Genomic DNA, 57,671 nt, shown 5'->3' with positions numbered 1-57,671 from the left:
AATGAAACCATAAATCTATAGAACCAGGGACTAGATAAAGTTTAGACCCTTGAACATCTCGCAAGACAGGGTGAACATTTCCTGCAAAGGCAGCTTTTAATAGATGAGCAGTTTGTGAACCACTCTCAAAATCACTATTTTCTACAATCCGAAATTCAAGAGTCTCTGGTATCGGTAGACTCTCAACATACCCTAACTGAACAGCAGGATCTAATCTTTCAAAATCTGGTTGACGGGGGATGAGGTAGTATCCAGTTACAGGTTCTAAAATAACTTCTTTATTGGCAGGTTTGTCAGGAAAAGACAGAGGCGGAATGACAAAAAAATAATCTAATACTGTAAGCGGTAAAGCTGTTGCAACCGCCAATTCTGTCATGGAGTAATAGGGTTTTCCCTGTAACACTATGTCAATTCGATCCGGTTTTAATTGAGGAATTTGTTCCAATTGATTGCGATTAACTCGGTTGGGATTTAATCGCATCTTTTCTACATTGCTTGAATTTAGGAGTAATTGCTCTACAGTTTCTCGATCAAGTTGAGCGCGGAGGCTAATGTCTTCAAGGTTGATTACTTTTGAGAGCATTTGACGCCACTGCACTATCGCTTCTATCTCTCTAACACTCAAGTCTAGAATAAAGCGTAATTTCTGTTGAGGCGACAAGCTGAATGTTTTTGTTTCAGTCATCTTTTTTTCTCGACTTCAATTGTTATCAACAGGACTTAGGCAAAGGCACTATTTATAGCAGACATTAACTATTGGACAATAGTTTTGAGCACTATATATAGTGTATCTGCGTAAGTCCCGATCAAGATAGGTTCATATCAAAGGAGGTAGCATTGGTGTAATTAGATCAGGAGTCAAGAGTTAAGAGTTATATAGAATCCGGTTATATAATAGACCTCTCTGGAAAAGAGGGAGTAGGGAGTAGGGGGAAAGAATTAATAATTTATGTACGATAATTGATTTTATTTTTAATTATCACCAAATGTCTATTTAACCGGATTTGATTTAGGAGGGAAGAGAATTTAGAAAGATTTGGCAGTTATAGGATTTACGCAAAAATACTATATATAAAGTTTGAAAACTATAACGTTATAGTTATTGATACTAGAGTTGTTGGGAATTAAGCGAAAAAAATGGCTAAAACCCTTATTAGTCAAAGTTTACAGCGGTTTTTTTATACCTAAACTCCTGAAAAGCTTATATAGTAAGCCTTTGAGCATTATTCAATTGTTATTTCCCAACAACTCTACTATATATGTGGTCTATGCCTAAGTCCCAAGTGACTGAAGATAGAACATTTTTTTATGTTGTGCGGAACGCTAAACGCCATATCCATGAGACCAAGAGAAGAAATGATATTTCCCAATATTCAATTCCGTAACGGTTTTAACCAGAGGTAATTATCAATTATCCATGATCAATTATCAATTAATGAACGCCTGACTCCTGAAGCTAAATAGAGCGTTTCTACTCCTCCTGCCAAAACAGTAGCAACCGAAGAGCCACTTGTAGACTTGCCTCTAACTCCTATTTCCAAGCCTGGAGCGTAGCAGTTGACTTGCGGCATCTGACAGCACCAATTTAAGGGTTGACCATTAATATCTGCGGCTGAAACGGCAATTACATCAGATAAACGAGCTGGAAAGAGTAATGTCTCAGCGCCCCTATTTCCAGCAGCTGCTAAAACCACACAACCTGCTTTGATTGCTAGACGCACAGCCTTAGTTACAACAGTTGTGCCGCGAATTCGTCCTAAAGGCATGATAATCACATCTGCCTTTTCGTAAACAGCCCAACGAATTCCTTTGGCTAAAGCTTCTGCACCCCTATGTGGAACGCCTGTTCCCAGAACTTTTCCCACTAAAAGTACAGAAGCAGGCACTAGTCCCCAAAATCCATCTATACCCTGAGCAACTAGCAATCTAGCGTTTTTTGTGCCGTGTCCAGTGGGATCGAAAACCCCACCAGACCCTGTGAAATCTCGCGCTTGAATTTGAGCGCTTTGCAGTTGACTATCGGTTCCGGAAATCCCAGAGTCCAGTAGTGCGACTCGCATTCCTGCTCCATCCTCCTTGTTCAAAGCCGGATGCCAACGCAGTCGGTTTGGATGACTGCTATTAGAGGTAAAATGACGAAGGACTTCTCGCAGATCGAGTTGGGTTTGCGAGTTTTTCACGGGAGAAGGGGTAGAAACCATACTCAATTCTGGGAAAAGGGATCAAAAGTTCAGACTACGAGAAGATAGGACACTTAGGCGTACAACTTCCAGTAATAGTTAATAATGTAGTGACCGCCATGTCCATAGAAGTGAGCGGTACGAATGCCAGAAGTTGGGCTACCCCATTTGCCATTAGGATAATACCAACGCGCACCAAAACTAGGAACAGTACAACTTAGAACCTTGACAGGGAAAATATCATCTTTAAACAAATTGATGATCCAGCCGATCAGCTTGTCTACAAGCCAAGCTGTAATTTGTCCGATAGCTTTTGCAATTGCCGGCCCGACTAGAGAGGATAAAGCACCTGCTACAGCCTTAGCGATCGCCTTTTTGACATAATCCCGAATTTTGACATAAATAGTATTCAAAACTGAGGAAAGTCCTCCGTTATCTTTTTCTGCCAAAATCAGAGAAACCTTGTAAGCTTTCGGCCAATATTGACCTTCCCGCATATTGAACCAGTGATATTTCCAATGAGGAGAGTAGGTTTTTTGATCTCCATCATCAAATCCACCTCCAATAAATTTTTCAGGAACCTTCTTCGTATCACCAGTTTCATCGACAGAAACACCAGCCAAGGCAATTTCGTCACTTCCCCAGAACTCTGGGTTCGTTTCATCAAGACATTTAACTCGCGTGATATAAAATCCGAGTTTGTCTGTAACAGCTTGTTCTTCAAAGTCGTCTGAATCACTCACTCCGAATGGATCTTCTGAGTAGACAGGCCCCCAAACTTGTTGCAGTTTTTCTGCATCATAAACTTCGGAATCAACAGAAGTTTTAACAACCTCTTGAGCTGCTCCCTCAAAATCAGTTTGATTGGAAATTCTAGCCGGAAGTTGATCTTTAGGAATAAGCAAACCCGCATCGGTCATTTGAGCAACACTTTGTGGTAAGGTAAGAACAGGAGTTTTTAATCCCAGAAGTTTTTGGTCAATTTCGAGTTTCGGTAAGACATTTGCTTCTTCAACACGATCTATTCCCATGCTGAGATATTCTTGGCTACTCAGTTTTCCGTAACGTCCAAACTGAATCTCTCGTATTGCTTGAGGTGCCATTGTCAGTTCGGTGGCTTTGGATCGGACACTGGCACGCTTCTCCTCATTCATGCCTTTGATGGCTTCTTGAAAAGTTGCCTCCAATGTTTCCGGACGAGCCTGTTGTTCTACATTAGCAGCCGCAGCTGTAAAAGAGTACTTAGCTGCATCTAGAACATCATTGGCAATCTTACGCAGTTCGCTATTTTCGATGTCTGCAATTTGATCTGTATCAGAAACTGTAGGTTTCAAGAACCCAGGTTCTAGAGTTAATCTAGTAGAGTCAATGTTTGAAAAGTCTTGCATAATTATTTTCTCGTTGAAATTCTATTCTTGCGAATAATTTTTCTGACTTGAGTTGAGGCATTTAATTGTTTCATGCTTCAACCCTCTTGTTACTATTAACGGTTTCGCCACAGAAAATATTCCCAAATTTCTCAAAAATCTTTTTTTCAAAAGGTCTAGATGTAGATCAAAATTTTGCTATACAAAAGTTATAGCATTTTTATTTTCTGGGATATTAATGCCAATAGCATTTCTGCCTGATTCAATACTCAAGTATATGTATAGTGCGATCAATTTCTGGTTGTCCCAGATTTATAGTAAAGAATCTTGGACTGACAAGTCGAGGTCACTTGTTTATAACTCCCATCTCTGGGGCATTAATACCAATTGCGTTACTGTCTGATTCAACACTCAAATATATCTATAGTCTAATAAATTTCTAGTTATCCCAAGTTTTAGACTAAGGAACTTAGACTACGCTGAAACTTACTGCATAACTATGAAATTCCTGGAAATACTATCTCTTTTAGTTGAGGTATTAGTCTAAGTTGTGTTTCTGTTTGATTTTTTATAGTCGTCAATTACAACCGAAACTTCCTGATACTAAGCATTTCACAAATAATTATCAATTTTCCTAAAACTATTAGGTAAGTGCCACACAAGTTTAAATATTAGGACCTGTATTTTATGCTTTCTCAGACATTTGTAAAGACTCAAAGTCAAATAATCTTCAAACGAGAAGTTGACTATTGGAATCAATTAATTAATAGTTCTGAACACAGAAATATTCTCGAAAAGATTGCCCGCAAACGTACTTATAATACGAGCATTGCTTGGGAAGATGCTCTACAGATAGCTTACTTGAAAATTGTAGAAGCAATTCAAGCAGGAAAATTTTCTGGTGACACAATTAAGGATTTTTATCGTTGGTCAGCCAAAGTAGCAAAAAATTCGATAATTGATTACATTTACCAAGGGAAAAATCGATATTGCATTAGTTTAGACCGATATGTATCTGAGACAGATGTCCCTTTACTAGAAACACTATCTAGCCAATTAAATCTATGGGAAAATTTGGAAATAGAAGATTTAGCCATCAAAGCAGCTCAGATTGTCCAAAATCTTGACCAATGTTATCCAAAACGAAAGTACCAGGAGCTTTGGTTCGGAAGAGTTCAGGGCAAAACTCAAAGACAACTTGCTCAAGAAATTGGATTAACCCAAAGTACTATTTCTAAGCGCTGGAAAGAGCTAGAAAGTCGTTTACTTGAAGAGATGGGATTTTAACAATTAGTAGGGCGTTGTGATTATTCCTATTATTAACCAAATTTTTAGGTTAATTTGTGTTAATTATATAAAATCTGGTTATACAGTAATCGCAAAATTACTTCATTTCTATTGAATACGAATTTTTAAATTCATGCTATTCAAACCTTTTCTTTCTCAATGCTACTAATGGTACTTAGACATTTTCTGGTAGGAAAAATGCGTCAAAGTCAATCTAGACAAGGGAATTACGTCGATGCCTTAAAAATGGCTAGAACCCCTGCTTCCATACGGATTTATGCCTTTTTGACGTAAAATCCTCTGCCTATCTATGCTTGAGCCTATTTTATAGCTTGATTTTGTGTAAGTCCCACTAACTCCTAACTCCTGACTCCTGTGAAATCATACAATAGACATCTCCAAAAAACTTTCTATTTTCAGCCATTGCCAAATATTTCCCCATCTCCCCATCTCCCCATCTCCCCATCTCCCCATCTCCCCATCTCCCCATCTCCCCATTTAATTTAGTTGCACCTCTTTTCTAACATCTATTAATACTTTATTGCCTCGAATCAAATTATACTGACTGCTCTATAAAACTGACACAAAGCGTCACATAACGTGACAATTTGATGTTTACTTCCTGCTTCCACTGAGGCCGTTGGCGGTTACTCATCCACAGGCATTCACGGTCAAGCCGACCGCATTTCTTAAATTTATACTGGCGTTCAAATCTCTATCTATTGACAAGCCACAGTCGGGGCAGTCATAAGTTCTTAGATTTAATGGCATATCTTGGACGTGACCGCAGTTTGAACAAGTCTTTGATGATGGAAAGAATCTATCTACTACTACTAATTCACTTCCGTACCATTCGCATTTGTATTTAAGCTGTCGCCTAAACTCATAAAATCACTATCTGCTAACTGATTTTAGCTAGCTTATGGTTAGCCAACATTCCGCTAACGTTCAAATCTTCTATGACAACACTGCCGTGGTTCTTGGCTAAATATGTTGTCAGTTTATGAAGTGCGTCTTGACGGATGTTTGCTACTTTTCTATGCAACCTAGCTATCTTCCGTTGTGCTGCCCGACCGTTAGCAGATCCCAAATCTTTATGACGATTTAGGTATTGCAGCCTAGACAACTTAGCTTCAAATTTCTGATACGCTCTCACACTTTCAAATACTTTTCCATCACTTAGTGTAGCTAAGGTTTTCACTCCTAAATCTACACCAACTACATCAGTTTTTTTGGGTGTAGTGTCAGGATCAAATTCATAGCTACAGCTCAGATACCATGAACCCGCTTGTCTACTAATGGTGATTTTTTTAGTTGAGACCTCAATGGGTTCATAAGTTCTGATCATACCAATAAAAGGTAATTTGTGACTCCATCCGTTTAATTCTATTGTTTTTCCACAATTATCTATTGTGAAAGAATCAGACTTACCTTTTTTCTTAAATCTTGGATATTTACTCAACCCTTGAAAGAACCTCTTAAATGCTTCACCTAAGTTCATGAAAGCGTATTGATAAACTCTAGACGACAAGTTTTTCATCCAGGGATAAAGAGGTTTTGTATGATTAGTAAAAACCTCTCTGAGTTTACGGGCATTAGGTTTATAACCATCAATATATGCAGCATTCCACAAACTTAACCCCCAATTATAACACCACCTGCTATAACCTGCGTGTTGAGCCAAGAGCGTTTTCTGTTTGTTATTGAGTTTGAGTTTTGTATGAATTGACTTGTACATATTTCTAGCTCTTGGCCTGATAGTTACGACCGTATTTTCTCTGATATCAGAGAACTGTGGTACTATACTGCAAAAGCGCGTAAATTGTCAACTAGGTCAAAACTCTTAATACTTTGCCTGGAGCTACTGCTTCTACAGGTACACCTCTGGCCATTATTTTTTCATCGGGTATGGCAAAGTCTGTTCCTTTATGACCGTCGTAAGTTTGCCGACCGCAGCCAAAATCTACTGCATTTGGACTGGGGTCGCGATCGCTGTACAATAAAATAAAGCAGTCTTGGTCTAAGTTACATTTGATTGGTAGGCCAAACTTGGAGTTCGGTACTTGAGCAATAGACTTATCAATGACAGAATGTTCAAATAGTACAGTATTGGCATTAGCATTGGTAAGTAAATACTGGGTGGCTAATGTTATAACTAATATTGTGAGGAAGGTGTAAAAATATTTATTCATTTTCATAAGTTTTTTATCCTTAGTTTCATCCTTTTTTTATTTCATCACTCCTCAATAATAGTATTAGTTTCCCATAAAAATTTCTCCAAAAATACTCTGTATAGTATTATTTAATTGAATCTAGACTAACTTTTTATCCTTATATTGTATTGTTGATTATCTTTTTATTTTGGGTTTAATACCCCACCGTCTACACGGTGTTTAAAATTGCTTGGGGTTTGTAGACGCGGAGCGACTTGTCGAAGACTATCCCCATCCATTTTTTCTTCCTTCTTCCTTCTTCCTTCTTCCTTCTTCAATGATAAGTATTCAAATAGATATCATATCAGTAATCAGCCCTGATGAAATTGTTGTTAATATATAAGTATATATGTATCACTCACATTAGATCGAAGGATAATACTGTGTTAGAAACAGGAAAAATCTTACAAGGAACCTACCAACTCCAACAAGAATTAGGTCGCACTGCTCCTGGTCGTCAAACTTGGTTAGCAGTTAACTTAAATACCAAGGAACAAGTAATAGTTAAACTCTTAGCTTTTAGCCCAGAAATGCAGTGGGAAGAATTCAAACTATTTGAACGAGAAGCCCAAATATTACAAACACTTAATCATCCCTACATTCCCCAATATCGCGACTATTTTTCCATTGATAAAAATGCAGATTTAGGGTTGCCTTGGTTTGGGATAGTACAAGAATATATCCCTGGTTCATCTCTTCAGGAACTATTAGATAAAGGTCAACGCTTCACAGAAAAAGAAGTAAAAAAAATTGCTATTGCTATTCTGGAAATTCTCATTTATTTACATGAACTTAGCCCGCCTGTTTTACACCGAGATATTAAACCCAGTAATTTAATTATGGGAGCAGATAATAATGTTTATTTAGTAGATTTTGGCGCAGTCCAAGCTCAAGGAAGTATTACCGGAGTCACTTTTACTGTTGTGGGAACAAGTGGTTATTCACCCCTAGAACAATATTGGGGTAGAGCTGTTGCAGCATCAGATTTATATGCTTTGGGGGCAACTTTAATTCATTTATTAACTGGTATTTCTCCTGGAGATTTACCTCAAGAAGATTCTCAAATTAAATTCACTCATCTTGTAAATATTAATTCCTCTTTTGTAAGTTGGATTGAACAAATAACAGAAATAGCAGTAGAAAAACGTTTTCCCACTGCTAGAGAAGCATTAGAAAAGTTAAAAACGGGAAAAATGCGTTCTAAATCTTCCTTAGAAGTCCCGGCAGTGAGAAAAATTGCTAAACCAACTCATAGTCAGATCGAAATCACGAAAAAATCTCCCGAACAACTAGAAATTTACATTCCGTCTCTGTTTCAAAGAAAGATACCTAATAAATTTATATCTTTTTTACTTATTTGTTTATCTAGCATTATTGTAGCTTGTCTTTTATTAAAATTTATCTTAACTTTGGAAATGTTTTACTCATCCCTCGCTGTCATAACTTTAATTATGTTTTTTTTGTTGATCGTTAAACATTTATTTGCCACAACTTTTATTTGTTTTGACCGAAATCAATCGATCGATCGATTTATGATAGAGCAATATTTCTTAAAGCTTAAATATCAAAGAATGGATTCTATTTCTAATATTTATGGAGTATTTTTACATAACTCTCGTGATTCTCAAGAAACTTATCAAGTAAAAATACACTCCCAATCAAAAACATATACACTTATTAACCCAGCGAATAAACAAGAAAGTATTTGGTTAGCTCAGGAAATACAAGATTGGCTGTATAGAAGGTAAATAATATTTATAGAGAATAAGAGGGATAAAGAAGCTAAAAACGGACATAAATTATTAGTTTTATCGTAAGCATTTCCTACGGAATGCTGCGAAACAGGTGTCAGCTATCAGCCATCAGCTATTAATTTATTACCGAGTGAAGGAGGAATCAGAGTTGAAAGGTCTAACAGAATTAAAAGTAGGAAATACATCAGCTACTTGCTCACGACTTGAGATTATTCAAATCCTCGAACTACTAATTCCTGAAAGCCGAACGCGAATGGTTGAATGCTTACGTTTTCTCATAATTTAAGAGGTAGAAAAATGTTTTTCACTAGCTTATATGAAAGACAAAAAATTAGACTAAAATTATTTCACAAAAACTGAAAATTGAGCCAGATAGTAAAAGAGCAATTTTATCTGTAAGCATTTCCTGCGGAATGCTGTGCAAACAGCTATTAGCAGTCAGCTTTTGAATGAATGAAGTAAAAAAATGTTTAACTTAATACTACATTTTTCACCCATAAATTGAAGCACAAGAAAAACTTGTTTTGAGTTTTTAACCCATATAATTTAAGCTAATGAAGCTGATAGTTGACGGCTGAATGCTTACTTTTATCTTAAATACAAGTAATATAAAATCCGGATGATTAAGTATAGAACCCCCGATCGTATCTTCATAAATTTAGCAAGGAGACAGCTATACTGGAGACAGGAGACAACCCACCCCTCGCCCCTCCCCCGACCGTGGAGGGGAAGAAGAAAAAGGGAAGATATGGGGAGAAATAATACACAAAATTAAACACACCAACAGAAGATTTTCGGTCAAAATTGATGCGCGAAAAGACTTGAATACCATAATTATATAGCGATCAAATGGGTTCTATAATAAAAATGTTCGACTAAAGCGATCTTGAAGGAATATCCCAAATTTATGCTCCTATAGCAATTCCCAAGAGGAGTGAGGTACAAAATTCCTTTTTTTTCGGGATTAGGGAGTAGGGAGTAGGGAGTAGGGAGCAGGGAGTAGGGAGTAGGGATTAGGGAATAGGGAATAGAAAAGAAGAAAAACAACTGTACCTCAGTAACTTGAGAAACGCTATATCGAATGTTCTATCTTGAATTTACGCCTACAACCTACCACCTATTATATTCATATAGTTTCATCCTTAACTTCTTCTGTTCTAACTAACATCAAAAACATGATAACCCCATGCAGGTAAATCCAAATATAAACCTCGTGAAATCAAGTTATCCCCCAAGCGGTCGTAACTCATCTCACTCATTAAATCTTGTAGTCCATACGTTTCACCCATGAGACTCTCAAATGGCAACCGAACATAACATTGTCCTTGATAAGAAGCATAGTTAACAGTTATCAACAACAGTCGCTCATCTTTTCCTTCCCAACTGAAAGCAATAAAATTATTCCATGTGTAATTTCCTTCCCATGCAGCAACACATTCAAGTAATTGCCAATTTCCCTCATGGAAAATATCCAGAGCTAAAGAATCTAATAATTGATGGTAAAATCTATCTATGTGTGGAACAGTAGCTTCTTCAGGAGCATAACATAAGTGCATCGAAATTTTTTTAGACCAACCTTGTAACTGACCTTGATGGAAAAAACGTAAACCAGGGGTAAAATAAGTCAAAATTGCAGCAGCTTCATGAACTCTTAGTGGAAAATCTGTATTCGCCCTGGGTTCATCGTGATTTTCCATAAAGCGTGCTAACTTATTTTGAAGAGCAAGACCAGCATAAAGATGTTCTCTGACTGGAATTGCCTGCTGTTGATGGAGGCGATCGTATAAGCGTTTGTCATAAGTGTAATTAAATCCTAACTGTTGCAATTCCCACTCCAAATTCCAATAGACTTCTGCCATAAAGATAAAATCTGGATATTGCTGTTTAATTTGGGAAATTGCATCAGACCAAAACGGTTGTATTGGAATACCCCAAGTCTGCTCAAAAATATTTGGCAATATTAGCATTGCCATATCGCAGCGAACGCCATCGCACAAATGAGCAATATTGAATAACTCTGCTAACATCCCCTCCTGTAATTTGGGGTTGCCGTAGTTCAGTTGCAAAGTATCAGACCAACCTGGAAAAAAGGGGTCTCTTCCATGAGCAAATATTTGGCTACCTGTTGGCAATTCTATTCGTATATAGTTGTGGGGTTCTCGTTCCAGATCGGCCTGGGTTCCCTGAACATAAAAGTCAGGATTTGTTTGTACCCAAGGATGGTCGGGGGCGGTATGGTTGGGGACAAAATCAAGCATGAGTTTTAGTCCCTTTTGATGGAGGCGATCGCGCAGTCGTAACATAGCTCCATTGTCACCTAGGTTTTCATGGATGTGATAACCAGTTACTGCAAAACAAGACCCACAAATATAATCTTCTTGGAAATTATCACCAAAAAGTTCTATAGCTTCCTTTCGGACATCAGGATTTGCACGAGAGATATTTCGCGCCATTATTCCTGTTTGCCAAACTCCTAAGAAGTACACCCAGTCAAATCCCAAGTTTACTATTTGGTCCAATTCTGCATCGGGAATATCATCTAAGGTGGCGTGACGACCCAACTCTTGGGACAATCTGTTGAGCCAAACACGGGTGTTTATTTGATATAGAGAAGGATTAATCATATATTTCATATTTGAGAGTAGACAGTAAAAAAACTTTACTATTACTCAAACACATAATAAATATAGCGTTTCTCAGTAAGCGTGAGGTAGACTCTTGTCTTTACTTCACTATTGCCTATTGCCTTTAGGAGTTGTTGCCTAAAACCTAGAGTTTTGTACCTCACTCTTTTTGGGAATTGCTATATAGACTTCAAAAATTAATAATGAATAATTATCTCTCCTGAAAACTGATAGGACTGGCGAACAGGATTTTTTGTCTTTATTTCTTCAAAGAGGAAGAGACTTTATAGCAGTCGAAGGAAAGGGTAAGACCTATCAAAAGCTTAAAACTCAGACAATGTAATATTTTTCCTTTTGCTTTAAACTTTAATTATATCAAATCCGGGGGAATTGGACATAAAAAAATTATCGAATCGTCATAATTAATAAATCTTTGTGATTCTCTCTCCTGGTGACTCCTAAAAACTTAACTAATCTATAACTGTTTAACCGGATTTGATATTATTGGGTAAAAAAAAATGTAGAGACGTTTCATGGAGAGTCTCTACAAGGTTTGGATCAAAGGTTCATTTAATTTATAAATTTGTCTAATAATAATGAATCTGCTGATCGAAAGGTATTTTTTTCAAGTTTCCCTCAGCTTTCTGCTTTACCCTAGTAATAAAGATACTAGCTAAAGAGGATTTAGTATTATTAGAGTTTAAACAATGGCTAAAAATCAATTTTTCTTTTGTTGATTCTTTTGTTCTAAAACAATTTCTTTCATGGCTTGAAATGAACGAGAATTTGATGCACCTTCAATGGCTTTAACTGCTAAATCTTGAACCTGTGTCAAGGTGGAATCTAATTGTGCAGATAAATTTTTAATTCGTTGCTCTTGATTTTGAATTGTCTGTTGTAAAGATTGAATTCGTAGTTCATAAAATTGCTTTTCTCCTTCGACTTCTTTTGCCAACAAATCAGATTTAATTTTCGCCTGATAAGTACCAATATTTCGCCCATTTTCCTTGCCGTTATTAATATTAGACTCTAGTTCTTTTTTAAAGTTTTCTACCTCAGTTTTTACCTGTGCAAATTCTTTTTCCCGTTCAGAAATAGACTGCTCTCTTTCAGACCATATTTTCTCTTGTTGCTGTTGAAATTCTTCTAATTCCTTATACAAATTTTTCTTATTTTGTTCATACTGGTCAAGATCTAGATTGTGTTGCAAATTCAAGTCATATTCATAAGTTTCTTCATCTCGTTGGCGAGTTTTATCTTGTTGTTCATTTCGTTCTTTTATTGTGCGTTGATGTTCCTGTTGTTCCTTTGACCAAGCTTGTTTATTTGACTCTATTTCTTGTTGTAATTCTTCTTGGCGATCGCTAAATTCTGTCTCGAATTCTTTGGCGCTTTGTTCATATTGTTGAATCAAATTATCTAAGGTATTTTCTTCGATATTTTCTAAACTATGCAAATTGTTTAATTGTTGCATTTCTTCTGTCACTTGCTGTCGAACTTCTTCTAATTTAGTTGCTTCTGAAGTGAGTTTTTCTGATAATTCGCTGATAGCTCCACCAAAGCCACTTTGCACCATCAACAAATTTTCAATTGTGTACTGCATACTTGGTTTGTTATGAGTTTGATTTAAGTTCATAAATTTTGCGACTTCTTTTTCTGGTTTTTTTGATATTGAATCTACAGAGGTTTTAGTTGTAGTTTTACTTCCCTGACTTAGCTGATTTATTTCTGCTTCTAGGGCAGATTTTTCTTTTTTTAGTTCTGCAAAAGCTTCTAAAATTTCAGCCTTTGTATTTTTAGAATTAACTCTTTTAGCCATTTTTTTTCTCCTGTTAAATTTGCGATTTTTTCGATTGATTTGAGCTGCGATATAGGTGGAAAAATTTGGTATAAATACCACCTAAATATTTATACCAATTGAAATAGCAGTCAGCGGTCAGCTATAGCAGTTGAAGGAAAGGTGAGGACAGATCAAAAGCTTAAAGCTCAGACAAAGTAAGATTTTTCCTTCTTCCTTCTTCCTTCTTCCTTCTTTCTTCTGCTATATCAGCTTCTCAAGGTGTATAATGAAGGATTAAAACCCTCATAAAAGGCGCACCAAGGGCTTTTTTAAATATAGTGGGGGACTTAAACCCTTAGATTTTTAGCTGTTAAGGCAGTTCCTCTGCAAGAGGCTAGCTAAATACTTACCGAAAAATTGTGGGTATGTGCCTCCCCTTTTAAGGGGATAATAAGCGGTCGAGGGATGGCGAGGTCTCCTCGCCATATCCAATCGACTCCTGTGAAGAAAAATTTTCATCTCTTTGTCAATCCTACGCATAGCTCCGCTTTATATGTTGCGGAGCAAAATGCCCCTACCATAAGTGATGGTTATGTGTAAGTCCTGTAGTTATAATAAAGTTCTTAGGTCGTAGGTCGTAAGTCGTAGGTGTAAATTCAGGATTTAACACCATATTCGGATAATTAGTGATAAAAAACCTTCTCCCTTTGAACCTTTATTTCCCTTCTGCCTTATGCTTTCTGCCTTCTGCCTTCCTTTTTTCAAAGTATAAGTATTCAACCGAACATGATATAACACTGGAAACGGAGCAGAAATTTGAGATATTCCCTCAAGATCGCTTCAATAGAACATTTTTATTCTACTTAATCATCCGAATCTGGTATGATATCATGTCCAGTAGCATCGTTTGTGTATAATAGAGATCAAAATAATTGCCCGGAGCGATACAGCTGAAGCCACGCTCCACAAATGCCACTATGCCAAAACGCTTAAGTATCCAGGAGCATCTAAGTATAGATGAATTAGAAATAAATTACCGAATTACCCATGACCCAATAGAAAAGAGTCGATATCAAATCATTTGGCTTAAGCGCAAAAGGTCTTACTTGTTTTCACGCTCTGGCCTACCGATCATCTCACAAGGGCTTGAAGAGTAGCGTTCGCGAAGCGTGTCGGAGGCAATTGCTCAGGTTTTACACAAACCATACTACCAAAAATGATATCACCTAAAACCTAAAACCTAAAACAACCTAAAAGCTACACTTGCGCATAACTAACACTAGCTAAAGCTTCTACCAAACTACGAACCGCAGCTATCATTGCCACTTCATCATTGAGGCGGTTAATAGCAGAACCCACACCAACTCCTGCTGCACCCGCAGCAATAGCTAAGGTCGCAGTTACATTAGAAATGCCGGAAGCACACAATACAGGTACAGATACAGCACGAGAAATTTCATAAGCTGCTGCTAGAGTAGGGGCAGCTTTTTCAATTAACCCTAATGTTCCAGGATGAATGGGTTTAGCACTGACGCCGCCCTCAGTTTGAATAATATCAGCACCAGCTTTTACTAACTCAGTAGCTAGTTGTACTTGTCGGTCTAGTTCTAAAATATGGGGAACAGTTACAGAAAGAGTAATATTAGGTAACAGATCGCGAGTTTGTTGAGTTAACCCCAATACTTCCTCCGCTTCAAAGCATATTCCTTGGGCGTAGAATGGATCGTAGTTACCTATTTCAATCAAATTAGCTCCTGCTTCTACTGCTGGCAAAAATTTAGTAGGTTCGATGGCAGAAACACAGATGGGCAAGTTAGTTAAACTGCGCGCCATTCGTACTAAATTAGGATCGGCAGCAATATCAACGTAGGTTGCACCACCTAGGGTGGCAGCTTTGACGGTTGCTGCTACTCTGTTTGTATCAAAATTAGTCAAACCACTGATAATTTTTAGAGCTTGGCCATTTTCTAATGCAGTTTGTAATCTAGATTCAGTCATCATTGTAGATTAATCCTTTTGCCGATTGTGTTCTCAACATTAATTTTGCCATGGAGACAGCACTTATTGCTCAAGTCAAAAGTCAAAAATTTTAAAAAGTCAAAAGTCAAAAATTTTAAGTCAAAAGTTTTAAGTAGAAAGATTTGTCAGATGGAACATTTTTTTCAGCGCTTTTCAAATTGATCAACTACATCTTCACATATCAAACCTTGTAGGGAGATTCCCATGATATAATCATGTCCGGATAATTAGTGATCAAAAAACTTTCTTCTTCTTCTCCTGTTCTTCCTCTTCCTTCTTTTTTTTTCCCTCCTGACTCCTGACTTCCCCTCCCAGGAGGGGAGGGGGAGGGGCGAGGGGTGGGTTGACTCCTAAATAATTAAGATTAATATCATACACTAATTCACCAACACCGATATTATGAATAATCAACAATTTTCTGTAATTTATGATAATCATCACTATTGGCTAAAAAATGCTCATATACCTGTATGTCTTGTAGAAACTGATTTTGACATACCTAGTCAAACTAGGGAGGGTTTATCACTGATGGATATCGAAATTAGTGAAGGACTTATTACACAAGTCGTCTACTCCTCAACACATTTGCCCTCTCTGGAAACTAATATTCCTACAATAGACCTCAAAGGTGGCCAGGTTTGGCCATGTTTTGTGGATATGCACACCCATCTAGATAAAGGTCATATCTGGGTGCGATCGCCTAACTCAGATGGTAGTTTTAATGGCGCTTTGGATGCGGGAGCTAGGGATGCGAAAGAATATTGGAATGCTGAAGATATTTACCGCCGGATGGAATTTGGTCTGAAGTGTAGTTATGCTCATGGTACAAAGGCTATTCGGACTCATCTTGACTGTTTTGCAGAACAGGCAAATATTAGTTTGGAAGTATTTCAAGCGTTACAAAAAGATTGGGAAGGTCGATTAATATTACAACCTGTTTCTTTGGTTACTGGGGATTATTATCTTAGTGAAGCTGGAGAAAAATTAGCTGATAAAGTTGCTGATGTTGGTGGGATATTAGGAGCGGTTCCATTTATGAGTTCAGATATAGATAATCAATTAGATAGATTATTTAGTCTGGCGAAAGAAAGACAATTAGATTTAGACTTACATACTGATGAAAATGGAGACCCTAATTCTAGGGTTTTACATAAGGTTGCTGAGAAGGCAATTAGTCATCAATTTTCTGGGGAAATTATCTGCGGACATTGTTGTAGTTTGGCTGTACAAACTCAGGAAAAAGTAACAGAAACTCTAGAGTTAGTTAAGGAAGCTGGTATTAGTATTGTGAGTCTGCCAATGTGTAATCTTTATCTGCAAAATCGGCAAGATAATTATACTCCGAGATGGCGGGGTGTGACTTTATTACATGAATTGAAAAAACAGGGAATTTCTGTTGCTATTGCCAGTGATAATTGTCGCGACCCGTTTTTTGGATTTGGTGACCATGATGTTTTGGAAGTGTTTAATATGTCAGTCAGAATTGCTCATTTAGATATGCCTTATGGGGATTGGCCGAATGCTGTTACTAAGACTCCTGCGGATTTAATTGGTTTGCCTAATATTGGCAGAATTAGAGTTGGATTATCTGCCGATTTAATTCTGTTTAAAGGTAGGAATTTTAGCGAACTTTTGTCACGGTCTCAACATGATAGGGTGGTATTAAGAAATGGTCGAGTTATTGATAGAAGTTTACCTGATTATTGTGAATTAGATAGTTTATTTGGCGTTGCTGAATTGAAGTATGAATGAGCGATTATTTGGTTCTGGGAAAGCCCCCTAAATCCCCCAATTTTGGGGGAATTTTAGAGTTTTATCCCCCCCAATTTTGGGGGGTTAGGGGGGCTTGCATCATACCCAGAATCAGCAACGCCGTTTATTTGAAATGTAGGTTGGGTTAAGCGACAGCGCAACCCAACAGATACCTATATTTTTTGCTATATTTGTTGTTGTTGGGTTACCCTGCGGGAAGCAAGCTACGTTCCTCAACCCAACCTACATAATTGTTAGGAGTTTTAAAACCAGTGGTCATTTTTCCAATGTTCCTTTACTAAATCATTATTAATAGATAAAAAATATGAATCGGCGTAAACGTGAAATATTGCAACAATATCAACAAGGTGAACGAAATTTCCAAGGAGCTAATCTTAGAGGTCTGTCTTTTAAGGGAGAAAATTTGTCTGATGCAGATTTCAGTTTTGCTGATATTCGGGGTACTAATTTTAGTGGGGTAAATCTAAGGGGGGCTAAGTTTTGTGGAGCTAAGGCGGGGTTACAGAAGCGTTGGGTGGTAGTTTTGCTTGCTGGTGCTTTTGTTTTAGTTTGTATATCAGCTTATTTGAGTCTATTCATTTCAATAATTTTTTTGATGTTAGTAACACCTGTGTTAATAAAGGGTGATTCATCTGATTTAATGACTCAAATTGCTGGTTGGGTATGCTTAATTATAACTATTATATCCTGGATGAGGTTTGTTTCTAATAAAATAGAAGACTCAGCTTTCCCCGGAGCTATTGCCGGAGCCTTAACTGTAGCAATAGCCGTATGCTTCTCCGTAGCCGGAATGTTCACCGGAATCGTTATTGGAGCTTTCGCGGTAGCTGGAGCATTCGTCTTCACCTTCATCGAAGTCTTTGCCCTCATAGGAACCTTTGCTGTAGCTGGAGTCGTGGCTGTAGCTGTAGCCGGAACCTTCACCGTAAGCGGAACCCTAGCTTTAAACGTATTCATATATGAATTCCTACTTGAAAGCGAAAGCTTTGGCTTCGGTTTCATTGGAGCCGGAACCTTATTCCAGACACTCTTAAGTGCTTACATTGCTTGTCAAGCAATTAAAGGAGATAAAAAATACTCTCTAATTCGCAATACAGCTATTGCCTTTGCTGCCATAGGTGGAACCTCTTTCAGAGATGCCAATTTAACTGATACTGACTTCACTAATGCTACTCTCAAAAGTACAGATTTTAGAGGAGCTAACATAACCCGCACTATTTGGAAAAACACTATAAAACTAGACCGTATACGACCAGGAAAAACCTATCTAAAAGATGCCAAAGTCAGAGAGTTAGTCAAAACTGGTGAAGGTGAAAACATCAACTTAGATCGCTTTGCTCTCCAAGGAATAAATCTCCGCGGAGCAAACCTAACTAATGCCAGTTTCATAGAAGCGAATCTCAACTTAGCCAACCTTCAAGATGCAAACCTTTCTCGTGCCAAATTAGTAGGAACATTTTTAGACCAAGCTGACCTCACAGGAGCAACTTTAACCGGAGCTTTTCTTGAAGACTGGGGAATAACAACCACAACCAAACTAGACGATATCAAATGCGATTATATTTATATGCGCCTGCCTCCAGATAAACGACCAGACTTTCTCAAACTTCCACCAGAACAAAGTTTGGATGAGCGTGTGCGCCGAAAACCTGCCGATGAAGATAAAAATTTTGAAGAAGGGGAGTTTGCAGAATTTATCAAACCTTTGGTGAATACCTTAGACCTTTATCATAATCAAGGAGTAGACCCCCGAATAGCTGCATATTCATTTGAGAAACTACAAAAAGACCATCCAGAAGCAGAAATAAAAATGCGTTCTTTTGAAGTTCGAGGCGAAAATAACGACAAATTATTGATTAGAGCTGACACTAAACCTGAAGCTGATCATTCAATATTAGATAAAGAATATTTCGATACTTATAATGAGTTGAAAGCACTTTCACCAGAACAACTTCGAGCAGTATTAGCACAGAGAGAAAAAGATATTGAATGGTATAAAGGTGTATTAAGCGCAGCAGTTAATCGCCCTGGTGTTAATATAGAAAATTATAGTAATCAAGGAGATACAAAAATGTCAGAAAGTAGTGGAGACCAAATTCATGCTCAAGAAATTCATGGAGCAGTTGCCAACAAAGAAAAAATTGATGGTTTCGCTGGTAGCGGAAGAGAAATTTATGGTTTAGCTGGTAAAGGAGAAATTAAAGACTCAAAAATTGCTCGAACAATTCACGAATCTCAGGAACAACAAAATTTAGCACAAGCAGCAAAAGATATTCAAGAATTATTAGCTCAACTTGATGAAACTTACCCGTCAGATACAACGGCAGGCAAAATGAAAATTGCTACTGAAGTAATTACACAAATTGATAATAATACAACTAAGGCAGGAAGAATATTCAGTGCTATAAAAGCTGGTGGAATTGCTGGTGTTGAACAATTCCTGAATCACCCTGCTAGTAGCTTTATTATTGCAGCGTTGGAAGATTGGCAAAAGACTAAATAGAGTTTGAGGAGTCAGGAGTCAGGAAAAAACCGGATTTATTTTCCTTCAAGAAATTTCGTGGATAAACCCGGTTTCTAGGTAAGTCCTATGTATATAATATCTGGCGTTGTTAAAGCGCGTGTATGATATTCATCTTAATTTTTTAGGAGTCAACCCACCCCTCGCCCCTCCCAACCCACCCCTAACCCCTCCCCTCCTGGGAGGGGAAGTCAGGAGAGAAGAAGAAACCGGAGTAGAAGGAGAAAGTTTTTTGGTCGAGTAAAAGTCACGGAGTTCTATCGCGCTCTGATCGGGACATGATATAATACCTCAAATCACCAATGCCATTGTATATTAGTCGTTGCTGAATAGAAGTATGAATGTGCGATTGTTTGGTTCTGGTAAAGCCCCCGCGCATCCCCCTTTCAACAAAAAGCGAAGCAACATCTGGCTTCCCATCGTTCAAAAGCGAAGCATCCTCTGGCTTCCCCCTTTCTAAGGGGGACGGGAGGGGGATTAAAGGGGGACTTTTAGAGTTTTATTCCCCCCAAAATTGGGGGGCTAGGGGGGCAAAATCATACCTCAAATCACCAACGCCATTCTATATTAGTCGTCATCATCATCGTCATCGTCATCGTCATCGTCATCATCATCACCATCGTCATCATCATCATCATCGTCATCATCATCATCATCGTCATCATCATCATCATTTGACTGAATATTAATTACATTTTCATCTTGGCGAGTAATAGAAAAAGCATCAACATCATCATCCTCGTACTCTCCTATTACTTTTACTTGCTCTCCCACTGATAAGTTTGTGGTTTCCCGATCATCAGTATCAACTAAAATTTGTCCTGTGCCATCATCAAGCATAAATTCATCGCCCGAAATTCCTATGACTTGCCCGGAAATAGTCGCATTGTCACCACGTTGTAATTCTCCTATGGGAGTTTTAGCAAGAGTAGGGGTGACAATGACAATTGAGAAAAAACTTATATAAGCAGCGATCGCTCCTGTTAAACTTTTGGCCAGTTTACCAAGTTTAATAAAATTCATGGCAATTAACCTCCTATAACTGTTTCCCAGCTGAATACTTACGAAAATTCCTATAATATTAAACTAGGATAATTACTATAGTCAAGTCATTGCGACTGGAACGGAGTGAAATAAAGCAATATTAAGGGTTTAGGGGATTACTTCCTCTGGTCGCCATGACTACTTTTCAACCGAATTCTATATAATAATGTTAAAATAACTTTTTACTCAAAATACCAATGACAACAACTGAAACAAAACAAATAAATTGGGAAACATTAGCCTCAGACCTAAAAAATATCGAAATTATTACCGAACCAAATCAAGTTATTAAACTATCCTTAGACTATTATCATTTCAGCCCAGTTTTACAATCACAACTAAAAGATAAAAGAGCTAATTTAATTGTTCGTCCTAGCAATGAAGCAGAGGTTTTACAAATAGCTAAAACTTGCGTTAAATATCAAGCACCTTTAACAGTAAGAGGTGCTGGAACTGGTAACTATGGGCAATGTATTCCTTTAGAAGGAGGAGTGGTTCTTGACACTACAAAAATGAATAATATTAATTGGATTAAACCAGGTTTATCTTGCGTAGAACCAGGAGTAAAATTAGTAGCATTAGACAAAAAAGCCAGAGAAATTGGTTGGGAAATCAGGATGTTTCCCTCAACTTATCGTACTGCTACAATTGGCGGTTTTATTGGTGGTGGTAGTAGTGGAATTGGCTCAATTAATTATGGTGGATTGAGAGATAGAGGTAATGTTTCTGCTGTGCGAGTTGTAACAATGGAAGACGAACCAAGAGTTATAGAATTACGTGGAGATGATGTACAAAAAGTTAATCATGCTTATGGTACAAATGGAATTATTACTCAATTAGAAATACCTCTAGCTCCTGCTTATCCTTGGGCAGAATTAATAGTAACTTTTGATGATTTTATGACCTGTGCAAAATTCGCTCAAGCATTGGGAGATAGTGATGGAATTGTCAAGAAATTAATTACTGTTTTTGCTTGGCCGATACCTAGTTTTTTTGCAGGAGTAAAAAATTCAATTCCGGAAGGAAAACATTGTGCTTTTTTGATGGTATCTGAATATAGTTTGGAGTCTTTTCAGGATTTGGTTAAAGAATTTAAGGGTGAAATTTGTTATGAAAAAACTGCTGAAGAGGCAAGTAAGGGTACGCCAATATATGAGTTTACTTGGAATCATACGACATTACACGCTAGGAGTGTAGATACAAATTTGACTTATTTACAAAGTGGTTTTCCAACTGATAAAAACTTGGAACTTGTAGAAAAAATGTATCGGCATTTTGGTGATGAAGTAATCATGCACTTAGAATTTATGCGAATGGATGGTCAAACGACACCAGTAGGATTACAAATTGTGCGTTATACTTCTGAAGAAAGGTTGAATGAAATTATTGAATATCACGAGGAAAATGGGGTAAATATTTTTAATCCTCATACCTATATTTTGGAAGATGGAGGAATGAAAACTACAGACTTTGAACAGTTAGAGTTTAAGCAAAAAGTAGACCCTTATGGATTATTAAATCCGGGAAAAATGAAAGCTTGGATGGATAATGGATAATTGATAATGGATAATTGATAATTAAAGTTCAGTAGTGGACCGACACAGCTAAAATGGTGCGTTAGATGGGGAGATGGGGAGATGGGAAGATAGGGAGAAAAAGACACCTAGAAACAAAAATAAGAGTGCACAGTTTTCGGTGTGTCAGTCTACTACAAGATGGCTTATATTTACCGTACAATTACAAAATGTATATTGAAACTTTATAGAATGAAATAGTATTGTCAAAACTAAGTACTAATTGCTATAAACATGAACGATAAACCGACAGACTATGCTGCTATTATTCGAGCTGGAAATCAATTACCATCTCCTCCAGAATGGTTAAAAATTGGTGCAAAAGTCTATTCTCCTGAATATGGCATAGGTCAAATTACAGCAGTATTGGGAAAACGTTTAATTGTAGATTTTTTAGAAAATCCCACCCCAGTAAATTTTCCTGATTGGCAAATAGTAATTAATCAGAAAAAAATTAATTCTAGAGAGAATATACATGATCATAATCAAAATTTAAAACAGTCAGAAAAATCCAAAATTACTTCAGCAGAAATAGATGCTATTACTCGACCAGTATTTCAAACAATTGCCCAAGAATTTAAAGATAAATTAGTAGGGATAGATAATACTCCTCCAACTCCAGGAGTACTTTATCCTTTGCCAGAAGATTTACCAATTACTCTCAAAAGTTCTCTGATTTTACAAAATATTACAGAACTCTATGAACATCAAATTGAATCATTAACTGCTCTGAGGAAAGGATTAGATATTTGCATTTTTACTCCTACAGCTTCTGGCAAAACTCTCTGTTATAACCTCGCCATTTTAGAATCATGTCTCCAACAACCTCAGACCACAGCATTATATATTTTTCCTCTCAAAGCATTAGCATTAGACCAGATGCAAAAGCTGGAAAAAATGGCTTCATATTTTCCCGAAAATTCTGTGAAAATTGGATTAATTACAGGTGATATTTCCTCAGAAAAAAGGAAAAAATTATTTATCCCAAACCCACCCAATATATTAGGAGTAAGTCCAGATTTATTACACTATCAACTATATAGAATTAGAAGTAAAGATGGAGAGGGATGGCGCAAATTTTTTCAACAACTCCGCTATGTAGTTATAGATGAATCTCATACTTATAGAGGTGCTTTTGGCGCTCATTTTGCCAACCTAATGCGCAGATTAAAAATGGCGGTAGACCGAGTAGGAGGAAGTTCAGAAAAATTACAATTTATTTTTAGTTCAGCTACTATTGGCAACCCGGCAGAAATGGCAATGAGATTTAGCGATCGCTCTCATCAAACAGAAAGACTTCATCTAATATCAAAAAGTGGTGCTGATAGTGCTGGTAGAACCATTTTATTTCTGGAACCTAGCGAAATTGCTAACCCCGATGCTTGTCAAATAATTCTATCTTGGTTACGCCACGACTTAAGTGGGATAGTATTTTGTAATTCCCGGGGAGCTGTTAAAAAACTCCTGGGCATAATTAAGCGAATAGCTGATAAGAATGGAGAGAGTTATTTGGCAGATAAAGTGGCAATTTTTTATGGTTCTTTGCAGTTTAAGAGACGACAGGATATTATCCAAAAATTAGAAGCTGGGATAATAAAAGTTATTCTTTCTACTTCTGCATTAGAAGCAGGAATTGATTTACCAGGACTTGACTGTTGTTTGGTGCGTGGTTATCCAGGTAGTTTAATGTCATGGGGGCAAAGAATTGGTAGAGCAGGACGTAGAAATGCTGGGTTAGTGATGTTTTTACCAGTAGCTCAAAACCCCTTGGATAACTTTTATGGAAATCAACCAGATTTATTATTAAATGGTGAGGTGGAAAGTGCTGCTTTTAATCCAAATTATCCAACAATTTTAGGCAAACATTTAGAATGTAGTTGTGTAGAAAGTGGCGTACCTTTGAATGAAATAACAGAACGTTTTGGAGAAGTCTCTGGAGTAATTGCCGATAGCTTATTAAAACAGCAAAAAATCTATATTACTAACTCTTCTGAACTTTGGGGATATGGTTTTCCTCATCGGAATATTAATATTCGCGGTCATGCTCAAAATGATGTGGAGTTAATCAATATTAATACTGGAAAAAGTTTTGAAAAAATGCAAATGAGTCTGGCACATAAAGAAGTATTTCCAGGGGCAATTTATTTTGCCCAAAATTATGACAGTGAGTTAAATTTTTATCGTTCTGAGAATCTCGACTTAGATAAAAAACAAGCAATTTTAAAACCTTTAGGCAAAGATTGTAATTTAGAAAGCAAACCAAAAACTGAGTTAGTTATTCAAGAAATTCAGCAATTAGCAAAACCCCAAATAATTCAAACCAATATTCCACACGCTAGATTGAGATTAAGTTTAATCTGGGGAGAAATTACCTCTTTAGTAACAGGATATGATTTGTTTACTACTGAATATACGAAAAAAGGTGAAATTATTAGAATAACTTTAGATAAAGGTAGCTTCGATCCCCCCTATCAAACTCAATATCAAGCTCCAGTTGTGAAGGTAGAGATAAATCATGTTTTTAACAATGTTATAGAGGAAAATATTAGACAAATTCAGGAGAAAATCAAAGAGAAGTATCAAAAAACAATTCCAGATAAGTTCAAAAAATTATGGAGTTGTAGTCCAGATTTTATTGCATTGCATAGTATGGGGCATCAACTAATGTTTGCTGTGCCTTTAGTAGTGTTAAGTTCGAGTCAGGATGTGCAATGGTTTGTGAAGGTAAAGGCAGGAGAAACTGTAGGTTATTTTTTTGATACTTGTGATGGTGGAAATGGGGCGAGCGAAGCAATTTTTAATCAATTGTTGAAGTTTGCAAGAAAGGCAACAGAATTAGCCAAAAATTGTGATTGTGAATATGGTTGTCCCCGCTGTTTAACTCAGCATAGTTGTCCTCAGCAAAATCAAGGTTTATATAAAGATTTAGGGTTGTTAATTTTGGAAGCGATCGCTTTTTAGGGAGTAGGGAGTAGGGAATAGAAAACAAGAAAAACAACTGTACCTCAGTAACTTGAGAAACGCTATATCGCTACTCGGTTATTCAGTCAAACTATTACAAAGTTATATATGATATAATTATGAGTATTGACAACTGATAACTGAAATTATACAAATTTTGATGAGATTTTTATCCCCATTATTTGGTTAGAATAAAATTTATGAATACTGAGTAGGAGTCAGTCCTCAGTCCTCAGAGGATAGTGAGGTACAGCTATAAGACTATTTATTCCTATATTCCCTGTTGCCTGTTGCCTGTTGCCTGTTGCCTGTTGCCTGTTGCCTAGATCAATAAAACTTTGTACCTCATCAACTAGAAAACTGCTGTAAGATGAAACAGTCCAATACCCTCTTTTAACGCAGGAAGAAATTTTCAGTAGTAATGTCTGCTCCATTAGTTAAGGTGGCAAAATGAGCGGTAATATCATTAGTGTTATAGAACAACTTACCATTTTCATTGTTGTAGACAATAAAAGCATCAGAGCTTTCTACTTCTTCATCAGTGCTAACTAATGCAAACTCTGTTGTAACACTAAAACCATCACCTTTAACACTCATCAGTGCGGTGAAAGTTCTTTTATCTAGGAGAATCAAATCTTGTCCGGGAACGAAATCTGTAATTTCATCTATTCCTAAATCTTCAGGATTAAACTCTTTGTTGGTGTTGAAAATAAAGCGATCTATACTAGCTCCTCCACTGAGTACATCATTTCCACTACCACCGTTGAGTCGATCGCGACCAAGACCACCTTCTAGAGTATCATCACCTTCACCTCCTAACAAGATATCGTTACCGGGGCGACCTATCAATAGATCGTCGCCAGATCCAGCAAGCATACGATCGCTTCCACTGCCTCCATTCATATTATCATCATCTGCACCAGCTTCCAAAGTATCCTCACCAGGACCGCCACTCAGGATATCGTCACCTCCATGACTCCTGATTAAGTCGTTACCTCCTCGGCCAATATATGTATCATTACCTTCACTACCATTAATAAAATCATTATCATCATTACCTTCACGGAGAACTCCAGCAGGTCTAACTGTCACAGTAACAATATTATTATCAACACTGCCGTTACTATCTTGAATAGCATAGAAGATAATGTCTTCTCCTGTAAAACCATTATTGGGAGTGTAGGTAAGGGTATTATCTTGGTTAATAACTACTTCCGCATTATCAGAGGCAAAAATATCTACAATTTCAATTGCATCATTGTCTGGATCGCTATCGTTGTCTAAAACATTTATCGTGACTGATGTAGCAATCTCAGTATCTGCAAAATCTGGTTCAGCGATGGGGCGACTATTGCTAAAGTCAGGACGGGTAGTAGGGTCTATTTCTTCTGTATTTTCAATTTGTTCGGTAAGTTCTTCTCCTGTATTATCATCAACAATTTCTTCAACATTTTCCTCTTCTGTTCCTAATTCTAGTAAATCTTCTACTAGACCTTCTGGGTCATCGCTTTGGGCCACTTGCTGTACTTGGACGATTTCTATCGATTTTTCGCGATCGCCCATCGTGCCATCGTCAGCGATGTCATCAATGCGTTCGTTAGTTTCAGTAATGATTTCTGCTGCACCATCAACAGTATTGTCTGCTAACTCGGGAGCAAGTTCGTTGATAATTTCTTCTACTTGAGTTGAGTCGCTCAAATCAAGATTTTCAGAGTTAGCGATTTCATTTGATAGTGCTTCAACAATTTCGGTTTCGGAAACTCCCGTTACCGCCTCTATTTGGACGAGGGTATTTTGCACCTGAACTTGTGCTGCATAGACTTCTAGCCAGTTGGGGTCTTGGTTAGAGGCTGCTTGTAAAGCATCGAAGTTGAGCAGGTCCACATCTTCTGGTAGTCCTAATGCGGTTTTAACTCGGTCTTGAGCTACTTCGGGATCGGTAGCTTCGGCAAGCAGACGGGAGATGGTTGCTAAAGGATTGATAACTAGATGTTGGAACCCACCAGCTAATTCGGGAGATTCTGTACTATCAACAAATACTTTACCAGGTTCGACAAAAGGATCGAGGAGATCTGTGCCATCATCAAAGACAGGAGAGAATAGTTCTCCGCGATCGAATTCTCCGTTACTATTACTATCTACAAACGACCATCGATCTACAGGGGTACTTTCAAGCACTACTTGTCTTAGTTCGTCTAATTCTAAGACACCATTTTCATTATTATCTTCTCCTGGATCTAAGATACCGTTATTGTTATCGTCTTCTCCTACTTCTAAAACCCCATTCTCATTAAGGTCGAAAGGAGAAATTGCAACTTCAGTACCATCGGGATTGAGAGGAGAAGCGATCGAGAAGGGTTCGTTCTCATCTTGTACACCGTTGCCATTATTATCAATGAAATCAATTTCTAAGTTGTTGTCACCGCTAGGATTGACAACTGAGAAGGGTTCGTCTGGATCGAATTCACCGTTAGCATTACTATCTACAAAGACAAAATCTGGGGATTCTCCTTCGATGACAACGCGCACGTCTAACAGACCGTTTTCATTTGTGTCAAAGGGAGTAATATCTAGCTCGTCTGCGCCTGTTTCGTCTACTAAAGAAGAAGGTTCGTCGGTATCTTGTATTCCATTATCGTTAACATCAATAAAGACATAGCGACTGCTAATTTGTTGTCTTTGTTCGGCTTCAGAAAGGAAAGCTTTACCTAAGATGCCATCAATATTGAGGTTTTTCTCCACAATGCTTGCGGTCAGTTGAGAAATGGCATTTTCATTAAGATTGGTATTGCTATCTTCCGCGATAGCAAAGGTTAAAGCTTCGTTAATAATAGCAGTTACGGTATCAGCATCGGCAAGATCGGGGACTTCCCCATTGCTAGCGCGAGCGGCAATTTCTTGAAGAATAGCACTGGCAATTTGTGCTTCATTTACTGTAGAAGAAACCTCGTTATTATCTAATTCTCCGTTGTCGTTAACATCGAAGAAACGAGAGCCATCATCAGCTTGAACTATTTCTAAATCCCCATCGTCAAACTGTTGGTTATTGTTGTTGTCAAGATAAATCAGACCATCTTTAACCAGAATCTCGCTACCATTGATGGTTTGCCCTGTTAAAGAAGTCGCACCGATAGTTTGGGTAGCTAAAATAATCAGATTTTGCAGTTGAGATTGTAAACCCAAGACCGATACTTCGGAAGTTTGGGGGTCATCATTATATAAATCGCTATTTTCTGATAAACCGAAAACATTAATTACTTCTGCTTGTGCTGCTTCGAGATCGGGTTCAGCAATTTCCGCAGCCAAGCTAGTTAAAGGTGTGGCAACAGTCGCATTGGGAGTAGTAATAATCGGTGCGGTTTGAGGTAAGGAAGTGGAGATATCAATGCCGTTAACAATAACCACTCTACCTTCTTCGGGATCTATAACACCATTACTATTAAGGTCGAAGGGAGAGAATGGTATATCGAGATCGTAACTACCATCGGCATTACTAATGGTAACGGGTTCGTTGGGGTCTTGAATACCATTGAAGTTCGCATCAAAGAAGACCGTACCGCCAGAAATTACCCCATCTATAACGCTACTAAAACTATTGCCTTTACCCCCGACACTAAACTCAGCTAGGGGGAAAGTGGCAATTCGTTGCTCGAATACCGTCCTACGAAATAATTGAACTTCTGCACCCAAAAAGGCGTTAACGATACCGTTTAATTGGAACAGTTCAAAGGGTGTGGAAATGCGGTCTGCAATCTCCGAAGCACGCAGTCTGCCATCATCCGTGCCGTTGATTTCTCCGCCATCAATCAGATCCAGACCAATTATACCTTCTAAGCCTCCCTTTACAAAGCCCGAAAGAGCAAAAAGGTCTACACCTAAACCTGCTGCAATAGTAGCGGTAGCAACCAACTCATCGATATCTTCCCCTGTACCGTCTGGATTTTCCCGATCGCTTACAAAGAAACCATCAAGGACTCTAAAGGATTCTGCGAGGTCGAAATCATTAGCCGCCCATTGATTGAAACCAAAGGTATCGAAGCCAAAAGCGAGATCCAAAGCGACATTAAAATCCCCTTCCAGCAAACCGCTAATCGGGCCAAAGATGGGAAACGTTTGTTGTACGTCGAATCCAACTTCTAATGCAGGAAGATCGTAAGTAAAGAGTGCGACATCTTTACCCAAGAGTAAGTCGATGGCGCTGAAGGGATCGTTAATTAGAGGAATATCGAAATTATCGTTATTAAGTATTCTATTGGTATTTGCTTTCTGGGTATTTCTGCTACCATCATCGGGAGCATCATCGAGTTGTTGCTCTAAATCTGGTGCAGGAGCGGTTTGGTCTGCTTCAACGCTCGTCGGATCGGCATCGGGATCGCTAGGATCAAAATTGCCCAACTCGAAAGAACCAACATCAATGAGGATGCCTTCATCACCAGCGATCGATTCATTGAGAGCATCTGACAGAGCGAACAGTTCGGTAATTTGATCGAAAGCCTCCTGAAATCTAGCGTTGGGAGGATTGCCCGACAATTCCGCAATACCAATCGCGAGTTCGATGACGCTAATTTCACCATCACCATTGCCATCCAAACCATCCGCAATGCTCAGATCGTTGAGGATTTCCGTATCGGTGTTGAGAAAATCAACTATAGGACGAAAAGGATCGATGATGCTGTTAATATTACCAATTACGGGGCGAGCAAAGTCGGAGAGAAAACTGCCTAAATCTAGTTGCACGTTGTTAAAGGCGATTGTCGGTGAAAAATCCCCAACTGCTTCTCCCTCTTCAAACGTAAACGAGCCGAATTCTCCTGCCAAATCGAAATTAATACTGGGAAAAGCAGTATCCGCTTCCACACTCGTAACGGCTTTTAAACCAAGATTGGCACTTGCCGAAGCACTGGGATTGAAGAGATCCGATATGTCATCGAAAGAAGCATTCCTTAGTTCTGTGCTGGTCAGGCGATCGCCATCTATATCTTCTTCTTCATCTGAATTTTCGCCAGTATCTAAGTTTTCGTCAGTATTTGAATCTTCGCCAGTATCGGAATCTTCATTATTATCGATGTCGTTGAGTCCTAGAGTAAAATCAGCACTGACAGCAGTGGGGTTTTCTTCATCATTAACCAGATCGAGTTGCAAAAAGCCCAGATTACCCGTTGCTTGGAAATCATCACTCAAACCAAGATCGATTCCTGCGGTAAAGTTGGTTTTTTCTGTATCGATAAAGAAACCGAATTCTTGGTTAATGCCAAATCCCAGATCGAATTGGTAATCAAAATTGAGATCGACACTACCATCAACATCAATTCCTAATCCTGGCAAACCTAAATCCGCATCCAGATCGATATTGGCAAGGTTAAATTCTTTGGCAACTGTAATATCGAAAGTGGCTTCTTCTTCCGAGAGAGTTGCGCTCGCTTCCACATCAACTTCTAGAATCTCCTCAATAGTTTCTTCAATTAACCCGCTAAGTTTCTCTACGTCTAATACTCCTCCCGTCTGCACCCGATTAATTAAGCTAGTTTGGAAACTACCGATCAAATCTGGTGCGAGAGTTTCTAGAGAACCAATAAAGGGTAATTCAATGGCTCGAAACTGAGCGTCAATCGAATCTTGAATCGAATTGAGGGCGTTATTTAAACCCCCTGCTGTCTCGATATTATCGAAACTGAGTTCGTTAATGGCAATGGGAAGAGGTTGTACTGACAAGCCATCATATAGAGGATCGTCACTCTCAATAGTGTGAGTGATGTCTTGAAATTCCGTTTCTTCTACTTCATCATCAATTGCAGCAGTAACTGTAACTTCTTGAGGAGTAGCAAAGTTATCGGGAGTAAAAGTTATGGGTGCAATGGGTTCAAGATCGTCGCTAATGTCAAAACTAATATTGACATCTGCTGTGGGTTCGGTTGCTAGAGCAATGGTGTAGGTTTCCCCTGCTGCACCTTCGGCGATGCTGAAATTATTTCCGTTGCCAATAACAATCCCAGGAACATCATTTTCGGTAATATTGACAGTAACTTCATTAATGCTAATTCCCTGATAAGCATTATCATCACTGGTTGCAGTATGGGAAATAACCGAAGTGCGGTCTTCTGTAGTTATATCGTTATCAACAGAAACCACCGTAATATTTTCCCTGATATTGAAGTTTTCGGGAGTAAAAGTAATGGAGTCAATACTCTCTACCTGAGTAGTATCGGTAGCAAAATTAATAGTGACATCGCTAGTAGGTTCACTGGTTAACTCAATCGTATAGTTATCTGTAGTCTGTCCTTCTATGAGGTTAGTCGAACCTTGGGATTCAATAATTTGCACCCCTACTACATTATCCGCATCATCCCTACCACTGTCTTCAATAGTTAGTTCTGCTGAAGTTTCTCCTAGTTCGTATCCTTCTCCTTCATTGAGGGTAAAAGTAACGTTTTCATTAACTTCTTCTTCATTGTCATCAATTGGTCTGACCTCAATGCTGACAGTATTCGTACCTTCTGGTAAAGAGAAACTGTTGCCGATAATATCTTGCTCCGTATTATTAGCAACTAAAACTAAGTTGTAGTCTTCACCTCGCGTAGCATCTCCACCGATAGTAAAATTAAAGATAGCATCCTCATCATCGTTTTCATTGCCATTACTGAGCAAGGGATTGGAGAAATTAAGCTGGAAAACACCGGGGTTAGAATCAGTTTCAGTAGCATTATCTCCTGCAACAACATCAATTGTAGGAGGACTGTCATTATCAATAATCTCGGCAGTTATGGTATTTCCGCCACCACCATACTCTTCACTAGGATTGAGAGTAATTTCTATTGTCTCATTTCCTTCTGCAGCAGAATCGTCAAAATCGGGAATCCCTCCTGAAATCCCTGTGGCATCTACTTGAACCACAACTCCTTCTTCACCAGAAATATCTAAGAAAAAATCACCATCTTCATTTCTGACGATAGGTTCATCGTCAGTATCGAGCAACCTGTAATCTGTATCTAATTCTGCTGTTCCGCCAGTAATGCTAAAGCTTAACTGACGACCTTCAGGAGCATTGGGCTCTAAATTAAATATCAATTGACCGTTACTCTCCCCTTCTACTGCATTTGTCGCATCAAGGCTAATATCTGGCTCGTCGTCCACAATCGTCAATTCAGCAAAAATAGAATTACCGAGATTGTAAAGTGGAGAATCTTCTAGGGTGACAATAATATTTTCATCAGGGTCGAAAAGGCGATCGTCAATAACTGCGACATTAATAGAACCCGTTGTATCTCCCGTAGGAATTGTAACGCTCAGGGGAATACTCAGATCAGCACTATCAATCTCCTCATCATCAAAGAGATCGGGATCGTTAATAGCAGTTCCCGTAATGGTATAGTTAACAACTAAATCTACTGGTAAAGCTCTGTCTAGAGATAGATTAAAAGAACCATTTGCATCGGGATTAGATTCAGACAGATTATTTCCAGGTGCGATATTAATTGTAGGGAGGGTAAACTCGCTGATATCTCCAAAAACGCTACCATTATCTAGGTTATTTCCCGTGGCAACATTAGTACCTACTTGAGAAACTTGACCACCAGGGATGAGGGTTATCCCAAATATAGAGAACTCTTCTCTAACAAAAATGTCACGACCCTTTGTTCGACCGTTATTAGCACCAGCACCTCTAGTAGCTGTATTACCAGAAAAATTACTGTTAAGCAGGATTAAATCAGCACCACGGTCAACAAAGATAGCACCGCCGAGTCCAGCACCACCGCCACCACGACCACCAAGTCCGCGGTTTCCATCTGGTGGGACATCAGCACCATCACCGCCATCACCGCCAAATGCTCCGCCATTACCGCCGTCTCCACCCTCTGCCGTTCTGCTTCTTCCTCTTCTATTGGGATTCGAGCCGCCACCACCGCCACCGCCGCCACCACCACCGAAACCACCATTACCACCATCACCACCAAAACCACCCCTGCCTTCTATTAATCCACCAGATTCACCGCCGCCGCCCCCACCGCCGCCCCCACCGCCATTGCCGAAGCTACCACTATCACCATCACCACCACTGCCACCACTACGACCATTTCTTGTTCCACCATTACCTGCCGTTCCACCATCAGCAGCAGTTCTGTCATTAAAAGCAGTACCATTTTCATTGGCAATTCCCCCACTAAGTCCATCTATACCTGCTCTCTCAGCATTACCACCTCTAGCACCATTAGCACCATTGCCACCAACGGCACTATTGTCAATAAACTCAACGTTATTAGCAATTACCGTACCGTTTTTAATAAACAAAGCACCACCAGCACCTAAGCCTCCGCCACCGCCTCTTTGCCCATTACTACCCCTGGCGTTACCATTTCTCAAGGAAAGATCCGAAAAGATTATTTGTGTAGCGTCGGTTTCTCCATTAATTGCTAAAATCTGATGTTCATCCGAGCCATTAATTACAACACCGTTACCCTGAATCTCAACATCCTCGCTAATAGTTGGCAAGCTATCAGTTAAATTGATAGTTAAACCTTCATCTACTTGGATAATGTCTCTTGTCCCGCCATTGTTATTGTTTTCCGAATCTAGAATGGCTTGTCGCAAAGAACCCGTACCACTATTATTAGCGTTAGTAACTGTAAAAGTCTGCAATACAGAATTAAACGCAGACATTGCCTCGACTTGAAACGCTAGAGGTGATTCGATAAATCCCGTCGTGGCTTCTAATACCCAATCTCCCCCCAGATCGCTATTACCCGTCAAATCTTCAGAGGCAGCAATATCCGCTTCGGTAATCTCTCCCAAGCGATTAATAAAAGCTTGTCCTTGTTGGCCTTCTGCGACATTACAAGCATATAAAAGAATATCACCATTTTCAACTAGGGCTTTTCCCCACTGTTGCAATTGGTTTTCATAGCTCTCAATATTACCGTTATCTAGGCTACTATTTCCCAATTGTAAAACGGCTGAATTTCCGTGAGAAAGAATTTGTACGCTATCTAAATTGTCGTAGTTAGCTAATACTTCAGTAATTTGCTCGACACCATTGCGGTTGGTATCCAAGACAACTACTTCTGTCCCTGCTTCGACGCTGTCAACTAGAGATTGGTAGTCAGCAATATTGCTGTCAACAAAAATGACGGTAGAGGGAGCGTTAATTATCATCCTATCTGTAGTCCTATTTTCAAGAATTGGTATAAGAAGGTTAGTTAGAGTTTTAGGATTGCTGTACCTCGGGAATCTACTACAATGTGACGCTTACACCCCTTAACTTTCTTGCCACCGTCGCGCGCCGTAGACAGAGCCTTGCTTGCTCCGTCCTTACGCTGAGGTTTCCTCAGCGCGGGCGGTGCGCTTTTTTCTGTTTTTTTCACTGACTGGGAATCAGCAATGGCAACAGTTGAGTCTTCATCCCTGTCTAATTCTGTTCTTAATTTTTGGCGTACAATACCAGTGTATCTGTTGCCAAAAACCGCCTTTTTGTCATTTTTTGAAGTATCTGTATACTGTGCCATAAGGTGGTAGATCATGAGGCATCATTTTCCACTGACATTCAGTCCGTTGCACATAGAATATGGCGTTGAAGATTTCTCTGAAATCCACCTCTATAGGATGACCAAAGCCATTGGGTAATGGTACTAGAGGCTTGAGTATTTCCCATTCTGAGTCGCTCAGGTCACTTGGGTATGGTTGACGTTGAGGATTTGCGATCACCTCCGGTTAAGCGTAAGCTATCGCAGTTAGACGGCTCATTAGTCACAATATAGCTTAATTATAACTAACAGATAACACCATATTCACTTAATCCCCTACTTTCCTTAGATTATCTTTATAAATCAGCTCTTATACTTGGCTCATACAACGCAAAAATCACCCCTGTAGAAGAATGAACTAGAATTGTACTTTGTAATGGCGAGGATATCTGAAAAGTTTTTTTATACTGAATTTTGCCCCCCTAGCCCCCCAACCTTGGGGGAACAAGAGTCAATTTGCTTGCTCTAGTCCCCCAATATTGGGGGATGCGCGGGGGCGAGCGATGTAGCAAATGGGACTTCTCAGACAACCTCTAAGAATGGGTAATTATTAATTATTAATTATTAATTATTAATTGCTAACACTTTCTTCTTAATTTCACCATAAAAAAGCCATCCATTAGTTCTCTATGAGGCCAAACTTTTACCCATCCTTCCGCAGTGGGAGACACTATAAAATCAATAGTTGGCGCTTCAATTTCCCACTCAGAATTATTTGTCAAAAACTTCTCAATCACCTCCTCATTTTCTAAAGGATGAATTGTACAAGTTGCATATACCAAAACTCCCCCTTGTTTGACCCATTTGGCAGTATTTTCTAATAATTCACTTTGAAGTTTTGAGAGCTTTTGAATATTTTCTGGAGTTTGTCTCCACCGTGCATCTACTCGACGGTGTAAAGTTCCTAAACCAGAACAAGGTACATCTAATAAAACTCGGTCAGCTAGGTCGATAAATTCAGGAAAACTTCGACTATCTCCTATAGAGATAGAAATAGATTTTAACTGCAATCTTTCAGAATTTTGTTCTAACATTTTTAGTCGAGAAGCTGTTTTATCAATAGCAAAAATTTTGCCATTATCTCCTATTAATTCTGCTATGTGAGTTGCCTTACCTCCAGGGGCAGCACAAGCATCAATAATTATTTCTCCTGGTTGTGGATTTAATAAATAACTAACTAATTGAGCGCTACTATCTTGAACTGACCACCAACCCTCTTTATAACCCGGTAATTTTTGAATTGAACCTACTGCACCTGTTAATCTTAAAAGTTGGGGAAATTGGGGCATCCATTTAACAGAAATACCTGTATTTTTAATTGCTGTTTCTACTTCTGTAATTGAGGTGTTGAGTGGATTAATTCTTAAATCAAGACTAGGCGATTGATTGAACCATGAGCATAATTCTTCAGTTTCTTTTAAACCTAATGTCTCTATCCAATATTCAATTATCCAGTCAGGAAAACTATATAAGGTCCCTAATTTTTGTACTGGATTTTTTGGCAGGTCAATCGTCAATTCTCGCCGAATATATTCTCTGAGTAAACCATTAACAAAACCAGCTAATTTAGCTAGTTTATTTTCTTTTGCTAGCTCAACTGTGGTATTAACTGCTGCTGATTCTGGGATTTGTGCTAAATAAGATAATTGATATAGACCAATATGGAGAATTATCCGTAAGTCTGGATGTTGTTGCTGAGATTTCTTTTTTGCTAATCGATCGATAATTGCATCAAGCGATCGCTGCTTTCTCACACATCCATAAACTAATTCTGTAACTAATCTACGGTTGGTATCAATTAAATCATTTTTTCTGAGATGTTTATCTAGGGCAAAATCAGCAAAAGCTTGTTTTCGATAAACTTCTTGGAGGATAATAAAAACTAATTGACGAGGGTTATTATTCACTACAATTAATTAAAAAAATCTTAAGAACTTTTATTATTAGTCTCGAAATTATAACATGATCAGATAAATGTATAATTTTAACTTTCAAGAAGCGGTCAGTACTCAACTTTCAGCAATCAGTAGGATAGAACTCTGTTCCGCTCCGCGTTTTCCTGCGGAATGCTGCGCAAACATGTCGGCGCAGCGCCGAAACATTTTTTTTACGTTGAGAAGGAGATTTCAACTGCTCCTAAACTATCCGGTTTCTATCAGGGAATTTTAACCCAGAGCTTTAACGAAATCAGAAGTCAGAAGTCAGAAGTTAACCCACCCCTAATACCATGCATGAAAAAAGAATGTGTTCGAATAATAAGCATGAGAAAAAGACAAATGCAGGAGGTCTCCCTTTGACAAAAAATATAATTTCCTAGCTCAAAACTGGTATTGAAGCTATTCCCGTGTGACTCCTGACTCCCCCTCCAGGGAGCAGGGTTTATTTATTGTCACCCTTAGAAAAATTGATCACGGGGATGGGGAGATGGGGAGATGGGAACCCACCCCTGACCCCTCCCAGGAGGCGAAGGGTGGGGAGATGGGGAGATGGGGAGATGGGAACCCACCCCTGACCCCTCCCAGGAGGCGAAGGGTGGGGAGATGGGGAGATGGGGGGATGGGGGGATTTGTATATTTGCACAATTAAATGTATTTCTTATGAATATTCTCCCCAGGCAATGAATTAGCCCTGCCCTCCAGGGAGGGGGAGGGGCGAGGGGTGGGTTGACTCCTTACGAAATAGCCTAACTATTTGTAGCAAATATTTATCAAATTGGTATAACCCCTCCCTGGAGGGGAAGTAGGGGATGCGTGAGCAACTCTCCAAAAATATTTCGCCAATCAAAGCGGGGTTTTATACCAATTAAAAAAAAGAATGTTACGAATAGTAAGAGGAATAAAAAGACAAATGTAGGATATGTCCTTTGATAAAAAGGATGATTTCCGGCCTAAAAATGGTATTGACGCCATTCCCAGATGACTCCTGACTCCTGAATTCCCCTCCCCTGCACTCCAGGGAGAGGTTAGGGGTGGGTTGACTCCTTACGAAATAGCCTAACTATTTGTAGCAAATATTTATCAAATTGGTATTAGACCCATATTATTTTGATAAAAGCTGATAGCTAGTTAAACTGTTCAGAATTTACAATGGGTAGATAAATATTGACTAAATAAGGCTGATAGTTGAAAAGTCTTTCCCTATTCCCTACTTTCTTGAATAGTTTACTAAAATAAGTAATCAAACAAAATTAATTGATTTGATAGTCTGGTTAAATATGTAGGACAAATGATTTTTATAGCGTTGATTAAAAAAGTGAGGTACAACCTAATTCCTATTGCCTATTGCCTGTTTCCTCTTCCCTCTTCCTCATTAAAAAAGTATTTCTCTATTCCCTATTTTCTTGAAAAGTTTACTAAAATAATGTAGTCAAACAAAATTAACTAGCTATCAGCGCTTCAGAATTTTCCGTACCGGAATGCTCTGCAAACAGCGCTTCAGCTTTTTGACCTTGGGTTTATACAATATGCAACTAATGCACCGGATGGTTGAGTTGGGGTTGAAATCTCCGACGAGGGCTTCAACAATTAATAATTAATAATTAATAATTAATAATGACCTCTCCTTGAAAAGAAGAGGATTGACAAAGAGATGAAAATTTTTCTTCTCTTGGTCGATTGGATATGGCTCCGAGACCTCGCCATCCCTCGACCGCTTATTATCCCCTTAAAAGGGGAGGCACATACCCACAATTTTTCGGTAAAAAAAGTCCTAATGCTGACCGCTGACCGCTGACTGCTGAGTGCTATTTAATTTTATATTTGATAGTCCGGTTAAATATGTAGAACAAATGATTTTTATAGCGTCGATCAAAAAAGTGAGGTACAACTTATTGCCTATTCCCTGTTCCTTCTTCCCCATTAAAAAATGAAATTACAATTAGAAAACCAATTGTTTGTGGTAGGTATAGCAATATTTGCAGAGAATATACAACTATTAGAAACATTTTTTTCTCATCTGCCAAAGCAACTAAATATTGCATTCATAATAGTAGTCCAAAATCAATCTACTAATTTTCCCAGTCAGCTTGTCCAACTTCTAGAAGGAAAAACGAGCCTCACAGTCCATACAATAGAAGATGGAATGAAAATGAACCCCTGGACTATATATATTGTGCCAGAGGGAAAATATCTACAGTTAGAAACTCAGACCCTAAATTTACTCGACCTTCTCTTAAAGTCTGACACTCCCATCAACTATTTTTTCAAGTCTCTGGCACAAGAATGGGGAAAGCACGCTCTTGCCATTCTTATTCCCGGTAGCAGTAGTGATGGCCAAGAAGGATTAGCAGCCATCCGTGATGCTAATGGTGTTGCCCTGGTTAAATCTCCAGAAACAGACCAATTTACCAGTATGTCCACCAATGCCATTTCCCCTGAGTTAATTGAGGAAATCTTGTCTCCAGTAGAACTTGCTCAACTTATCTATCACATTGTGGAGTGGGAAGAAAATCCATTATTTTCTAGAGACGATCGAGAATCACCATTAATTCCTTCCGAAGAGCTACAGGAAATATTAAGTATCCTCTACAAATATAAAGAGGTAGATTTTTCCTATTACAAAACTTCCACCATCACTCGTCGAATTATTCATCGTTGCACTTTAGTACGATCTGGAAAGCTAGAAAATTATATTCATTATCTCAAAAATTCTGAAGAAGAACAAAAAATACTTTATCAAGATTTACTGATCGGTGCTACCTCCTTTTTTCGAGACCCTCCAGCTTGGGAATATTTAAGAACAGAAATTTTGCCCGAACTTGTTAAGAAAGTTCAACAGGAAGAAAAACAATTGCGAATTTGGGTTTGTGCTTGTGCAACTGGAGAAGAAGCGTACTCAATGGCTATCCTACTCAATGAAGCTATACGAGAAACAGGTAAGTCCCTGAATGTGAAAATCTTTGCCACAGACATTGATACTAATGCTCTAGAAACTGCTGCTAGGGGAATTTATCCAGAGTCTATTGCTAAATATATATCTCAGGAATACTTAGAACGATATTTTCACCATGAAGTAGGTAGTTACCAGGTAAAGCGATCGCTACGGGAAATGTTGATATTTGCCCCTCACGACCTGACAAAAAATCCTGGTTTTTCCAGGATGAATTTAGTTTCGTGCCGTAACGTACTAATTTATATGCAGCCAGAATTGCAGCAACGAGTGCTACGGTTACTCCACTTTTCCTTATCTTCCCAAGGAATTTTATTTTTAGGTAATACTGAAAGCGTTAGAGAACTGGAGGAAGAATTTATCGTCCTCAAATCTTGTTTTAAAGTCTATCGCAAGCGACGAGATGTGCAGCTATCCTTAACTCATCTGGCTCCAAAAGCAGTAACCATGCCTACTATCTATTATTCCATACAGACAAAACTTAATCGCTCCAGACTTGACAAAATGCTGACAGAAGTATTTCAAGTAGGTTTTGGGGAGCGAAAAATTACTGCTTTGTTGGTCAATGTAGATAACCGCTTGCTGAATGTTTTCTATAATGAGGCCGATCTACTGCAAATTCCCATTGGGGAAGCAAATTTAGAAATCACCGACATTATTTTACCAGAACTCAAGCTACCTTTGGATACAGCACTGCATCGTGCCAAACGGGACAAGCTGACAGTTTTGTATACTGGAATTAAGTTCTACCGAAACGATCGAGAAGAAAATATTACTCTGCGAGTTGGTTATAATTGCAATGCTCCATCATTAGAAGAATATTTAATAGTATTTCTGGAAATAGAAACTCCACCAACGGTATCTTTACTAAACGATCGCCAAAAAAAAGTCTATGAAGTAGCACCTGAAGTGGCACAACAAATTACAGAGCTAGAATATGAACTCCAACAAACCAGAGAAAATTTACAAGCAGCAGTAGAAGAGTTGGAAACTATTAATGAAGAGCAACAAGCTACCAATGAAGAACTACTAGCTTCCAACGAAGAACTTCAAAGCACCAATGAAGAGTTACAGTCAACAAACGAAGAATTATTTACTATTAACTCCCAATATCAGGCAAAAATTGAAGAACTGACTCATCTGAGCGAAGATATTGATAATCTCCTCCGTAGCATAGATATCGGCGTAGTTTTTCTCGACAAAAATCTTAAAATTCGTAAATTTACCCCTCCTGCTACCCAAGCTATTAATATTAGAGGTACTGATATTAACCGTCCTATATATCATTTTACTCACAACCTAGACTGTCCAGACTTCATCGCAATTATCCAACAAGCTCTCAGCAATCAAAAATTAATTGAGAGGGAAGTAACTTTATCTGCTACCGGAGAAAATTTACTCCTGCGCATTCATCCCTATATCCGGGAAGATGACATCAACGACGGTATAGTCATCACATTAGTAAATATTAACGAACTCCAAAAGACCAAAACTCTACTTACACGCACTAATAATGTTCTGGAAAGCTTGTATGAATCTAGTCCCGCAGGTTTGTTTTTACTAGACCAAGAATTAAGATTTTTACGCATTAACCCTATTTTTGCTGAGATTAATAACTTAAACGTATCAGAAAATATTGGCAAGATATTCTCAGAAGTGCTGCCGTATTTAGCAGATCAATTAAATCCCTTATTCCATGAAATATTGGAAACAGGAGAAATCATCAGAAATATTGAAATCAATGCTCCTCATCCTACTAATATTGAAACAGTAGGTTGGTGGCTATCAAGTTATTATCCTGTAGAATTAGAAAACGGCAAACAAGGAATTGGTGGAGTAATTACAGAAATTACTCAACTCAAGCAAACTCAGCAACAGTTATTAGAAAGCCAAAAATTAGCCGAAGCAGCTAACAAAACTAAGAGTGACTTTTTCAAGCAGATGACTCATGAGCTGCGAACACCTCTAAATGTGATTCTCGGTTTTACCCAACTTTTAGCCCATGGAGATAATCTCGATCGCCAGCAAAGAGAGCAGTTAGACCTGATATATAAAAGTGGGAATAATTTACTAGAATTGGTCGAAGAAGTTTTGGATTTTTCCAAGCTCGAAGCTAACCGCATGGAGCTTAAGCTAAGTTTGTTTGATTTTAAAGCCTTCATCACAGAGCTGAGAGAAATGTTTCGACCAAGTGCAGAAAAAAAAGGTTTTAATTTATTGCTTGAGCTTGATGAGAGAGTACCTCAATATATTTATGGCGATCGACAGAAACTACGACAAGTACTGATTAATTTCCTCTCCAATGCCATCAAATTTACTGATGTGGGTCATGTAAAGTTAAGCGTCCGAGTTGCACAAATATCAGAAATTAATGATACAGAAGTGAACCCTGTGGATTTAACTAATAACCTAGAGTTTGAGATTGAAGATACAGGTAAAGGCATTACTCAGCAAGAGTTAGAGAAAATATTTGAAGCATTTGTTCAAGGTAAAGCAGGTAGATATTCTCAAACAGGTACAGGTTTGGGTTTGTCAATAAGTCAGGGATTTGTACAACTAATGGGTGGCGATATTCATGTCCAAAGTTGCCTGGGTTCAGGAACAACTTTTAGTTTCTCAATTATAGTTAATTATGCTGCCGATACTACCCATACCAAGCTGCCCATTGTTCAACAAATATTAGGTCTCGCTCCCGAACAACCAGAATATCGTATTTTAGTAGTTGATGACATAGAAGAAAATCGAAAATTGCTGCTGATGATGTTGAGACCATTAGGTTTCCGAATATTAGAGGCAGCTAACGGTGAAGAAGCGCTCCACCAGTGGGAACAGCACCAACCACAGTTAATTTGTATGGATTTACGAATGCCTGGAATGAATGGGTTTGAGGCTATTGAACAGATTAAATCTACTCCTGAAGGTCAAAATACTATGATTATTGCTCTTTCTGCTTCTGGAGCTTTTAGTGACGAGCAACATTCATTTTTGGAAGATAACTGTTGTCATATACTCTCCAAACCAGTTGAAGAAGATGTTTTGCTCAACTCAATTGCTGAATGTATTGGTGTTAAATACATATATAGTTCTTGTCATATTACCCCTGCTCCTGACACTGATGCTTCAGCAGTATCTAATTTATCTAAAGACATCTTAAGTGATATGAGTCTGAGTTCAGAGTTTCGCTCTCAACTTCAAATGGCAGCTCTTAGCTGTAGCTCTGAGGAAGTCATTTCTCTATTAGAGCAAATTCCAGATGAACACCAGCAACTCACAGACGCTTTGATGGAATTAGCTGATGAGTTTCGGTTCGATCTTATTGCTGAATTGATGGAAGAAGAGTAGGAAGTAAGAAGGAAGAAGGAAGAAGGAAAAAGGAAGAAGGAAGAAGGAAGAAGGAAAAATCATTACGTTGTCTGAGTTTTAATGCCATTTATCAATAGTAATACTATGTTTGATTACCATCTCCCCAAATTCCCCTCCTGGGAGGGGTCAGGGGTGGGTTCCCATCCCCCCATCTCCCCATCTGGCCATCTGGCCATCCCCCCATCTAGCCATCTCCCCAAATTCCCCTCCTGGGAGGGGTCAGGGGTGGGTTCCCATCTCCCCATCTCCCCACACTCCCCATTACCACTACACTTACTTCCCTTCTGTAAATCCTGATACAATAATGGCCAGTGCTATAGAATCACCCAGTTGGAGGAAAACAAAATCACCTTCATAGGTGAAGTGCGACATTAAGTCTGTGTCTTATTCTGAAGATACTTAAGAAAAGCAAACTTTGAGGAGAACTATAATGATGAGCTTTCAAGTAAACGACTATGTAATGTTGATTGAGTATCAATGGATTGGAAAAATCTGTAGAATTATCAAACATAGCAATCAAAAAGGTACTCGTTTTGAATATGTCTTGTCTAGTATTTATGACAACAAACCTTTTGTTTACAGCAGAGAAGAAGAATTAATGCCTGTATCTGACGATAGTCTATAAATCAGTAGTCAGGAGTCAGGAGTTGGAAGTCAGGAGAAAGGAAGGATGAAAGTGGGAAAAATCTTGGGATAAGTAGGCATTTTATGTCTGCATTGAATGGAAGTAGAAAGTGCGATAACTGTATAACCAGATTTCAGATAATAGACATCTGACTAAAAATAAGAAACTTTTTGCAGGATTAGGCAACAGATCCCAAAAGCAACAGGGAATATGCTGTCCGGTCGGAAACACGAACAATTCTCTCCATATCTAAGTTTCCACCAAATGTCTAATATAGTTCCGGATAATTAGTTATTGTATGATTTAGGAGTCAGTCCTCAGTCCTCAGGAGAAAGTAAGGATGAGAGTGGGAAAAATCTTGGGATAAGTAGGCATTTTATGTCTACATTGAATGGACGTAGAAAGTGCGATAACTGTATAACCGGATTTCATATAATATTTGAATGGCCTATCCTCTCGTTCTAGCAAGCTACTACCCAACACATAGCGCTATAACTCATTTTGATGGCATTGTTAAGTACGCGCCAGACAATAAAACCTGCAAATAAAACATAACCTGCTACTCCTACCCAGTCTTGCCAACTTCCGGATAATTGACTTTCCATAATTTAACTTCCTATTGATAACGACGGAGTCCTCAGGAGTCAGTCCTCAGGAGTCAACCCACCCTTAGCCCCTCCCAGGAGGGAAATAAAGAAGAAGAAAGAGGAGGAGAAGGATAAAGTTTTTTGGTCGCGTCAGCGGAACGGAGTTCTATTGTGCTCTTATCCGGAAATGATATAACTCATTTTGATGGCATTGTTAGGACGCGCCAGACAATAAAACCTGCAAATAAAACATAACCTGCTACTCCTACCCAGTCTTGCCAACTTCCGGATAATTGACTTTCCATAATTTAACTTCCTATTAATTTTGATTTAGATTATCATAATTATGGGTATAAAAAATCTAGAAATTAATCACTCAAAATTTGCAAAATATTGCCAACCGCTACACCCCCATCACTATCAACAGTTGCCAAAACACCTGTGTGAGCGTGACCAAATTTTTCTTTCAATACCGATAATAAAGGTATATCGCGATCGCCTGTTTCTGGGTCAACCTCAATATTCATACAACGCCCAATTTTAGCAGTAACAGTAATTTTAGCATTACCCAAGCGCAACTGTTTTCCTACCAAGTCAAATTCTGACCAAGCATCTATTCCATCCACAACCACATTAGGGCGAAACCTCCGTATATCTAATATCTTGCCTGTCTTTTCTCCTAAATCATCCAGAGTTGCCTGACTAATAATAGAAATATGTACAATTTCGCGGTCGGGATAACGAGTTGTCTTGCCATTTCCCACTAACTGCACGGGAGCTTTTTGAGGATGACGCGCTCCTTTATTCGGTGTGAGAGTGTTCAAATAATCTGTGAAAAAAGCACTAACGCGGTCGCGTTCCTCAGATAAAACTGTATTTGCCTTCAGTAGTTCAACCCCCTGCCGTCGCACGGTCAAAAATCCAGTTTCTGGGTCAAACTCACAATTCAAAGCAGCTAACCCAGGCCAGTCATTTTGTACTGCAAAATGCTTTTTACTCATCCAAGGTATAATTTCTGGCCCTGCGGTCTGGCGATCAGAGTCGAGAAACATCAAAGCAAAAGCGCGATCGCCTTTAATGCCATATCCTGAAGTGAGGAAAAAATTCTGGCAATTTTTAGGAGTTAACCCTTTAATTGGGTGAATAAATAATTGTTTAACTGTTGCTAATTTCATGTTATATCAATTTTATAAATCTTTGCTACAAATAGTTAGGTTATTTCTTAGGAGTTAACCCACCCCTAACCCCTCCCAACCCACCCCTAACCCCTCCCAACCCACCCCTAACCCCTCCCAGGAGGGGAGGGGAAGTCAGGAGTCAGGAGTCAGAATAAATAGACATCTCCTCCATGCATAGGGAGTAGGCAGTAGGTAGTAGGGGGAAAGAATTGATAATTTATGTTTGATAATTGATTTTATTTTTGATTATCGGAGATGTCTAATAGCTTTAATACCATTTATTAGGTCTTCATTAATGGATAATTGATAATTACCTCGGGTTTTAACCGCTACGGAATTGAATATAAGGAAATATTGTTTCTTCTCTTGGTCGATCAGATATGGCGAGGTTTCCTCGCCATCCCACCCTACGGGAAGCTCCGCTAACGGCCACTTTTTTCCCCTTAAAAGGGGAGGCTTCAAAGCGCGAATTATTTAATTATTAATTATTAATTATTAATTATTCGGTAAGTTATCTTTGTAGTCAAAGGCACATCTCCTAGGCGTGTATTTTAATTGCCCTTATTATTTTGAACATTCTTTTTTCAAAATGATATTATCATACCAAGATAGGAAAATTAGAAAAAATTATATAGGAATAAGTTTATATCATTATGCGTTTCCCTGTTACCTCAAACCTAGAATTTTTTTCCTCACGCTTTTTGGAAATTACTATTACTATATTACTAAAATATTCTATTACCGAACAATTAAGGTAAAAATCCTCTCATAACCAAGGAGAAACAATGAATTAATTTTCCTTTTATTCAATCCTCTTCCTTTTAGGGAGAGGTAATTATCAATTATCCATTATCAATTATCAATTATTGAATAATACCTAAAAAAATTGAATCATAATTCTCATCGTTATTTACAAAAAGAGTGGAAATGCACTCAAGTAGGACTATTACTGTTTCCTATGTTACCAACTATAGGTATATTAACTATAATTTTTGCTGTTATTAGCATTTGGCAACAAAAATGGCACAGCATTATTCGTCGTCCCCACAATATAGCCTTAGCTGGTCTTGCTGTCTGGTTAGCGATCGCTACATTTTTTGCATTAGACCGCCAGGAAGCATTTTTAGGACTAGCTAATTTATTACCGTTTTTTGGGGTATTTGCTGCCTTGAGTACTCTCATTCAAACTCCATCCCAACTACGGCGACTTTCTTGGGTAATGGTATTCTCTTCAGTTCCTGTAGTCATTTTAGGTTTCGGACAATTATTTTTGGGTTGGTCTGGCCCCCTAAGCATACAAATTATTTTAGGTTGGGTTCTTGCACCACAAGGCAACCCTCCAGGGAGAATGGCTTCAGTATTTATGTATGCTAATATTCTCGCAATTTATTTGACGGTTGTATTTATTCTAGGGTTGGGGTTGTGGATTGAAAAATGGAAATTTTTATCTGGAAACAGGGTGAGGAAAGAGAGCGCACATCCAAAAAAGAAAATGGGTCGCTTCAATATTTTTCATGGTAAGTTGTCTCAAGAATTTGTTGTTTTGACAGTGGCAATAATTAGTAATGGCATTGCTTTGGTTTTGACAAATTCACGCAATGCTTGGGGGTTAGTGGTATTTGCTGGTCTTGCTTATGCTATTTATCTAGGTTGGCATTGGTTAGTGTGGTTAGTAATGACAGCAGTGGCAACTGTATTTGGAGCTGCTTTTGCTCCTGCATCTTTGCAGGAATGGTTACGGATAATTGTTCCGGAATACTTTTGGGCACGACTCACGGATCAATATTTTGACAGACCTGTAGCCATTCTACGCAGTACCCAATGGCAATTTGCTTGGAATATGACTTTAGAAAAGCCTTGGAGTGGTTGGGGTTTGCGGAATTTTACTCCTTTGTATGAAGCCAAGATGCAAATGTGGCTTGGTCATCCCCACAATTTATTATTGATGTTAACGGCAGAAACTGGAATTCCTGCTGCTTTGTTTTTGTTTGGTTGGGTGGGTTGGATATTGGCAAAGGCAGTATTGTTATTAATGAATTGGTCATCAATTTATTCCAGAGGAGACCGTTTAATATTTTTTAGTTATTTAGTGGCTTTTGCTGCTTGTACTATATTTAATATGTTTGATGTGAGTTTGTTTGATTTACGAGTAAATACCATAGGGTGGTTACTTTTAGCTGCAATTTGTGGGTTAATTGCGAAGAAGTAAGAAGGAAGAAGGAAGAAGTAAGTCACGTCACTACGAAATATTTATTTGACTTTTATTTATGGTAAAATGTTCAATAAATCTATCAGGACTTACGCGAATTTACCTTGAAATCACCATCTGTAGGTGCGAATGGCATTCGCCCTCGCTATATAAGGAAGAAGTAAGAAGTAAGTCACGCCACTACGAAATATTTATTTGACTTTTATTTATGGTAAAATGTTCAATAAATCTATCAGGACTTACGCGAATTTACCTTGAAATCACCATCTGTAGGGGTGAATGGCATTGGCTAACGCCAAGCTCCGAATGGCGCCCTCGCTATATGTAGAGTATCTGCGTAATTCCTGTATATTCAACAAATAAAACTAGCAATGAAAACAGAAACATCTCAACAAAAATCTCTTCCTAACTGGGAAGAATTACTACAGGTTGCCCAACAAAATACTACGGCAAAATGGATATCAAGACCAGGACAAACACCTGCCACCGCAACAATATCTAGTTATCTCCATCGACTCAGTCCTGAAGAAAAACCTTCTGTATTGCTCTATCGAGATACTCATGCTTGGTGTCCTTTCTGTGAAAGAGTTTGGTTTGCTTTAGAAGAAAAACAAATTCCTTTTGAAACTGAATTAATTGATTTATCAAACAAACCACAGTGGTATAAGGATATGGTACCAACAGCATTGGTTCCCGCAGCCAAAATTGAGGGGGAGTTAGTTTATGAGTCTAAAGATATTCTGCTCGCTTTAGAAAAAAAATTCGATCGCTTTCCTCTATTGCCGATCGCCTCTCAAGAAAAGTCTGTGGCATTAGATATGATTGAGAATTTTGATGCCAATGGTTTAGTCAGATCGGGATATGAGTTTCTCCGAGGCAAACCATTTAATTCCGAGCAGTCTACAGAAACTATTCCGGAACAGATGGCAGCACAACTGCTGAATTTGCAAACAACTTTTGAGACAAAATTAGACCAGTTGGAGGTAACATTGGGTCAATATCCTGGTGTTTATTTTATGGGTGAGTTTAGTTTGGTGGATATTATGTATACTCCAGCTATCAGAAGGTTCGCAGCAAATTTACCTGTATTCCGGGGATATTCTCTATACAATAACGACCGTTTTCCTCGACTCAACCAATGGTTGACAGCTATCAATAAACGTTCTGCTTATCAACGGGTCAAACCCAGTCCTCGAACTAATAATTTGATTATGCACAAGTTATTTGGCGTACAACCTATCCATAATAATAAATCTCTAAGTGTTACTCAACCACAACCTCATGCAGAAGCAGGAAGTGACAAACAAGACTATTTTATGGAGGCAGCCGCGAGATTAAGTAGTAACTACCAAACTGTGATTGCTGATATTATCAAAAATTCGGGAATTAAAAAATGGGTGAGTCAGGAGACTTTACCCAGTATTGAATCAGCTATTGATGGGCATTTGAGACGTTTAGTTCATTGTTTGATTGAAGGAAGTATTCCATTATTTTCTGACAAACCAGTTGACTCCAAAACTGACCAACAGAATGAAGGAAAGGAGGAACTTGCTGCTGATGCTGCTGTGGGAGCGATCGCTCTTGCTTTTCTCAGAAATAGAGTTTGTGTTCCTCGGGATATGAGTGCGGGAGCAGCAGTTGCTTTAGAAACAACAATTGATGCGATGTTGTCTAGTATCTATTAGACATCTCCTCCACCCATAGGGAGTAGGCAGTAGGCAGCAGGGAGGAAATAATTGATAATTTCTGTGTAATAAGGCAGTAAGTAGTAGGCAGTAGGAGGGAAGAATTGATAATTTCTGTGTAATAAGGCAGTAGCAGAAAATAAATTATCCCAGTTTTTGTATTCTATCGTTAACTAGCTACTCTCTACTCTTTTACTTTTTCAATTTCTTCCCTACTCCCTACTCCCTTACCGAATAATTAATAATTAATAATTAATAATTAAATAATTCAGGTTTAAAGCCTCTCATTTTCAGGAAAAAAAAGACAATATTCCTTACATCATGTCCGGTTGAACAGTTACAAATAAACTACTCAGAATTCAGCAATTCTGCAATTTCCTACGGAATGCTACGCAAACAGAATTCAGAAGGGAAGAAAGAAGAAAAGAAGGAGAAAGTTTTTTGATCACTAATTATCCGGACATGATATTATATTCAATTCTGTAACGGTTTTAACCAGAGGTAATTATCAATTATCCATTATCCATTATCCATTAATGAATTTCATAGCTAATAGGATGATTTTGGGTGCATCTCATAGCAAGCAAAAATACTTTTATCCTATATATTCCCTGTTCCCTGTTCCCTAAAAGCGATAAATTTTTGGCTTTATTCAAAATTGAGATGCACCCATAATTTTTGATTTTGAAGTCCCTAATTGATTTGATTTTTTACGACCGGAACCAAGTATTTTCAACAGTTAATAATTAATAATTAATAATTAATAATTACCTCTCCTGGAAAAGAAGAGGATTGACTAAAAGGAAAATTTTTTCTTCTCTTGATTGATTGGATATGGTTAGGAAAACCATCCATCCCACCCTTCGGGAAGCTGCGCTTTTTCCTACGGAATGCTACGCAAACATGTCGCGCAGCGTTAACGGAGTTGTGCGCCAGCAAAACGACCGCTTTTTTCTCCTTTAAAGGAGAGGCTTTAAACCTTAATTATTCGGTAAGGACTAGAGCAAAACTACAAGCAAAAACTTTATTATAGTACTACACATTAAAATTAGGATAGCTAAGAAACTTCAAAATATTACAGTTAAACGTTTTGACTCTAGCTGAATGCTGAATGCTTAATTGTAAGGACTAGAGCAAAACTACAAGCAAAAATTTGATTATAGCACTACGCATTAAGATTAGGACAGCTAAGAAACTTCAAAACATTACAGTTAAAAGTTTTGACTCTAGCTGATAGCTGATAGCTATATATATAAGTAATTATCCGGAATATATTACCTATTTTATGAAAGCAAGATTAAAATTGAAGTGAATTTAATTAAGGGTAATTTATGGGGCCAGATTTAGTAAGTTGGGTAATACCAAAAGTAGGGGGTTATCTTGTGAAAAAAGCGGGCGATCGCTTAACTAAAACTTTGAATAAAACAGATATAGAAAAGGCTATTGAAGCTGGAGAAAAAGCTGTTAAGGTATGGGAAAAAGAACTCTTGCCTCAACAGCTTTTGTTTTATTCGGCTAAACGGGATGGTTGGAATGGAGTTAACAAATTTCTGAGTCAATATTTTGAACATTCTGCTGTTTTGACGGAATTATAAAAACCATTAATTAATCTAGGTAAGCCAGATGTTGATATTTTAATTACGGTATTTCAACAGGAAGCTGAAGCTAAAAATATTCCACTAATTCAATCAAGTCTCAAGTCATGGTTAGAGATTTTTATTAATGCTTATTTTCAGCATACTAATACTTATATTAAATTTCAGGTTGCTAAACAAAATTATTTTGAACAGTTAGCAAATTGGTTTGATGATGTGAAATTTGCTGGTATTTCTGTGCCTGGGCAAGAGGTAGAAAAGTCTGAGAAGTTAGCCTATATTTTTGTTATGCCTGATGTGGTAGATGAGAATTCTGACGTGGGTAGGATGGCAGCCTATGCTTTGGGCAATTTGGGTAACAGTTCCGAAACAGTAATTAACTCCCTACTAGCTCTACTTCAGGATGAGAATTCTGACGTGGGTAGGATGGCAGCCTATGCTTTGGGCAATTTGGGTAACAGTTCCGAAACAGTAATTAACTCCCTACTAGCTCTACTTCAGGATGAGAATTCTGATGTGCGTTGGATGGCAGCCTATGCTTTGGGCAATTTGGGTAACAGTTCCGAAACAGTAATTAACTCCCTACTAGCTCTACTTCAGGATGAGAATTCTGATGTGCGTTGGATGGCAGCCTATGCTTTGGGCAAATTGGGTAAAAAATCCAACCATATCCTCCCCACTATCATTCAATGGATTCAACAACATCAGGAGTCAGAATATGTCGGCAGAGTTATTGATGTGTTGTGGTATTTAGTCGTAGGCGAGGAAAATTGAGATGGTGGAAAACATCTAGATTTTCAACTTCAAAGAGTGAGTCATTTCAGTTATCAGTTATCAGTTATCAGTTATCAGTACCTCTAGCTGAAGCTCCTTAAAAGGGGAGGCTATTGACTAATTTTTTTCGCTCTAGGAAAAGAAACTATTGGACAATAGTAAGGGCGATCGCCCAAAAATGCCAAACAAACATTTGAGTTCAATGTTCTTTTCCACTATTGTTCAATAGATTCAACAACATCAAGATTCAGAATATGTCGGCAGAGGTATTGATGCGTTGTGGTATTTAAATGAAAATTGTATAAAGTAGTTGCTATTTGTAGAAAAGTGTTGTAATATTAAACAGGTACAGGACTTAAAATAAATTATAGCTGGTGAATGCGACTTGTTGACAGACATATTATTAACCGAACACATCAGCATTAATGACTATACCAGTTCCACTCCTGAATAAACCACGTTTGACTCGTTTACCTACATAGTTTTCATGTTTAATTGGTTTTTCTAGGTCAATAGCAGATGTTTTACTGGTGTAACTTTCTTCGGTTTCAATGACTTTTATCCCAACCAGTTGACACTTATAAGTTATCTGTTGAATTAACTTATAGTGAGGTATTTGAGTAAAATTTTGGTTGTTTTTTTTGCCCATATTTGCACCTTGTTTCCAGTTATCATTTTTGCCTATGACTACAGTACCAATATTATTTGTGGTTAAATACAAGGGCCACTAACTTACTGGTGTTATGCAGATAATTCTCGACAAAACGATTTCGGTGATAGGTTAACGCTTCAATCTTACGACTGGTTTTTCTGTTGCCTTTGAGGTGACTTTGGTACTTAGCTTTACGCTTGTTATATAGTTGATTGACGCTTTTTAGTGGCTTCCCGTTAATCAGCAGTGGTTTGACACCAGGCTTATTTGTAGATAGAGCGACTATACGGTCAATCCCTAAGTCTATTCCTGCTACATATTTTGACTCTACCCGTTGTTGTTCAGTTTTTTCATACACTACTTCAATTACATAGCAGCCAGTTGCAGGTACTATCCTGACTTCAACTACAGACTCAACCACTACAGGTATTTTGATATCACTCATAGATAAGTGACAAATACCGTCCTTTAGTGGTGCTTTATATACAGACTATGCATGAATATATAACTACATTCCTACCTTGAGTTTTATTCTTATACTTTGGTATTTTGGGTTTACCTAAAAACTTTTGTGGATGTTTTGACCATTCTCCTATTGCCTGAAAATAACCACGCCAAGTTGCAACCAAGCATTTTATTATTTGTTTTGATACTTTCGTTGGTAATGCTCTGTAGGCATCGCTATCTTTGGTGGTGTGGTACAGTTTAGTTAATTCTAGACTTTTTCCACACTTGAAAAAATGCTGACGACAATAATAATTAGCCAAGTTGTACAAGTTTTTTGATTTAAAGGCTAATTGATCACACACCCGCCAATACTGATGTGTTCGGTTAATAATATGTCTGTCAACAAGTCGCATTCACCCGCTATAACTAATTAGAGTTATTTCCTGTTTAATATTACAACACTTTTCTACTTTTAGCAACTACTTTATACAATTTTCATTCAACATTTGCTACCCCAGAAGGTAAACATGATGATATCCGTCAAACCATTGATACATATCTCAAACAATGGAAGAAAGATCGACAATCTATCTATTATGAAACCTATAATCATTGGTACGGTGGTAAAGAATTTGTAAAAGAAACCATACCTAAGTGGTTGATTATTTTATTAATTGGAGGAATTGGTGGAACGATAGTTATCTTCTTTTGGAATCAAATACTAAAGCAGGAAATTGAACGACGCAAGGTATTAGAATTACAACTTCAAACCTCGAAAGAAAAAGCGGAAGTAGCAAACCAAGCAAAAAGTACTTTTATTGCTAATATGAGTCATGAATTACGGACTCCTTTAAATGCTATTTTAGGCTTTTCGCAAATTATGATTCGTTCTCCGAGTTTATCAAAAGAAGATAAGGAAAATACAACTATTATTCATAACAGTGGTAGCTATTTATTAACCTTGATTAATAATATTTTAGACTTATCTAAAATTGAAGCGGGTAAAATGACCCTCAATGCTAAAACATTTGACTTTTATTCTTTCTTAAACGAACTGGAAGATTTATTACATATAACCGCAGAAAATAAAGGATTAACATTAATTTTTGATCGTCAGGATGATGTACCTCAATATATCTATACTGATGAAACTAAACTCCGGCAAGTCTTAATTAATTTAATCAATAATGGTATTAAATTTACATCTGAAGGAGGGGTAAGTGTCACAGTTGGTAGTCAAAAAGAATCCCCCCTTAATTCCCCCTTAGAAAGGGGGGAAAGTTCTGGAAAATATCCCTCTTTGGAATGGGGTGAAAGTAATGGAAAAGCAACAATTATTTTTGAAGTGAGAGATACAGGAGCAGGAATTGCTGAAGATGAAATGCCCAAATTATTTGAAGCATTTGCTCAAACAGAAACAGGTGAAAATAGTCAAGAAGGTACAGGTTTAGGATTACCCATTAGTCGTAAATTTGTCAATTTAATGGGAGGAGATATTACTGTTAAAAGTCAAGTAGGAAAAGGTACAACTTTTAGATTTAAAATTGCAGTTTATATTGTCAATAAAACAGATATAGAAACTCAAGAAATTCCGCGTCATGTTATTGCTCTCAAACCCAATCAAATCCGTTATAGAATTTTAATTGTAGATGACCGCCATACTAATCGTTTATTATTAATCAAGCTATTACAACCATTAGGATTTGAATTAAAAGAAGCTACAAATGGAAAAGAAGCCATTGAAATTTGGGAAAAATGGCAACCTCATTTAATTTGGATGGATATGAGAATGCCAGTGATTGATGGTTATGAAGCAACTCAAATAATTAAAGGTACAACTAAAGGAAATGCCACGGCAATAATTGCCTTAACAGCAAGTGTATTAGAAGAACAGAAAGCAATTATTTTATCAGCAGGATGTGATGATTTTGTCAGAAAACCATTTCGAGAATCAATGATTTTTGAGACAATGAAAAAGCATTTAGGAGTTGAATATATTTATGAAGAGGAAAGTCCATCTCCAACTGCTACTGAATTATCTAGTTTAACAGTAGAAGATTTACAGGCAATGCCGAGTGAATGGTTAGATAAACTGTATGATGCAGTGAAAGCTTTAGATGACGATCTGAGCTTAGAATTAATAGAAAAAATTCCGGTTGAAGAATCTTTATTAGCGGAAAAATTAACTAATTTAGTCAATGATTTTCAATTTAAGACTATTAGGCAATTAATTGAATTATTTAGGTGTTGAACATCAAGATATGTTAACGCGCGTCAGAAGTCAGAAGCGAGTGCTAATTGGCGAGGTCTCCTACGGGGCGCCTACTGTGCGGAAGTAATTCCGCACACAGCCCCTCCAGAATGTAAGACACACTTCATTTCAGTCAGAAGTTAACCCACCCGCAAGCCCAACCCACCCCTAACCCCTCCCAGCTATCCCTTATAAGGAACTCCTGAAACCCTTGTAGGAGGGTGGGGAAGAGGGGGAAGAGGGGGAAGAGGGGGAAGAGGGGGAAGAGGGGGAAGAGGGGGAAGAGGGGGAAGAGGGGGAAGAGGGGGGAGTAAGAATTTTGTCTACAGTCCTCACACTTGCGTGTATTTTTCAATACAATTTTCTCCCGAAAAAGCCGCTCCCAGACTAACCCATAACTTGTCTGTTTTGTCAAGTTTTATGTTAAGAAAGATGTTTATAAAGCATAGCCCTCCCAGGAGGGGAAGTAGGGGATTTGAGCAACTCTCCAAAAACCCGATCGCCTTAAAAGGTGGGGTTGCGCGACCCTTATGATTTTGATAAAAAATGATGTACAAAAATGGTCTTAGTTGATAATTTTAGATTCGCTCTAACTTATTAATTTATTTAATCAGGTAACATAACATGAATAAAACTTGTATTAAACGACTCTTAGTCTTGATAATGGTTAGTTTCTGTTTATTGATTTCTGCATCTAAGATTTATGCTCAAAATAATCAGAACTTACAGCATATTAATAATCCTGTGATTTTAACCGATGAAAATACCAAATATCCTTTAGGATTACATTTAGAAATATTTGAAGATCAAACTAGAGAATTAACTATTGAAGATATTGTTGATCGAGAATTTACTCCTAGTAATCAAAACATCCCCAACTTAGGTGTAAAAACATCAGCAATCTGGGTTCGTTTTCGAGTCAAAAATCAAGCAAGTGTGACACAAAAATGGATATTAAGTTTAAATGATACTCGTGCAGGTACAGTAGATTTTTATTTTAATCGAGGAGAAAAAAAAGGATTTAAAATAATTCAAACAGGCAGATTTTTACCTTTTAGCACTAGAGAATTTAACCATCGTTTTTTTATCTTTAGTTTGCCTTTTACTGACAATAATGAAAAAACTATTTATCTACGTTTAACTTCAAAAGCTAGTTTAGTTATTCCCTTAAATATTTATTCTTTGGAAACTTTTTTCCAGGAGGATCAAAATCATGTTTTATCTTTAGGAATAGCTTATGGAACTTTTGTGATAATGATTGGTTATAACTTATTTTTATTTATTTCTTTAAAAGACAAAAGTTATCTACATTTTATCTTGTTTATTATCGGTTATTTATGGTTTCGATTATGTCGAGATGGAATAGGACATCAATTATTGTGGAGTAATTTTCCTAACTATCATGAGATTCAATCATTAGCCGTATTATTAATGTTGTTTTCCTGGATAAAATTCACCCAGTCTTTCTTAAAAACTAAAAAATATGTTCCTCAAATAGATAGATTTTTATTTATTATATCTTTAGTTATAGTTATGGTAATTATTATATCAATACCAACAAAATGGCATAATATTATCGTGATTTTTAATGTTATAGTTATTAGTGTCATAATATTAACAATTGCTTTGATAAGATGGAGACAAAGATATAAGCCAAGTAAATATTTTTTATTAGCTATGCTTTCCCCTCTTTTAGGAATAATTATTCGTTCTTTTAGTGCTCTTGGTTTTATACCTTATGGTTTTTATGTAGAGAACCGTTCAAATTTTACTTTTAGTTTATCGGTATTATTATTTTCCTTTGCTTTAGCAGATAGAATTAATCTGATTCAAGATGAAAGAGAGAAAGCACAAAATGAAGCATTGAAAAATGCTGAACTTAACCAAAAATTAATTCAAGAACAAAATATTGTTTTAGAAAAAAAAGTTGAAGAAAGAACGGAAGAATTATCCATTGCTAAAGAAAAAGCGGAAGTTGCAAACCAAGCAAAAAGCAGTTTTATTGCTAATATGAGTCACGAACTACGGACTCCTTTAAATGCTATTTTGGGCTTTTCTCAAATTATGATGCGTTCTCAAAGTTTATCTCAAGAACAGAAGGAAAATACAACTATCATTAATAAAAGTGGCAATTATTTATTAACCTTAATTAATAATATTTTAGACCTATCTAAAATTGAAGCGGGGAAAATGACTCTCCATGGGAAAACCTTTGATTTTTATTCATTGTTGAACGAACTAGAAGACTTATTACATATTACTGCCGAAAATAAAGGATTAACATTAGTCTTTGACCATCAAGACGATGTACCTCGATATATCTATACTGATGAAACTAAACTCCGTCAAGTCTTAATTAATTTAATCAATAATGGTATTAAATTTACATCTGAAGGAGGGGTAAGTGTCACAGTTGGTAGTCAAAAAGAATCCCCCCTTAATTCCTCCTTAGAAAGGCAAAAAGAATCCCCCCTTAATCCCTCCTTAGAAAGGGGGGAAAGTTCTGGAAAAAATCTCTCCTTAGAAAGGGGGGAAAGTTCTGGAAAAAATCCCTCCTTAGAAAGGGGGGAAAGTTCTGGAAAAAATCCCTCATTTGAAAAGGGAGAAAGTCAAGGAAAAGCCACAATTATTTTTGAAGTCAGAGATACAGGAGCAGGAATAGCTGAAGCTGAAACTCCTAAATTATTTGAAGCATTTTCCCAAACTGAAACAGGTAAAAATAGTCAAGAAGGAACAGGATTAGGATTACCCATTAGTCGTAAATTTGTGCAGTTAATGGGAGGAGATATTACCGTCAAAAGTAAAG

Annotated in this window: 35 protein-coding genes and 3 pseudogenes (1 of these 38 cut by a window edge); 17 read left to right on the top strand and 21 right to left on the bottom strand. The window is 37.8% G+C overall.

The window, feature by feature from the left end; translation table 11 throughout:
- From F6K15_RS08330 to F6K15_RS08320, 3 genes are all read right to left on the bottom strand, one after another.
- Positions 1–685 carry the beginning of a S8 family serine peptidase gene (locus F6K15_RS08330; RefSeq protein ID WP_293059628.1) on the bottom strand. Its footprint begins 1,466 nt before the window's first position, so 685 of the gene's 2,151 nt are visible here — the first part of the coding sequence; the start codon lies at positions 683–685; its stop codon lies off the left edge, out of view.
- Positions 686–1,421: 736 nt separating this feature from the next.
- A complete protein-coding gene (locus F6K15_RS08325) occupies positions 1,422–2,201 on the bottom strand; it encodes a S8 family serine peptidase (protein WP_293059625.1) in 780 nt (259 codons plus the stop codon).
- Positions 2,202–2,254: 53 nt separating this feature from the next.
- A complete protein-coding gene (locus F6K15_RS08320; RefSeq protein WP_293059623.1) occupies positions 2,255–3,568 on the bottom strand; it encodes a hypothetical protein in 1,314 nt (437 codons plus the stop codon).
- 666 nt (positions 3,569–4,234) lie between these two features.
- Between F6K15_RS08320 and F6K15_RS08315 the strand changes: the two genes are divergently transcribed.
- Positions 4,235–4,834: a sigma-70 family RNA polymerase sigma factor gene (locus F6K15_RS08315; RefSeq protein ID WP_287242035.1), complete on the top strand. Its 600-nt coding sequence runs from the start codon at positions 4,235–4,237 to the stop codon at positions 4,832–4,834.
- 651 nt (positions 4,835–5,485) lie between these two features.
- Here the strand turns inward: F6K15_RS08315 and F6K15_RS08305 are convergent.
- From F6K15_RS08305 to F6K15_RS08295, 3 genes and pseudogenes are all read right to left on the bottom strand, one after another.
- Positions 5,486–6,572, bottom strand: a pseudogene (locus tag F6K15_RS08305) (RNA-guided endonuclease InsQ/TnpB family protein).
- A 100-nt stretch (positions 6,573–6,672) separates the two neighbouring features.
- Positions 6,673–7,032: pseudogene (locus tag F6K15_RS08300) on the bottom strand (M23 family peptidase); the annotation flags it as partial.
- 158 nt (positions 7,033–7,190) lie between these two features.
- On the bottom strand, positions 7,191–7,325 hold the full coding sequence (locus F6K15_RS08295; protein WP_293059618.1) for a hypothetical protein: 135 nt from the start codon (positions 7,323–7,325) through the stop codon (positions 7,191–7,193).
- Positions 7,326–7,430: 105 nt separating this feature from the next.
- Here F6K15_RS08295 and F6K15_RS08290 point away from each other — a divergent pair, with 105 nt between their 5' ends.
- Positions 7,431–8,795, top strand: a complete 1,365-nt coding sequence (locus F6K15_RS08290; RefSeq protein ID WP_293059616.1) for a serine/threonine-protein kinase — start codon at positions 7,431–7,433, stop codon at positions 8,793–8,795.
- A 97-nt stretch (positions 8,796–8,892) separates the two neighbouring features.
- On the top strand, positions 8,893–9,087 hold the full coding sequence (locus F6K15_RS08285) for a hypothetical protein (protein WP_293059613.1): 195 nt from the start codon (positions 8,893–8,895) through the stop codon (positions 9,085–9,087).
- A gap of 871 nt (positions 9,088–9,958) precedes the next feature.
- On the opposite strand, the gene F6K15_RS08280 is transcribed toward F6K15_RS08285, so the two are convergent.
- The 4 genes from F6K15_RS08280 to F6K15_RS08265 form a co-directional block, all read right to left on the bottom strand.
- Positions 9,959–11,425, bottom strand: a complete 1,467-nt coding sequence (locus tag F6K15_RS08280) for an alpha-amylase family glycosyl hydrolase (RefSeq protein WP_293059610.1) — start codon at positions 11,423–11,425, stop codon at positions 9,959–9,961.
- Between the two features lie 718 nt (positions 11,426–12,143).
- Entirely contained in the window at positions 12,144–13,244 is a 1,101-nt protein-coding gene (locus F6K15_RS08275; protein ID WP_293059607.1) for a hypothetical protein, read from the bottom strand.
- Between the two features lie 1,218 nt (positions 13,245–14,462).
- On the bottom strand, positions 14,463–15,206 hold the full coding sequence (locus F6K15_RS08270) for a DUF561 domain-containing protein (RefSeq protein WP_293059604.1): 744 nt from the start codon (positions 15,204–15,206) through the stop codon (positions 14,463–14,465).
- A 252-nt stretch (positions 15,207–15,458) separates the two neighbouring features.
- Positions 15,459–15,635: a hypothetical protein gene (locus tag F6K15_RS08265; protein ID WP_293059601.1), complete on the bottom strand. Its 177-nt coding sequence runs from the start codon at positions 15,633–15,635 to the stop codon at positions 15,459–15,461.
- On the opposite strand from F6K15_RS08265, the gene F6K15_RS08260 reads away from it, so the two are divergent.
- The 3 genes from F6K15_RS08260 to F6K15_RS08250 all read left to right on the top strand — a co-directional run bounded on the left by F6K15_RS08260 (position 15,624) and on the right by F6K15_RS08250 (position 19,762).
- Entirely contained in the window at positions 15,624–16,976 is a 1,353-nt protein-coding gene (locus tag F6K15_RS08260; protein ID WP_293059598.1) for a cytosine deaminase, read from the top strand. The two genes, F6K15_RS08265 and F6K15_RS08260, sit on opposite strands and share 12 nt — an antisense overlap.
- A gap of 325 nt (positions 16,977–17,301) precedes the next feature.
- Positions 17,302–19,500 (top strand): pentapeptide repeat-containing protein, encoded by a 2,199-nt coding sequence (locus F6K15_RS08255; RefSeq protein WP_293059595.1) that lies wholly within the window; start codon positions 17,302–17,304, stop codon positions 19,498–19,500.
- 106 nt (positions 19,501–19,606) lie between these two features.
- Positions 19,607–19,762: a hypothetical protein gene (locus F6K15_RS08250; RefSeq protein WP_293059592.1), complete on the top strand. Its 156-nt coding sequence runs from the start codon at positions 19,607–19,609 to the stop codon at positions 19,760–19,762.
- A 323-nt stretch (positions 19,763–20,085) separates the two neighbouring features.
- On the opposite strand, the gene F6K15_RS08245 is transcribed toward F6K15_RS08250, so the two are convergent.
- Positions 20,086–20,541 (bottom strand): hypothetical protein, encoded by a 456-nt coding sequence (locus F6K15_RS08245; RefSeq protein ID WP_293059591.1) that lies wholly within the window; start codon positions 20,539–20,541, stop codon positions 20,086–20,088.
- Between the two features lie 218 nt (positions 20,542–20,759).
- On the opposite strand from F6K15_RS08245, the gene F6K15_RS08240 reads away from it, so the two are divergent.
- Positions 20,760–22,118, top strand: coding sequence for an FAD-binding oxidoreductase (locus F6K15_RS08240; RefSeq protein WP_293059589.1), 1,359 nt, complete (start codon positions 20,760–20,762; stop codon positions 22,116–22,118).
- A gap of 252 nt (positions 22,119–22,370) precedes the next feature.
- A complete protein-coding gene (locus F6K15_RS08235; RefSeq protein WP_293059587.1) occupies positions 22,371–25,097 on the top strand; it encodes a DEAD/DEAH box helicase in 2,727 nt (908 codons plus the stop codon).
- A 393-nt stretch (positions 25,098–25,490) separates the two neighbouring features.
- Here the strand turns inward: F6K15_RS08235 and F6K15_RS08230 are convergent, their stop codons facing one another.
- The 4 genes from F6K15_RS08230 to F6K15_RS08215 form a co-directional block, all read right to left on the bottom strand.
- A complete protein-coding gene (locus F6K15_RS08230) occupies positions 25,491–34,244 on the bottom strand; it encodes a DUF4347 domain-containing protein (protein ID WP_293059584.1) in 8,754 nt (2,917 codons plus the stop codon).
- 44 nt (positions 34,245–34,288) lie between these two features.
- Positions 34,289–34,594, bottom strand: a complete 306-nt coding sequence (locus F6K15_RS08225) for a hypothetical protein (protein WP_293059581.1) — start codon at positions 34,592–34,594, stop codon at positions 34,289–34,291.
- Positions 34,563–34,793, bottom strand: a complete 231-nt coding sequence (locus tag F6K15_RS08220; protein WP_293059578.1) for a transposase — start codon at positions 34,791–34,793, stop codon at positions 34,563–34,565. The genes F6K15_RS08225 and F6K15_RS08220 overlap by 32 nt, the downstream gene beginning before the upstream one ends.
- A gap of 397 nt (positions 34,794–35,190) precedes the next feature.
- Positions 35,191–36,519 (bottom strand): 16S rRNA (cytosine(967)-C(5))-methyltransferase, encoded by a 1,329-nt coding sequence (locus tag F6K15_RS08215; protein ID WP_293059575.1) that lies wholly within the window; start codon positions 36,517–36,519, stop codon positions 35,191–35,193.
- Between the two features lie 517 nt (positions 36,520–37,036).
- On the opposite strand from F6K15_RS08215, the gene F6K15_RS08210 reads away from it, so the two are divergent.
- Positions 37,037–37,198, top strand: coding sequence for a hypothetical protein (locus F6K15_RS08210; protein ID WP_293059572.1), 162 nt, complete (start codon positions 37,037–37,039; stop codon positions 37,196–37,198).
- Between the two features lie 1,278 nt (positions 37,199–38,476).
- On the top strand, positions 38,477–42,841 hold the full coding sequence (locus F6K15_RS08205; RefSeq protein ID WP_293059569.1) for a CheR family methyltransferase: 4,365 nt from the start codon (positions 38,477–38,479) through the stop codon (positions 42,839–42,841).
- Between the two features lie 113 nt (positions 42,842–42,954).
- Here F6K15_RS08205 and F6K15_RS08200 read toward each other — a convergent pair whose 3' ends face one another.
- On the bottom strand, positions 42,955–43,164 hold the full coding sequence (locus tag F6K15_RS08200) for a hypothetical protein (RefSeq protein ID WP_293059567.1): 210 nt from the start codon (positions 43,162–43,164) through the stop codon (positions 42,955–42,957).
- Between the two features lie 128 nt (positions 43,165–43,292).
- Here F6K15_RS08200 and F6K15_RS08195 point away from each other — a divergent pair, with 128 nt between their 5' ends.
- Complete coding sequence (locus tag F6K15_RS08195; protein WP_293059564.1) at positions 43,293–43,487, top strand: hypothetical protein; 195 nt, start codon at positions 43,293–43,295, stop codon at positions 43,485–43,487.
- 461 nt (positions 43,488–43,948) lie between these two features.
- On the opposite strand, the gene F6K15_RS08190 is transcribed toward F6K15_RS08195, so the two are convergent.
- Both F6K15_RS08190 and F6K15_RS08185 read right to left on the bottom strand, forming a co-directional pair.
- A complete protein-coding gene (locus tag F6K15_RS08190) occupies positions 43,949–44,092 on the bottom strand; it encodes a hypothetical protein (RefSeq protein WP_293059561.1) in 144 nt (47 codons plus the stop codon).
- Between the two features lie 350 nt (positions 44,093–44,442).
- Positions 44,443–45,249: an MOSC domain-containing protein gene (locus F6K15_RS08185; protein ID WP_293059559.1), complete on the bottom strand. Its 807-nt coding sequence runs from the start codon at positions 45,247–45,249 to the stop codon at positions 44,443–44,445.
- Between the two features lie 889 nt (positions 45,250–46,138).
- Here F6K15_RS08185 and F6K15_RS08180 point away from each other — a divergent pair.
- From F6K15_RS08180 to F6K15_RS08165, 4 genes and pseudogenes are all read left to right on the top strand, one after another.
- Positions 46,139–47,461, top strand: a complete 1,323-nt coding sequence (locus F6K15_RS08180; RefSeq protein WP_293059556.1) for an O-antigen ligase — start codon at positions 46,139–46,141, stop codon at positions 47,459–47,461.
- Between the two features lie 371 nt (positions 47,462–47,832).
- Positions 47,833–49,146, top strand: coding sequence for a glutathione S-transferase family protein (locus tag F6K15_RS08175; protein ID WP_293059553.1), 1,314 nt, complete (start codon positions 47,833–47,835; stop codon positions 49,144–49,146).
- Positions 49,147–50,477: 1,331 nt separating this feature from the next.
- Positions 50,478–50,918: pseudogene (locus F6K15_RS39030) on the top strand (signal transduction protein); the annotation flags it as partial.
- A 39-nt stretch (positions 50,919–50,957) separates the two neighbouring features.
- Positions 50,958–51,515, top strand: coding sequence for a HEAT repeat domain-containing protein (locus F6K15_RS08165; protein ID WP_293059548.1), 558 nt, complete (start codon positions 50,958–50,960; stop codon positions 51,513–51,515).
- A 403-nt stretch (positions 51,516–51,918) separates the two neighbouring features.
- Here F6K15_RS08165 and F6K15_RS08160 read toward each other — a convergent pair whose 3' ends face one another.
- Genes F6K15_RS08160 through F6K15_RS08150 form a run of 3 tightly spaced genes read right to left on the bottom strand, consistent with a single transcriptional unit; the run spans position 51,919 to position 52,934 of the window.
- Positions 51,919–52,236: an IS200/IS605 family accessory protein TnpB-related protein gene (locus tag F6K15_RS08160; protein WP_293059545.1), complete on the bottom strand. Its 318-nt coding sequence runs from the start codon at positions 52,234–52,236 to the stop codon at positions 51,919–51,921.
- Positions 52,217–52,612, bottom strand: coding sequence for a transposase (locus F6K15_RS08155; RefSeq protein WP_293059542.1), 396 nt, complete (start codon positions 52,610–52,612; stop codon positions 52,217–52,219). The genes F6K15_RS08160 and F6K15_RS08155 overlap by 20 nt, the downstream gene beginning before the upstream one ends.
- 34 nt (positions 52,613–52,646) lie before the next feature.
- A complete protein-coding gene (locus F6K15_RS08150) occupies positions 52,647–52,934 on the bottom strand; it encodes a hypothetical protein (RefSeq protein WP_293059539.1) in 288 nt (95 codons plus the stop codon).
- 338 nt (positions 52,935–53,272) lie between these two features.
- Here F6K15_RS08150 and F6K15_RS08145 point away from each other — a divergent pair, with 338 nt between their 5' ends.
- On the top strand, positions 53,273–54,865 hold the full coding sequence (locus F6K15_RS08145; RefSeq protein WP_293059536.1) for an ATP-binding protein: 1,593 nt from the start codon (positions 53,273–53,275) through the stop codon (positions 54,863–54,865).
- Positions 54,866–55,489: 624 nt separating this feature from the next.
- Positions 55,490–57,671, top strand: a 2,182-nt coding sequence (locus tag F6K15_RS08140; RefSeq protein ID WP_293059533.1) for a hybrid sensor histidine kinase/response regulator, incomplete at its 3' end; no start/stop codon positions are given.

This window comes from Okeania sp. SIO2B3, assembly GCF_010672525.1.
In the GTDB taxonomy this organism is placed as follows: domain Bacteria; phylum Cyanobacteriota; class Cyanobacteriia; order Cyanobacteriales; family Microcoleaceae; genus Okeania.
The sequence above is the reverse complement of the archived record's forward strand: the minus strand, read 5'-3'. Positions and strand labels throughout refer to the sequence as shown.

Coding starts and splice junctions, on each gene's coding strand:
- F6K15_RS08155 (WP_293059542.1), bottom strand. CDS start 52,612: ATGAGTGATATCAAAATACCTGTAGTGGTTGAGTCTGTAGTTGAAGTC.
- F6K15_RS08245 (WP_293059591.1), bottom strand. CDS start 20,541: ATGAATTTTATTAAACTTGGTAAACTGGCCAAAAGTTTAACAGGAGCG.
- F6K15_RS08315 (WP_287242035.1), top strand. CDS start 4,235: ATGCTTTCTCAGACATTTGTAAAGACTCAAAGTCAAATAATCTTCAAA.
- F6K15_RS08255 (WP_293059595.1), top strand. CDS start 17,302: ATGAATCGGCGTAAACGTGAAATATTGCAACAATATCAACAAGGTGAA.
- F6K15_RS08240 (WP_293059589.1), top strand. CDS start 20,760: ATGACAACAACTGAAACAAAACAAATAAATTGGGAAACATTAGCCTCA.
- F6K15_RS08325 (WP_293059625.1), bottom strand. CDS start 2,201: ATGGTTTCTACCCCTTCTCCCGTGAAAAACTCGCAAACCCAACTCGAT.
- F6K15_RS08175 (WP_293059553.1), top strand. CDS start 47,833: ATGAAAACAGAAACATCTCAACAAAAATCTCTTCCTAACTGGGAAGAA.
- F6K15_RS08230 (WP_293059584.1), bottom strand. CDS start 34,244: ATGATAATTAACGCTCCCTCTACCGTCATTTTTGTTGACAGCAATATT.
- F6K15_RS08225 (WP_293059581.1), bottom strand. CDS start 34,594: ATGGCACAGTATACAGATACTTCAAAAAATGACAAAAAGGCGGTTTTT.
- F6K15_RS08260 (WP_293059598.1), top strand. CDS start 15,624: ATGAATAATCAACAATTTTCTGTAATTTATGATAATCATCACTATTGG.
- F6K15_RS08195 (WP_293059564.1), top strand. CDS start 43,293: ATGATGAGCTTTCAAGTAAACGACTATGTAATGTTGATTGAGTATCAA.
- F6K15_RS08190 (WP_293059561.1), bottom strand. CDS start 44,092: ATGGAAAGTCAATTATCCGGAAGTTGGCAAGACTGGGTAGGAGTAGCA.
- F6K15_RS08185 (WP_293059559.1), bottom strand. CDS start 45,249: ATGAAATTAGCAACAGTTAAACAATTATTTATTCACCCAATTAAAGGG.
- F6K15_RS08205 (WP_293059569.1), top strand. CDS start 38,477: ATGAAATTACAATTAGAAAACCAATTGTTTGTGGTAGGTATAGCAATA.
- F6K15_RS08210 (WP_293059572.1), top strand. CDS start 37,037: ATGGGGAGATGGGAACCCACCCCTGACCCCTCCCAGGAGGCGAAGGGT.
- F6K15_RS08280 (WP_293059610.1), bottom strand. CDS start 11,425: ATGATTAATCCTTCTCTATATCAAATAAACACCCGTGTTTGGCTCAAC.
- F6K15_RS08270 (WP_293059604.1), bottom strand. CDS start 15,206: ATGATGACTGAATCTAGATTACAAACTGCATTAGAAAATGGCCAAGCT.
- F6K15_RS08275 (WP_293059607.1), bottom strand. CDS start 13,244: ATGGCTAAAAGAGTTAATTCTAAAAATACAAAGGCTGAAATTTTAGAA.
- F6K15_RS08320 (WP_293059623.1), bottom strand. CDS start 3,568: ATGCAAGACTTTTCAAACATTGACTCTACTAGATTAACTCTAGAACCT.
- F6K15_RS08235 (WP_293059587.1), top strand. CDS start 22,371: ATGAACGATAAACCGACAGACTATGCTGCTATTATTCGAGCTGGAAAT.